Raw genomic sequence first — 57,671 nt, 5'->3', positions numbered from 1 at the left:
ATAAGCTCCTTTTTCATTAGAGAAACCAGCCAAATCATTAGGGTTAAAAGGGTCATACCAGAAATATTCTGGGACACGCATTTGATTTTGATAAATTAGCTTTTTCTCATTTTTGTCTGCTTGGGCTGTGCTGTCAGAAAGTAACTCGATGACTACATCTGGTGTTTTCCCCTCTTCCCAAACCACCCAACTGCGACGTTCTCCTTTCGGGACTCCCAACACAGCAAAAAAGTCTGGCCCTTTAAAGTCTTTGTTTCGCACCTGCGCCACACTGTAGTAAACGAACATATTACCGCCGATAAACCCATCTTCTCGTTCTTCCAACCAAGGTATGAGAGCATCGATCAGCAAATCCATCTGGGCTTTGTGTCGTGGGCTTTCCATCGGGATATCGTCATTGTCGGGTAATTCGGCTTGGGTGGGTGGGAGTTGAATATCTGGTGCAGCTAGGATAGTTTCTGACATAGCTTTTCACCTTTTGGGTAGGCGTGGCGGGTATTTTTATGTTAAGCGATCGCAGAAATTTTCGTTAAAAAAGAATTCAATTCTGAATTCTGACTCCTGAATTCTTCTTCAAAAATTTGCTTTTGACACTTTTTGAATTTGCCCAGTAAAGTATGCTTCCTCATGTTTGAGTTGTTGCGCCAGTTCTAACCCTTTTTGAAAGGCTGTTAGTGCTTGAGGAAACTCTTTGCGTTCTACATATAATTGTCCAATTTGGTCATAAGCTTGCATCATTCCGTAAAAATTGGCCGCTTGCGCCTGTGTCTGCACCAGAATTTGGCTGGACTGCAAAGCCTCATCTACTTGTCCTTGAGAACGGTACAGCGCAATTAACTTCTGCAAAGCTTCACCAGCCCGAACGTACTCCTGCAATTGCCAAGCAGTGGTATAAGATTCTTGATAATTTTTAAAAGCTTCTGGCAGGAAGTTACGATCCTTCTTGGCTAGAGATTCGTAATCTGAAGCGATCGCTAGCTTTAATTCTGGTATTTCAGTAAGATTATTTTCATTGACATAAATTTCTGCTAATTTATTCAGTACATTCAATGACTGCTGTGGTTGGTTCGTCTGCTCGTAAATGTCAGCTAGCCGTTGCAGATATGTTACCTGGTTTACACCTTGGCCAAGGGATGTAGCTAAACTCAACAATTCTTCATAGACTGGCGCAGCTTTGCGATAATCAAACCAACTCAAATGCAGTTCCCCAATCGTCTTCAGAATTTCTACTACTGCTGTAGGATCTTGTTGCTGCCTCACCACTAGCAAAACTTGGTTGTAAGCTTCTAGAGCCAGTTTGGACGATCGCACATTTTGGTAGGCTTCACCTAGCGATCGCCACAACTTTAAATCAATTGGGGCAGTTGTTTTCTGAGATTGCGTCTGTTTTTGAATTGCTTGCAATCGTTGAGTAATATATTGTACCTCTTGGCTGTCATTTTGATTCCAAGCGATCGCGCCAACTCGTGATAATGCTTGCACCTCTGCTAATGAACCTAAAAAGCGCCGCAAACGCAGTTCCCGGTTCCAAATTTCAAATGCTGCTTCCGGTTCACCTGCTTGCAGTTTCGCCGCCGCTTCTTGGTTTAAAGCATCCAAGGCTGGTTCTAACTTTTGCTGTTCTTCGAGAGTTAATGGCTGTTTATCCTTGGGCGAACGTGGTGACAGTGGATCAGGTGTGGTAATCTCTAGAGGACTGGGAGGAAATTTATCCGGTGGTTTCGGCTTCTTACTCTCTGCCAGCGTCAAGGAACTGCTAAAGAGTATAGCGGCAGTAACGATCACAATTAAGTGCCTGAGCATGGGTAATTTACTTTGCCTTGAGTTGTTTGCATGAGCTAATTCTACGATTCATAGAAAGCGTTTCCTAATCATATATAGCGGTTCTCGTTGACGTGAGGTACACCCGTAGGGGCAATTCATGAATTGTCCCTATAGCGGTTCTCGTTTACATGAGGTACACCCGTAGGGGCACGGCATTGCCGTGCCCCTACATTTCGGGATGTAATGTTGTACCGCATCTGAATGGGAACCGCTATACACCTTGGGATATAATTTTGTACCGCATCTGAGTGGATGGTGAGACTTAAAAAAAGAATTAAATTTGTCAGCCATCAAATAATTTGGAACCCTCAGAACCCACGACACTAAAAGCCCGACTACGGCGATCGCTAGAGTTGTGTGCGATCGCCAACAGGTTATGGCTTCAGAGGTAAAGGACTCTTAAATGGGCTATTGCTGGGTGGGAGAGTAGGTGGAATTGGGTTAATCGGAGTAGGCACTACTTTTTTGAGGACTGTGATCACAAATCCTTTTAGCTGGGGTGGTTGCTTATTAGATATATCAGTAACTTGCAATGTGATTTGAGTTGGGAAAGCTAGATTAACTGGAAACTGCTTTGAGTCACTTAGTGCAACCTCATCGCCGTATGGCAGAAGTTTAACCTGAATATTTTCTTTTTCTCCTTCTACTCTCCAACTCAAAGTAGCAGTTGTTCCTTCATTCAGAACCAGATTTGGTTGATCGCTACCGTTGATTGTGAAAGAAACAATCTTAAATGGTTTTGCTGAAATTTCTATTCTAGATTCAGTCTTTTTAAAACTAGTTTTGTCACTTCCATTGTTAGAAAAAGCTTTGATTTGAAAGGCAAATTTTCCTGCCTTACTTGCAACTATAGGAACATTTTTACATCGTAGTTGTTGATTTTGTTGTGTACATAGTTTTTGAAGGTTAGGGTTTACAAGATTACCTTGATTAATTTTATAAGTAACTGGCGCACCATAAGAAGTGTCATCTTCCGCACTGCCAGTAATTTGAATTTGTTGCAGTAGTAGGGGGCGGTCAATTGTCCAACTTAAAAGAATATTTTGACCTTTTTGATACTGGGGTTTATCTGCTTGAAAACTAACAACTTCAGCAATTTGTTTCTCAGCTATTTCTACTTGGGTTGTTTTAGTTGCTGGTTGATTATTTTGAGAAAATAACTGTATCCCATTTTGATAAAAGGCTTGCAACTCAAAAGTGTAATTACCTTTTGTTCTCACTCCAGTTTTCACGTTGCTACAAATAAGGTCTTGTTCTTCTTGCACCACACAAGGAGTTCCCGTTCCCTTACCCAGTGATTCAGGAATGCCATTGCTGAAGTCATAAATAATAGCTGGAATGGGTTGTGAACCTTTAGGTGTCAAGACTAACTTTTGCAACTGTTTATAGCGGTGAATTTCCCAGTTCAAAGCAATCTCATCACCTTCAGTGATTTGAGGGTCCTTGGCACTAAATTTTTCTAATGTCAAAGGTTGAGGATTTAAAATTCGCCAAATGATAAATCCTAATCCTCCCAATAATCCCAAAACTGCTAAAAGCAGTAGTATAAATTGCCAAAAAGGGCGGGGGTTCCACACCAAAGTTCCTTGAGGCAATGTGTTAGGTAAAGTTAAATTTTGTTGATCCTTGATATCAACTTTAAAGTTGACAACTAACCCAGCACCAACCCACGGTCTTCGCCACCAAGGTCTGGGTTTGACTGTCAAATTAGCCACGGCATTTTTGTTAGGTAATAATCTTAATTCAGTAGGATCAAATTTGTAAGTATATAGTTCTTCTTCGTCTCGACTTTTTAAATTTAATATCAGTTCGCGGACAATATTCCCCTGGTTAGTCACTGATAATTCGTACTTGCCAAGACTACGGCTAACTTGTCCCAAGATGGTATTAAATTCTATATCTAGGCGATAATTTGTCGGAATCTGGATGTACACCAAATCTAGTAGTACTAAGTCTGGAGAGTTTTCCGAATACAAGCGGATTGTCGGAGAATAGCTTCCTGCAAGGGTATCTCCAGGTGGATGAAATTTCAATAATATTTTACCTTGAGTACCAGGGTTGAGTTCTAGTGCAGTGACATCAGATACCAACCCTAGTCCCTCGTATCCAGTTGCAGGATAATTGATTGTGAACCAATCTTCGTCTAAATCTGGGCAACTCAAGCGGAACCTGTCTACAAGATAAGAGCGATTATCAACTATTACCTCCACTTGTAGAGGCTCACCAGGATTAAAAATTAGCGGTTTGTTGGGGTTGGTGTTAGGTCTAATGGAAAATGTCGGATCATTCAGCCGAATTGCAGTCTGTTCTTTTAGCAGAACCTTAATTTGGTTTCGGAAGGTTTTGGGAGTATCTTGTGGATAATGTAGAGGGGAATCTACGATTAATGTATATTCATAGGTTCCGGGGAGAGCATTTGCAGCGATTTGAAACTCGAATGTTACTTCGTCGCTACTTTGTTGGGGATCTAATGCTAAACTTTCTCTAGGAGAACTAGACCAGCCGGTGATATTTTGAAATATTTCGTCAAATGCAAAATATAAGTCAATAATCGCACTTTGGTCTCCCTGATTGGTCACAACTACATAGAGAATAATGGGATCTCCTGGCATCCCAAATTGAATTTCCGGTGGGTTGATACTAACTTGTAGTGGATTGAATTTACCTTGCATATTATCGACTCCTTTAGAGAATGTTTTAAAAGTGATTGGCTGTGATTTTAGGCAGTTATTTATCCCCCTTTAAAAAGCGGAAAACTGAAATTAAAGTCCCTCTTTTTAAGGGGAGCCACTGCGGTCTTCTCTCTTGTGGTCTCCCGAGTTGGGGAGACTGGCGTGAAAAAGCAGGGGAGCAGGGAGCAGGGAGCAAGGGAGAAAAACCACGCCACTTGCGGGTGGGGCTTCAACCAAGGGAGAAAAGGAGATGGGGGGCTTTTGCCCACAAGGGGCAAGGTTTGTTTGTACCTTTACCTTTACACTTGCCCCCTGCCCCCTGCCCCCTGCCCCCTGCCCCCTGCCCCCTGCCTCTTATCAAGTGGGGTGGATTTAGAATGATCTAGAACGTTTTGCTACCGGCAAAAGGATTTTTAAAACATCCTCTTATTTGATGTGGTTTAGTTTAACCTGAAAATCTTCATCACCACTCACAATCATGGTTTCTTGATTAGTTTTCAAGTCGATACTATTGATTTTTTTAGAGCTTTGGTAAATTGTTTGACCTTCTACTGCCTTTTGTTTATCGAGCTTATGTTGGGGGGTTAAGTACCAAACCACCACTCGTCCATCATCGCCACCACTTACTAGCAGATTACCATTTTTACTATCACTAAATGCTAGAGTCCGCACCGGAAGTGCTACACCAGGCACAGATGTTTTAGATGCTTGCCATGTGTCTATTGGTGAGCAATTTAGTTGATTTATTTGTACCTGTCCATTGGGATTTTTGATAGTTTGGCACTGATCTAAATTCCAAATCGTAATTATTCCCGCAGAATCGGAAGTTGCGAGAATTTTGTCTGATTTAGGATCAAAAGCCAATCCCCAAATAAAGTCATCACCCCCAACTGCTTTGTTTGGATTCTGCACTGATAAATCAGGGGGTTCTTTATCAGACTGACTTCGATCCCACTGCCACAATATGAAACGGTTAAAGTTGCCAGCAATGACTAGAGTTTTTCCATCTGGGGTGAGAGCTAAGGCGCGGGCTTGAAAATCCGTTCCAAATTTACTTTTTAGGTCGATAACTTTTTTCGGTTGTGCCAGGAAATCGCTGTTGGGTGCTAGTCTAGACCATTCTCTAAGTTTACCACTGCCATAACCACTGAATAACTTAAGTGAGTCGGGGGTAAACGCTAGGTCAAAGACGCGATCGCCTCTACCATTTGGATCATTCTGGTCTTGAAGCTCGTTATTAATCTTTTTACCTGAGGGTACTTCTATTAGTTGAATTACACCAGTGTCTAGACCAACTGCAACACCATTATTTTGTAACGGGATGAAGCGTAAGACTACTACAGGTGCATCGGTCTTTGCCATCAGACCTTTAGGCTGTTGAGGTTTTTGACAAGCTAGAGGTTGTCCAGTAGTATATGTTACTCTGTCATCGGGTTCTAAGCTGTTAGCACCAACTCTCCAAAGTCTCAGTGTGCAATCAACTGAACCACTGACAACTGACAATCCATTGCCATTAAACCGAACTGAGTTTACAGATCGTGTATGCATTACATCTGTTGGTCTGAGTATTAATGCTAGGAGTATGGCTAAGAGCGCGATCGCAGCCAGCTGTAGCCATAGAGGTATAATTGGCTGAGTCTCCACTTCTAATGTCTGCGTGGCGGGGTCTGTACTCCCTAAACGTTGGTCGGATAATTCTGATTTGGCCTCTAATAGTAGAGTTTTACCGATTCCGATCCAAGGGCGTTTTGTTTTAACATCAAGGATGACTTTACTTGTCTCTCCTAAATGAAGATTGGCAATTTCGGGAAGCTTTTTGAAACTACATTTGCGCCAGTCTCTACCCTGCATCTGGACATTAATTTCTTGGTTGATATTGCTAGCATTTTTAAATAGTAATTCAAAGGAAGCTGTATCAGATTTCCAGTCAGGTAACCATGCCGATTTACTAGGAATTTTGAGGTGTTTTTCGGTGATGCTAAAGTCTATAAAACCCACTGGCAAAACTTCAATATTGCCTTCAGCATTAGTTGGATAACCATTATTACTAACAGCTTCAATAGTAAAAGGGTAATTTTGACTAGGCGCTTGCGCTACAGAAGGAGGTTGGCATTGAAATGTGGCTTCTCCTAAACCACCTGCATCTAAAGATAATCGCCGTTCTGCACTGCTAGCTAGCCAAGACGGATCAACGCCTGTAAAACGTAATCCGACCTCAGTCGGTTGTTGCCCCAAGTTCCGCACCCGTACTGGTATGTCTATAGAATTGCGGGGATAAACTTGGAACTCCCGTACAGGCAATTCTAGACTTAAATGTGTCGGTCTGTTGTCTCGCTCGATTTTCAGGCGTAGCACAAGTCTGCACTGTTGGGGTAACTGTGGTGAAAAAATATTCACCATCAAGTTGACAGTACCGACAAATCCCGGAATGGGTGTATTGAAGATGAAGACTTGGAAGATGGTACTACTGCCGGGTGGCTTGGCTGCTGCTACCTCTGGTTCGAGTCGATACCAGCGATATCCTGTGTTTCGGGTTTCTCCGGCGGCGGTAATTTCTATCTGAAAATTGACAAAGCGATCGCTATCATTATTGACAGTTACCTCAAATGATCCAGGAGTATCACCTGGACGAAAGGTGAGGTTCTCAGTAGAAAGGCTGGCATTAATAACATTTTTTTCCATACTCTCACTTATAATATTTTCTTGTATTGTGTATGACTAACACTATTAAAAAATTAATGTCTGCGACAACGTGACAATAGTTTTTTTGGTTTGATTATTGATATACAGCACTTTGCAAGTAAATGAAGTACACATCTTAATCTGATAAATCTTGACGCCAATGACATCCTGCCCGCCCTTGTCTACCTCATTCAGATCAAATGTGCTGTATATACAATCCGATTTGATTTTTGAAAAAATCTAAGTGTATGTAGGGTGTAACCCGATTGGACTTGATTTAATAAAAGATTGATGGAAATAAAAAATAAAGTTGTACTAATTTCTTTAATCATATTTTTTGAAATTTTTAAACTCGATGCTTTTATATTTTGGGGTCTAGAGTATCATTTAGCTTGATATTAGTCAATCAATAAAAGGTGCAAAGGGTGCTGACGGAGTTTTGTCGTGGGAGTGGGAGTAGGATAGAAGGGGAGTGTTACTGATCAGTTTCCCTTGTTTGCTGACTTTAAGACTACCGGGGAATTTTTGTTTGCACGACGGAATTTTGAGAAAATTGTTGTGCAACTATAGTTTCTGGAGAAGCAATTGTCTCTATCCGTGCGGGAGTGTCTTCAATTGTCGGCACCACCAAGTTGCTTTTGCAGCTGGAGTAATGGTTTTAGCAGGTGTAGCCGTTGCTTGCTGAGTTACATTGCCAGTAGCTAAAGTAAAAATTGCAGTCGCAGAAACAGACAGTTAATTTTGATATTTTGTTTCTTATGAGTAATGTATCTCGGTTATCCTTAGCTTCTAACTCCCCTTCTTTGCAGTTACTTGTATTAAGTAATGGACATGGGGAAGATGTAATTGCAGTTCGGATTTTGCAAGAACTCCAACGACAACCAAACCCACCAGAGATATTTGCTTTACCTCTGGTGGGTGAAGGACGTGCTTATCAACAGTTGGATATCCCTCTGATTGGTTCAGTCCGCACTATGCCTTCTGGCGGCTTTATTTATATGGATGGACGACAATTAGCGCGGGATGTACGCGGTGGTTTATTGCAACTTACCCTCAGCCAGATTAAATCTGTCCGCCGTTGGGTGAATTATCAAAAAAAATTAGGTAATAAAAGAGCGATTTTAGCTGTGGGAGATATTGTCCCGTTGTTGTTTGCAACTTTCAGTGGCGCTAATTATGGTTTTGTGGGTACGGCGAAATCTGAATATTATGTCCGGGATGAAGCTGGATTATTACCACGGAAATCTAAGGATGCGCGTTGGGAAAACTTTTCTGGTTCAGTTTACCATCCTTGGGAACGTTGGTTAATGAGTCGTCGCCGTTGTCAGGCGGTGTTTCCTAGAGATGTGCTGACGACGGAAACATTAAAACAATGGCCAATTCCAGCTTTAAGTTTGGGTAATCCCATGATGGATGGACTAGAACCGACGTTTTCACGCCAACAATTTTATAGTCGGGATGCCCAACAGCAAGAGACAGTTCGGCCTTTAATGGTGACTCTTCTTCCTGGTTCCCGTGCGCCAGAGGCATACGCCAACTGGGAAACAATTATGATTGCCGTATCTGCTTTGATGGCAAGTTTCCAAGAGCGAAATTCGGTGTTTTACACTTCTGGCACTGTGATATTTTTAGGTGCGATCGCACCTGGTTTAGACTCTAATATTTTATCCCAAAGTGTGCAATCTCAAGGCTGGCGCAGTGAATCAGCATCTCCGATCAAAATATCTGATCCAAATCTCTTGATATTTAAACAAAGAAATGCATATTTACTGCTGACACAACAAGCCTATAATGATTGCTTGCATTTGGGAGATTTAGCGATCGCAATGGCAGGTACAGCCACAGAACAGTTTATCGGTTTAGGGAAACCTGCGATCGCGATTCCCGGCAATGGCCCCCAATATAACCCTGCCTTTGCTGAAGCTCAAAGTCGTCTTCTCGGATCATCTTTGATTTTAGTCGAGCAGCCAGCAGAAGTAGCGGAGGTAGTACAGTCCCTATTCAAAGATCCTGATATTTTGCAAATTATTGCCGAAAATGGTCTACGACGTATGGGCAAACCCGGTGCTGCACTACGCATTGCAGAATGTCTACAGGAACGATTTTAAATAGGTATTGGGTATTGGGTATTGGGTATTGGGTATTGGGTATTGGGTATTGGGTATTGGGTATTGGGTATTGGGCACTTGTACTGCCCTTCTCTACGAGACGCTACGCGTAGCTTGCTTCCACGAAGTGGTACGACTACGCTCAGGAACCGCGACTTGTGCCTAGCGACGCCGAGGTAATTTGCCGAAGTATTGGGCATTGGGTATGCTTATTTTCCTTGTCCCCTCATCTCCCTGCTCCCTGCTCCCTGCTCCCTGCTCCCTGCTCCCTGCTCCCTGCTCCCTGCTCCCTGCTCCCTGCTCCCTACTCCCTCACGCCACCAACCCAGAACGTAAAGCCCTCACAGCCGCTTGAGTACGGTCATCAGCACACAGTTTATTTAGAATATTGCGAACATGGGTTTTCACAGTACCAACTGTAATGTAGAGTTTCTCGGCAATTTGCCCATTGCTGCACCCACCTACAATCAACTCCAAGATTTCTAGTTCCCGTTGAGTCAGGGGGTATGTTTCCAAAACTTGCTCGTATTCTGATGCCAACGCCTCAATTTTTACAGTCTTCGGTTTGTCAGAACCTTGGATTTCTCCAGGAATACCTTGGCGCATCTTCCGCAATACCACATTGGCAATTGCCGGATCAATCCAAGAGTTACCCCCGTGAGTTGCTTGGATTGCTTCAGTTAATTTACTGATGCTGGTTTCTTTCATATAGTAAGAATCAGCACCCGCCGCAAAAGCTGCAAGTACAGCATCCTCTGTATGATCCATCGTCAGGATGAGAATCTTCGTATTCGATTGCCCCGTTTCAGCTTGGTAGCGTTTGAATTTACGGGTGAGTTCGATGCCATCCATGTCAGGCAAACCGATATCTACAACAGCTACATCTGGCTTTGCCGTTTCTAAAAGTTTTAATCCTTGGGTAGCATTTGCCGCTTCGCCAATTACTTTCAATGCGCTGTGAGACTGTAATGCCGCTCTTAGCCCCATTCGCGTTAAGTCATGATCTTCAATTAAAATAATACTAATTTCATTCATTGCTACACTCACTCTTGCGCTGTTTGCATCTTTCAAAATATTACCTTTTGTCAGCACTAGCTCTTAATTTTACCTATCTAAAGATAGATGATATTTCAATCAGTCTGCATCCACCGATAGAAATAATAAATAACTGATTTTTTTATATTTCGATAGAGGACAAATCTAACTGGAGATATATGGATACTTACACAAAAAGTATGAAATATTGAGACGAATGCGAAACTGCTGCTCCTTGTTTATAATTCAGCTTTGAGTTGCGATGTTCCATTCGTTAATTAGTATTTTTTTGTATAAAACTTTAAAAAAAGCTGACGAAAATGAAAAAATTACAACTCGACGAAGTTGCTTTCCGAAAAAGTGAACGATGGTTCCCAGGGATTTTTAACCTAACCTTTGGATTAATCCGATTGATAGAGCCAATCCTCATTAAAGGGAATAATATGGCGTTAAAGTTTGCTGGAATCAGCAGCAGCAAGGTTATTCGTCGTTCTTTATGAGCAGTTTGGAGGCTTTGAATTTTCGCCCAACTTTTGTAGGGAAGCTTTGTCAGGCTTAGGTCTTGGTAATTTTCTGAGCAGTGGAAGTTGGCGATCGCTAGGAAAATCCTAACACAGGTCTAGCGATAATTATAGCGTTTCCTAATTACAGCAGATTTCAACTTCTCTTCTTAGGTTACCCCAACGTGAGGTACTGACTTACCCCCTTCCCGACGAGTGAAGCTGACTTTTCACGTTGTATGGAAAAGCCCATGAAAGACCTAATCCCCAAGCAAGCTTCCCGACACGGGAAGGGGGAAAATTCAAAGTCTCTGACGCCACATGCTTCTCCCTTGGCGCTAGCCTCTCCCAAAGGGAGAAGGGGAGACGCTTGCTTCCCCGAAGGGGTACAAGTCGGCAGAGCCGCCCAACGCAGTGGCTCCTCCTTGTAGGAGAGAGAAATAGAAGCGAGGTTTTCCAGATACCGTGAAAAGTCAAATCAGAGCCACCTCCTCCCTTGCTCTTAGGAGGTGGGCTTCTGTACCTACAATCGATAACCCCTATAAGAAAATTGTCGATATTCCAGGAGGTAAGATTACTTCAGATTCACAAATAGGTATAGACAGGACTTTGTTATTTAGTCTGATGAGTAAAACTCTTCCAGCTTGTACTACAAGATAATGGCATACAACTCTCACCAATGACTGACGACGGTTGCTTGCTCACTGATTTACAATTGTTTTAAGCTTGGTAAAGTATTTTATTTGACTTTCCGGCAGTTTTGTCTCCTGTCTTCAGATCAATAGTTATTCAATTTGTTAATTGCTAATTCTTTGAGAGCCATTGGTCATTTGGTAGGAGTTTAATTCCCTGACTCTGGTAAATTAACTAGAGGGAGGAGATAACAGACTGAATTCAACCCCAGCAAATGCCCGGAATGTTGAGATAATGGAAACGCCAAACAAGTATTGTTATGCAAAATGTCTTAGTCAATCAAGTTACAGATTTTAGATATCCGAAAATCTTATATTTTTTTAGTTGGATGATCTGAAAAGAGAAATGTTATTTATGAACCTATCTTTGGCGGCAAAAATAAAACCCGATGGAAGAGACGCTGAAAATTTTGGTTGTAGACGATGACGAAGTAGACAGGATGACAATCCGTTGTGCCCTGACTCAAGCAGGTGTTGAGGTGGAACTTTCTGAGGTAAGCGATGTTAATAATGCATTCTCTGCCTTAAGCACCACTTCATATCATTGTGTTTTCCTCGACTATCGCTTACCAGATCAGGATGGACTAACCTTAATTCAACGGCTACGTTCTTCGGAAATTAAAGTTCCTTTAGTAGTCCTAACGGATCAAGGAGATGAACAAATTACTCTCAAATTCTTGAAAGCTGGTGCTACAGATTATCTTTTTAAGTCTAGGATATCCCCAGAAATATTGGCACAGGTTTTGCGAAGTGCGATTCGGGTTTATCAGGCCGAAATGCAGGCAGATTTGGCAACCCAGCAGTTGCGAGAAAGTCATGAAAAACTCATTCTTAAAAACCAAGAATTGGAGAGACAACAACAACAGATTCAAATGCAAAACTTCAAGTTATTGGAGGCATCACGGCTCAAATCACTTTTTTTGGCAACTATGTCCCACGAACTCAGAACGCCGATGAATGCGATTATTGGTTTTTCGCAAATACTGCTGCGTCCTAAGTTTGGTCAACTCACGCAGCAGCAAGCAGATATGCTTGGGCGCATCTTAAATAATGGCAAGCATTTGCTGATGCTACTCAATGAAGTTCTCGACTTTTCCAAGCTGGAGGCAGGACGATTAGACTTAAAGGGAGAAATATTTGATGTATCAAAGGTAATAAATCTCGCTGTAGATGAAATGCATTCTCTAGCTGATGCCAAAAATCTATCATTGTTAGTGCGAAACGATTTGCGAAATGCTTCGGTATTTAATGATCCAGTTCGGATTAAACAGATTTTAATTAACCTGCTCTCCAACGCCATTAAGTTCACAGAGTCTGGTGAAATTTGGGTTGAGGTTAAGGAATTACCTGGAAATCGATTAGCAATTATTGTTCGAGATACAGGTATTGGCATAGCACCCAGAGATTTTAAACATATTTTTGAAGCGTTTCGGCAAGTCGATCAAACTATCACTCGCAAATATCCAGGTACCGGTTTGGGTTTGGCAATTATAGATTCGTTAGTACGAATGATGGGCGGCAAAATCTTTATTGAGAGCAAATTGGAGGTGGGTTCAATGTTTAAAATTGAATTGCCACGTCAAATCACATTATCGACTGTAGCAGATGATGCTCGAGCTTCACAAGATGACGAGGATTTTTTTTGCCATGCTAAAAATCCCCATCATTCATCTTCTGAAGTCAGGAAAACATCAATAGGATATCCTAGATTTAAATTATAAATAAATTACTTCCAAAAAACTAATAAAAGTTGATACATCATGTCTGTAGTTGAAGATAATAAAATTTATCGTATTCTCGCAGTTGACGATATTCAAGATAATCTCATTTTGGTTCAAGCAATTTTAGAAAGTGAGGGGTATGAAATTGCTTTAGCTTCTAATGGAATAAAGGCTTTGCGGCAAATTGAACAATCTCCACCCGATCTGATTCTGTTAGATGTGATGATGCCGGGAATAGATGGTTATGAAGTCACACGCCGAATTCGGAATAACCCGGCGATATCTTATATTCCAATCTTGCTGATTACTGCCTTTCATGAATCTAGCGTTGTGGACGGTTTGGATGCTGGTGCTGACGATTTTATTCGTAAACCATTTGATACTGACGAACTACTGGCAAGGGTGCGATCGCTATTACGTCTCAAACACAGTTTGGACGAACAACAAAAAATGGCCCGCCAACGGGAAGACTTTGTTTCCCGGCTGACTCATGATTTGCGAACTCCCCTAGTAGCCGCCGATCGGATGTTGAATTTATTTGAAATGGAAATATTCTGCAAAATTTCGCCGGAAATGAAACAGGCGATCGCAGTTATGATTCGTAGTAACCAAAATTTGATGGAAATGGTAAACACCCTGTTAGAAGTCTATCGCTTCGAGGCAGGTAAAAAAACGTTGAATTGGGAAGAATGCGATTTACGTGAGATATCTCAAGAAGTAGTCAGCGAACTAAGTCCTCTAACTAATGAAAAAGGCTTGACCCTGGAAATAAATACCAGTGAGTTAGAACCACTGAGTCAAAACCCTGGTATGATTATGGGCGATCGCTTGGAACTACGCCGGGTACTAAATAACCTGATCGCAAATGCCATCAAATTTACAGATACAGGTGGCATAACAATCCGCATTTTTGAAACATCACCTCATCCCGGAAATCCAGGTTTAGTGACAATTGAGGTGCAAGATACAGGATATGGGATTGCACCTGAAGATCGGGCAACAATTTTCGAGCGATTTCGCCAAGGTAGAAATAAACGCTCAGGTAGTGGCTTAGGACTACATCTATCCCACCGGATTATAGAAGGGCACGCCGGAACTATCCAGGTCGCCTCTGAATTAGGTAAAGGTAGTGTATTTACTGTGCAACTACCTAAAAACACTTAAGTCTACTTCTTAGCGATCGCAAAATTATAGCAGGGGACTGGGGACACAACGACTGCGCTCAGTGCATCGCTGGGGACTAGGGACTGGGTTGAAAGTCCTTTATATATATCTTTGCAACTAAAAATTTCACAAAATCTCTGCTAACTTTACCAGCAGACTATTCACTAAATCAAACAACCTAATGTCATCTGTATCAACACTATTTCTTTCACCAGCTAACAGATTTCTCACAGCAGATAACCGATGATTGGTTTCAGAAATTCTCCAAGATTCATCTAAGTTTACTGCAAAATCAAACAGCGATCGCTCTCCTAAATGCTCTCTTACCCTAACAGCTACACTATCATTACTTACCAAAAATTCTTTGATGGTATCTAATCCCGAATTACCTAATATTTCGTCATGTCCCCACGTTTCTAGCCAGTCTCCATCCACATCTTCAACGTAAAAATTGACAAAATCAACCCCGTGAGTTAACCAGTTCTGCTGCATTTGTCGCGCTGTTGCTAATGCTTCAGCAAATGTATCTACTTGATTGTCGCAGTGAGTTTCTCTTTTGTTAGCCATAAAAGCTCTAATTAGCACGTAAGTATATAGGCTAGGACACAAATCTGAAATATCAAATTCCTGAAAATTCACGAAAATTTTAAATATTTGCCACCAGAAAGGTAATCACTGTTATACAGGGCCACGTTGACTAACTGGTTCACAAAATTAGCATCCTTGGGATTGTAACTTAAGAACAATCCTCTCTCTATTTCCCACGATCGCAGTGTATTTTGCCAAGCTTGGTACTTTTGGTGATTCAGTTCTTCACTAACACTAGTTACTTGAATGCACAGTGGTTGATTGTTACGACTAACAATTAAATCTGTCGCCATAGAAAGGTCGGCAATATAACGCTGCAAAAAACTACCTTCTCGACTGACAACATCTTGAGCTATTAATTTAATGATATCATCATCAAGCTGATTAAATTCGCCTGCCATCAATTTTTGTTTCCAAATATAAAACTTGGAGTCACTTGCATTGAACCATCTGGGAAAGAGATAACCATACCAATATCTCTCGATCGGTGTCATCAGATCGAACTTTGCTTTTTGTTCTTCCTCTGAAGGCAAGGATTTGATGATCAGCCATATTGTCGAATCCGTAATCACCTCTAGCAGAAAGGCAATTACAAAGGGTTTGGCAGTCAGGGAACCTGGCTTGATGTTCTTTACCCAACGATTGATTTCATCTAATCTTCTCGCTAAATTATGATCTATCGAGGAAGCTTGCTCGATAAGGGACTTTAGCTGATCCTTAATCTCTGTTGCTTGCAAACGATGCCCTACTTTCAGAAGATTACGCTTTTTTTACACATTGATAACTAGATTTTAACTTGAAAATGTATTTAGTTAATTTCCTGATGTCATTAAATATTCTCTGGATCGATGCCCTGTATACGTAAAACCTCCCGCAGTCGGGCAATTTCTTGCTCTGCACGTTGGGCGCGTTTTTCTGACTGTTGGGCACGTTCTTCTGACTGTTGGGCACGTAAACGTTCTTGTTCAGCCAATTCTTCTGATGATAGTATTAATTGATTTTCAGTAGTGAAGAATCTTAATTTACCTTCATAAACTCCCAAATAAAGTTCTAACTGCTGACTCCACAAACGGCCATCAGTGGTTACTTGGATTTCTTGATACTTCCCATCAACTAGATGAAATCCCTGAAGTTCCATTGTTACAGGGTGAAACCAGAAATAATCTGGTGTACGGAAGGTATCTTGGTAAATTTGTTTTTTTAAACCTTTATCAACTGCTGTGGTTGAACTTGACAAAATTTCTACAATCACATTGGGATATTTGCCGTCTTCTTGCCAAACTACCCAACTCTTACGATCTTTTTTCTGGGTTCCCAAAACTACAAAGAAGTCTGGGCCACGGAAATGTTCTGATTTTTTCTGGTTAGGACTGTAGTAAATTGTCAAATTGCCAGAAGCATAAAAATCTTGCCTTTCTCGCCACCATAATTTAAGTATGCGAATCAGCAAATCGATTTGGTCTCGGTGTATGTCACTTTCCAAGGGTGGTTCGTCACTAAGTAGATCACCGGGAGGAAAAATAACTTCCTCCTGTAAAATATTATCAGAGATTAATTCTATTTCTAGGCTAGCAGGTTCAGACATCAGCGATCGCTCCGCTATTTACGTTCATTTTACTGAAAATTCGGTAACTTGCAGATAGCTTTGAAAACTTGCAATAACTCAATTGCATCTGGAGATTCATTCAGATTTAATAATGGCATTAACTGATAAATTGGCTGCACGTCACGTCTTAAATAAACCAATTGATAACGCAGTCCGTTAGTTGCCAAACCCCAAACTGATGGTTGTTGGTCTAAACTTTTAAAAGCATAAGTGAGTAATTGAGGTAAACCCTCACCCACTTCAACCGCACTATTTTTCGTTTCAATCACTACAACCCAGAAAGGGCGGCGCAATATTACTTTGAGGACTGTTGATTGCTAAAATATCCATCCGTCCGGTAATTCTTCTGTCTTCATCTTCCACTGCGATCGCAATACTATCTTCCATAGTCAACCGAATCGGTACATCGTAAAATCCAGCTAACCGCATCAAGGGTGCAATCGTTAAAAATTTAACCAACCCTTCAGAAATTTTACCTGCGCTTAAATAGCGACGGAAGTCATTTCTGATTCGCAATAAATCCTGCTGTTCAAACTTAGAGAGTGGTTCTAGAGTTAAGAAGTCTGTGAATGAAGCATTGGAAAGTTCTTCTAATTTGAGAAATCGATGAACATCATTGAGAGATAGGCTGCTTGCTTCAACAGTAAGCGTCATAATTTCAGGCTTTGTTTGTCAAGACTACTTACAATATTGCAACATTCCCGGTAGATAGATTGCAAAACGTGTTTACATTTCTTGATCCCTTGCTTTTGGTAGATGAAAATGAATGTAAACTAAATAACTCGGCAATTTCCACCCAGCTTAACGAAAATCTAAACCCTGTATAGCACAACTGGGCTAAGAATAGTTTTTAGTAACAATAGCGATCGCACTCATAACCATGTCTAAACCAACTATAGAATCAATCCTACAAGAGAACCGCCTCTTCCATCCAGCCTCGGAATTCTCAAAAAATGCCCATATCAAAAGCCTGGAGGACTATCACCGTATCTACGCTAAAGCCAAAGCCGATCCGCAGCAATTTTGGGCAGATTTGGCTGGAACAGAATTAGAATGGTTCCAAAAATGGGACACGGTATTAGACTGGCAACCGCCTTTTGCTAAGTGGTTCGTTGGTGGTAAGATTAATATTTCTTACAATTGCCTTGACAGACACCTCACTACCTGGCGCAAAAATAAAGCAGCATTGATTTGGGAAGGAGAACCAGGTGATTCGCGTACTCTCACCTACGCCCAACTGCACCGGGAAGTTTGCCAGTTCGCCAATGTATTGAAGCAACTGGGTGTACAAAAAGGCGATCGCGTCGGAATTTATCTGCCGATGATTCCCGAAGCTGCGATCGCCATGTTAGCTTGTGCGAGAATTGGCGCACCCCACACTGTAGTATTTGGTGGTTTTAGTGCCGAAGCTTTGCGCGATCGCTTAATTGATGTTCAAGCTAAATTAGTAGTCACATCTGATGGTGGTTGGCGCAAAGATGCCATCGTCCCTCTTAAGGAACAGGTAGATAAAGCCTTAGCTGATGGCGCTGTTCCCAGCGTCGAAAATGTCCTAGTTGTCAAGCGCACCGGACAAGAAACTTATATGCAGTTGGGCGGACGCGATCATTGGTGGCATGATTTGCAAAAATGTGCATCAGCAGATTGTCCCGCCGAACCGATGGATAGCGAAGATATGCTGTTTGTCCTCTACACTTCTGGCAGCACAGGCAAACCGAAGGGCGTAGTGCATACAACTGCTGGTTATAATTTGTATACCCATATTACCACCAAATGGATATTCGACCTCCAAGACACAGATGTATATTGGTGTACTGCCGATGTCGGTTGGATTACGGGACACAGCTACATTGTCTACGGCCCCCTTTCCAACGGTGCAACCACGTTGATGTATGAAGGTGCGCCCCGTGCTTCTAATCCTGGTTGTTTTTGGGATGTAATTGAAAAATACGGCGTTAATATTTTTTATACTGCACCTACGGCAATTCGGGCATTTATTAAGATGGGCGAACAACATCCCAAAGCGCGAAACTTGTCTTCATTGCGTTTGCTGGGAACCGTTGGCGAACCGATTAACCCCGAAGCTTGGATGTGGTATCACAAAGTAATTGGTGGCGATCGCTGTCCCATTGTCGATACTTGGTGGCAAACGGAAACAGGCGGTATTATGATTACACCGCTACCAGGGGCGATTCCTACAAAACCCGGTTCCGCAACTCTTCCCTTCCCAGGAATTATTGCAGATGTGGTGGATTTAGAAGGAAACACCGTACCCAATAACGAAGGCGGTTATCTAGCAGTGCGCCATCCCTGGCCAGGAATGATGCGGACAGTCTACGGCGATCCAGAACGTTTCCGCCGCACTTATTGGGAACACATTCCGCCCCAAGATGGTAACTATACTTACTTTGCTGGTGATGGTGCAAGACAAGATGAAGACGGCTACTTCTGGGTAATGGGTCGTGTGGATGACGTACTGAATGTGTCAGGACACCGACTCGGTACAATGGAAGTAGAATCAGCCTTAGTTTCGCATCCAGCCGTTGCAGAAGCGGCGGTAGTGGGTAAACCGGATGAACTCAAGGGTGAAGAAGTAGTGGCTTTTGTGACATTAGAAGGCACTTATCAGGCAAGTGAGGAACTGAGTAAAGAACTCAAACTGCATGTTGTTAAAGAAATTGGTGCGATCGCACGTCCGGGAGAAATTCGTTTTACAGACGCTTTGCCGAAAACGCGATCGGGTAAGATTATGCGGCGCTTATTGCGGAATCTAGCTGCTGGGGAAGAGGTATCTGGTGATACTTCGACATTAGAAGATCGGAGTGTGTTGGATAAGTTACGGGAAGGGGCGTAAATAATTCCAAATGAGCTTAATAGGGGCGCACATATATATGCGCCCCTACGTCTGTCTTGTGATGCATTACGCGTTAACGCACCCCAATTTATTATAAAGATTAGAACATTATTGAGGCATTGAGGGCGATGAAGCTGAAGCGCAAACCCAAGTCAGCATTTGTTCAACCTATTAGCTGCATGATGCTGAGTATTATCACTGTAATGGGGATATCACCGTCAGTCTTAGCGGTTTCTGGACAAGTTTCTTTGCATTCGCCAGAACAGGATGCACAGAGACAACCGCAAAAAATAGCACAATTTTCAGGTACAGATTCACCAGAGCGATCGCAGCTCCTGCAACAAGCCAATGCTTTATATAATCAAGGAGACTTCAAAGGCGCAGAGGAAAATTTACGTACATTCATTAAAAAATTCCCAGAAGATGCATTCGGACACTTTCAACTGGGAAATGCGCTTTTTGAGCAAAAGAAGTCAGAAGAAGCAATTAGCGCCTATCGAGAAGCCATTCGCCTCCAGCCAAAATATGCTCTAGCTTACAATGCCATCGGTATGGCTTACGCTAGCCAAAGTAGCTGGCAAGAAGCCATTACTGAATATAAAAAAGCTCTGGAAATCAATCCTAATTATGGCGAGGCGCTGACTAATTTTGCACTGGCATTGTGGCAAACAAATAAAAAAGATGAGGCGTTATCTTCTTTAGAAAAAGCTATAAATATTTTCAAAGCACAGAAAAGAGGTGAAAAAGTTAACCAAGTCGAACGAATTTTGCGAGAGATCAAAACTTCAGACGATCCTAGTGTTTCCTGAAAATCATATTATCCAGTGGATAAAAGTTAAGAATACCTGCTGAAAATTAGCTTTAAGGATGTTTTGGCAGAAGTGCGATCGCTTATTATGCGGGATTTTGCTGCTGGGTAAGAGGTATCCGGTTTTAATTAATTATTGTGGGGCGGGCTTTCCAGCCCGCCCTCTTAAAAGCATTGAAATAGAATAATTGTAATGGGTGAAATATTTCTGTTAACTAGAGAAATTGTAAAAGTAATTTTTCACTTAAATGGGGGATACACAAGAGTAGTCTGGGAACGTTCTGAAAATACTGCATGGGCTAGCAAGGGATGGATTTTTGATATACCAACTCATGTAATACCATACGATTTACGAGCAATAGGTTCTCGTTTTCTATTGTCTATAGTTAAGTCGAATGCGAATGATTGTGAGGATATAGAAAATATCCGCAATAATCGTAATAGCTTTTTTCATATAGAAAGATTGCCTTTTATTATATAAATGACATCTAACCTAGTAGCGCATCGATTCAAAAATAGCAAAATAGCAGTCTACAATAATAATCAGACAAACCTTTTGTTAAAGCCTATGACTTCCTTATCGGCATTAACTTTACCTGACCACACCCAGTTACCAGACTCAGATGGTACTTTTGTGAAAAATCTTCAGGAGCATCCGCAAAGCATTTTAATCACAGATTCAATTAAACCTGTTCTAGAGCAAATTTATCCTGATGGTCAATATTGTATTGGACAAGATTCTGGTATCTATTGGCGATTGACAGATCCTCCTGAGAAAGGGGCTGAAGCACCAGACTGGTTTTATGTACCCAATGTAGCACCGACCCTTGACGGTAAAATGCGCCGTTCTTATGTGCTGTGGAAGGAGTATGTCGCGCCCTTGATTGTGATTGAATTTGTCTCTGGAGATGGTTCAGAAGAACGAGATCAAACGCCGCCATCTCAAGGACAAGGTGGGAATGTTGGTAAATTTTGGGTTTATGAGCAGGCAATTCGAGTGCCTTATTATGGGATTTATGAAGTAGCAAAAGCCCAAGTGGAAGTTTACCACCTAGTCGATAATACTTATCAACTGATGAAACCCAATGAACGGGGACATTATCCAATTGCTCCTATGGGTGTAGAATTAGGAATCTGGCAGGGATTTTATCTGAATGCAGAGTTACCTTGGTTGCGCTGGTGGGATGCACAAGGAAATTTACTGCTAACAGGTGAGGAAAGGGCGGAAGTTGAGCGACAAAGGGCTGAAACTGAACGACAGAAGAGGCTCTTAATTACAGAGAAATTGCGATCGCTCTCTCCTGAAGAACTCAACGCTTTAGGAATTGATCCAGAAATGTTGGATTAAGGAAAATCTCGATATCAATAATTTAATAAAGTTGTTTCTTGGTTAGCACTGGTGTTATTTTGGGTACTCTTATCTTGTAAAGGGTCTTAGAGGATGTTTGAAAAGTCCTCTTGTCAGTATCAAAAATTTTAGATCCCCCTAAATCCCCCGATAAATTGGGGGACTTTGATTCCGGTTCCCCCCTTTTTAAGGGGGGTTAGGGGGGATCTAAAGTGCCTAAAGTCACAGCGAAATACTTTTCAAACAACCTCTTAAGATGGCTGGTTATATCTAGTTATGAGTAAATTTTGGTGAGCAGTTATTCCCCCCTGTTACATAAATCGCAACAATACAGGTTTTGAGTTTTACTTCAGCAATACTGGGGTTAACTTCATCCATCTGGGGGTAGATTATGTATACTTGGACTAAATTACCGCGCACATCTGCTTTATTTGTCAGTGCGTTATTAGGAGGGGTGATTTTCACCAGTTGCGCCTCTTCCCGTCAATCAGCAAATCAAGCTTTACCTCCAAGTGCAGCCGGTGGCGCAGCAGATAAAGTAATAAGCAGTATTCCCCAAAAGCCAGAAGCTGCACCAATAGCCCGTTCTCGTCCCCAACTGATCAAAAAGGCAGCAATATCTTTAACTGTCAACTCTGTAGATCAGACTATTGATGCTGTTTCGCAAATTATCAATAAACAGCAAGGGGATTTGATCGGGTTGAAACAACAACAACCCAAAAACGATAATTCGCGTCACACAGCAACAATGCAATTGCGGATACCAGAGAATCTGCTGGAATCTACTTTAGAACAACTAGCTAAATTAGGCACTGTCAATAGTCGCAATATCACTGCCGAAGATGTAGGCGATCGCCTGGTAGATTTCCAAGCTAGATTAACTAATTTGCAGAAAACTGAAGCCAATTTGCAAAAAATTATGGATCGGGCGGGTTCTATTCCAGATGTGCTGAGTGTTGCTCAACAACTGAGTAATATCCGAGAAAGCATAGAACAAATTAATGCCCAACTCAAAAGCCTACAAAATCAAGTTGCTTATTCCACTATTACGCTGAACCTAGAAGCAGCAGTTTCTAGCACCAGTCCACAACCTGCCTTTGGTTTGCAAGTTCAGGAAACTTGGAACAATTCTACCCACTCTTTGAGTGCATTTTCCGTTGGCTTACTCAAGCTAGGTATTTGGTTAATTGTTTACAGTCCCTATTTGTTAATTTTTGCTGCTATTGTCTATGGCTTTAGCCGTTGGCGGCGAACTCATTCACCACGTTTGACACAAACACCAGGATCGAGTAGTCCTGACTAAAGTTGCATAAATCATACATCTAAATTGGATAGATTTACATAACAAAAGAGTGATTTAAATATTCCTAACTCTTATTGTTTGCACCTCCATCTTGAAAAGTTCTGTTTATCCTGTAGTTTTGATTACTTTAATCATTCTTGAAATGTAAAAAGCAATACAAAATATATGGTGACAATTTTGATACAAATTTGTTAAGAATAGTTACAATAGTCAGAATACAGGATAATATTTCTTATGGTAAATTCACTTGACAATAATCCACCCCATCAAGTAGTAATTGTTGGCGGTGGTTTTGGTGGACTTTATGCGGCAAAAACCCTGGCGAAGGCGGCAGTAAACGTTACTCTGATTGATAAACGCAACTTTCATTTATTTCAACCCTTGCTATACCAAGTTGCCACAGGTGCGCTATCGCCTGCGGATATTTCTTCACCATTGCGCTCTGTGCTTAGTAAGAGCAAGAATACGAAAGTGCTGCTGGGAGAGGTGAATAATATTGATCCACAAGGGCAAAAAGTGATGGTGGGCGACGAAGCAATACCTTACGACACCTTAATTGTTGCCACAGGTGCCAAGCATTCCTACTTTGGCAAAGACAACTGGGAAGAATTCGCCCCCGGCTTGAAAACTGTAGAAGATGCCATAGAAATGCGTCGCCGGATTTTTACCGCCTTTGAAGCCGCAGAAAATGAAATTGATCCAGAAAAGCGCCGTGCTTGGTTAACTTTTGTAATTGTTGGTGGTGGCCCAACCGGTGTAGAATTAGCGGGTGCGATCGCAGAATTAGCAAATCAAACTCTCAAAGAAGATTTCCGCAACATCGACACATCAGAAGCCCAGATTTTGCTATTAGAAGGTCTGGATCGGATTCTGCCACCCTTTGCACCAGAGTTATCACAAGAAGCAGAAGCATCTCTGACGCGCTTGGGCGTGGTTGTCCAGACAAAAACATTGGTAACGAATATTGAAAATGATGTTGTTACCCTCAAACAAGGCGATGAAGTTAGAGAGATTGCCTCAAAAACAGTATTATGGGCAGCAGGTGTGAAAGCTTCAGCGATGGGAAAAGTGCTAGCAGAACGCACAGATGCCGAGTGCGATCGCGCTGGACGGATTATCGTTGAACCTGACTTGAGTATTAAAGGACACTCCAATATTTTTGTAATTGGCGACTTAGCAAATTTTTCTCATCAAAATGGTAAACCGCTACCTGGTGTTGCACCTGTAGCCAAGCAACAAGGCGAATATGTAGCAACACTAGTCCAAAAGCGGCTTGCAGGTAACAATTTACCAGCATTTTCTTATGTCGATCACGGTAGTTTAGCAATGATTGGGCACAGTTCTGCTGTGGTAGACTTGGGCTTTATGAAACTCAAAGGTTTCTTTGCCTGGTTGTTTTGGCTATTGATTCACATCTACTTCTTAATTGAATTTAACAACAAATTAGTAGTAATGATTCAGTGGACATGGAATTATTTCACCCGTAATCGCGGTGCAAGATTGATTACAGGACAAGAATCACCACCCACTCACGAATTAGCGATCGCCACAGTAATTACACATCAGGAAATAGTCAACAGTCGATAATATCTAATTGGGCATTGGACACTTGTACTGAGCGAAGTCGAAGTATTGGGCATTGGGCATTAGTTATTTCCCTTGTCCCCCCTTGTTACCGAGTCTTTTTCTTCAATTTTGAATTTTGAATTTTGAATTTTGAATTGATTTCTCCCCGCCCTCATAAATTAGCAGTAAGCTATTTGAGGGCGTTTTTCATAATTTACATAATGGCAAGTATTAACGACAACTACCTGAAACTGAAAGCGGGTTATCTGTTTCCAGAAATTGCTCGGCGGGTGAATGTATTTGTAGAAGCAAATCCTGATGCTAAAGTCATCAGGCTGGGCATTGGCGATGTTACCGAACCTCTGCCAGAGGCTTGCCGCACAGCGATGATTAAAGCTGTGGAAGAAATGGGCGATCGCAATACCTTCAAAGGCTATGGCCCAGAGCAAGGCTACGCTTGGTTACGGGAGAAAATTGCTACTCAAGATTTCCAAGCACGGGGAGCCGATATAGATGCTTCAGAAATCTTTATCTCCGATGGTTCCAAGTGCGACACGGGCAATATTCTGGAAATCTTTGGACATGACAATATAATTGCCGTTACTGACCCAGTTTATCCCGTGTATGTAGACACTAACGTTATGGTGGGAAATACTGGGGATGCCAACGATAAAGGGGAGTTTGAAGGCTTAGTTTATCTGCCAATTACGGCTGAGAATAACTTCACCGCCGAGATTCCCTCAAAGAAAGTCGATTTAATTTATCTCTGCTTTCCCAATAACCCCACTGGCGCAACTGCTACCAAAGAATATCTCAAAGCATGGGTAGACTATGCCAAAGCTAATAACTCGATTATTTTTTTTGATGCAGCCTACGAAGCATATATTACCGATCCGTCGATTCCCCACTCAATTTATGAAATTGAAGGTGCAAGAGAAGTTGCGATCGAATTTCGTTCTTTTTCCAAGAATGCAGGTTTTACAGGAACTCGCTGCGCGTTAACCGTAGTACCGAAGACACTCAAAGGAAAAGCCGCCGATGGTTCCGATGTGGAACTGTGGAAACTCTGGAATCGTCGCCAGTCTACCAAGTTTAATGGTGTTTCTTACATCGTCCAACGGGGAGCCGAAGCGGTTTATTCTGAAGAAGGACAAGCACAAATTAAGGGATTGGTTAGTTTCTATCTAGAAAACGCCAAAATTATCCGCGAAAAACTCACAGCCGCCGGATTATCAGTTTATGGTGGCGTGAATGCACCTTACGTCTGGGTGAAAACGCCCAATGGTTTATCCAGTTGGGAATTCTTTGATAAGTTGCTGCAAACTGTCAACGTTGTGGGCACCCCTGGTTCTGGTTTTGGTGCTGCGGGTGAAGGTTACTTCCGCATTTCGGCGTTTAACAGCCGCGAGAATGTGGAAGAAGCGATGAAGCGGATTACCGAGAAGTTTAAGGTGTAGGCGATCGCTTTTAGCCGTTTTTGTTAAACTCATTCTATTAATCTAAAGGTTACGGTGGGCTATATTATCCACCGCAACCTGATAGATATTGAATTTTGAATTGGAGCGAAGGGACGTGACTGCTGCTATCCGCGTTTTCAAACCTGTTAGCCAGATGCAGCTAGCACCTGGTAGCACAGTGACTATTCCTGATATTAGCTGGGAAGAATTTGAATCTATTTTACAAGAATTGGGAGAAAAAAGAACTACACGAATTGCCTACAGCCAGGGTGCTTTAGAAATTATGGCTCCTTTACCAGAACATGAAATACCCAAAGATGTAATTTCTGATATTGTCAAAATATTGCTGAAGGCTAAAGATATCAGATACCAACCTTTTGGTTCCACCACCTTTAAACGGCAAGGTGTAGCAGGAGTTGAACCTGATACTTGCTTTTATATTCAGAATTATCAACGAATGATTGGTCATCGCCGCTTGCAAGCTGATGATCCGTCGCCAGATTTAGCGATTGAGACTGATGTCACATCAAAAACTACTCTTGATGCTTATGAAGCCATTGGAGTCCCAGAATTATGGGTTTACGATAGCGGGAGCCTTTCTATTTATTTGTTGAAAGAGGGGAAATACGTAAAATCTAACACCAGCCCTAATTTTGAGGATATAGCTATTACTCAAATTATCCCTGCTACCGTGGAACGTAGTTGGCAAGTAGGAAGTTTTCAAGCTTTGAAAGAATTGGAAGCAATGACTTAGTAAATAATTAAATAGCCACTGGATACTGGATGAGGTAAAGAATAATTGATGTAATCTCAAATATAAGCATTATCTAATAAATTTGTTTAGCTCCTCAACTAAAAGATGTACTGTTGTTGAACTTTCAGCGTTTGCAATAGCGTTGTTAAAATCTTGCTTAGGCCAATCATCCCTATCAAATACACACCAAATTTGATCGTAATCTCCTTGAGCTTTTAATTCTTTAGCCTCTTGCACTAGTTTAATTGGATTGTATCCAAACCCTCTAACATCAATTTTCTTGACAGTCGTGGAAACCCGAAAGCTCATGAAGTAGTTAGGCTCGGTTTTTTCACCTTCACATATAATTAAAAATATTTGCCTAAGCTCTCTTATTTCAACTTTTCTATCAGCATAGCCACGATTTTTAGGCATTAGGCTCACCAATAAGTTGACTTAAGTCACCAATAAATGGAATAGCACCATATCTGCCTTTAATATAGTCACTTTCAACAGAGGCATCATTTGATATTTTGTACTCAACTAATGAATATAAATCTGTAGCACCATATTTGTTTTTCTCAGTAAACCAAATCTGATCTCTGCGAAAGACCTTGTAAGTAAGCAAATTAGTGTCATGAGTCATAAATATTAGTTGTGCATTATTAGAATTTGTCTTTTTTGAGTTAAATAATTCAACAATTGCTTTGCTGATTAGTGGGTGAAGTCTCGCATCAAATTCATCGAATATCAAAACTTTGCCATATTTAAGAGTATCTACTAAAAGTCCAGCAATAGAAATTATTTTTTTAGTCCCTTCTGACTCTTGATTATCTAAATCAAAAAATTTTATAGAAACATTACCTTTATTACCAAATTTTTCATGCCCCGTTCTAATTGAATTTTCTGTTTCAAAATGATAAGAGCTTTGTTCTCTAGGGATAATTTCTGCTTCCTTTATTCTTATTTGTTTAATACCTAAATCTAGATTTTTAATTAATTGAATAATTTCTGATTTATTATCATTCTTTTTTGCTAAAGAGTTTATTGTATAACTCAAATGATCTCGATCGTCTAAACCTGAAACTATATTTAATTTTTTGGTGAGCCAATCTAGTATTCTCTCAGCTATTTCAACGTTAAATTGAGCAGCTACTGATAGAAAAAGTGCATTAATCCTAGTTTTTGGGTAAATACCCTCAGCTTTAAATATTTTAGATATATGTTTGATATTACGTGTATTTCCGTCATAAACTCGTTCAAAAAGACGAGTTTCTCTGGTGTTAGGAACGTAAAATAACCACTCGGCAATAACCCTTTTTTGATTAGCTTCAAACCCATATCGATACTTTTTAGTATCTAATAAAAACACAATTTCAAAAAAAGATGGTTGTGCCTCAGTTTCTGTACTTAGCTCAAATGGCTCAACTCCAATTTTTTCTGTGCTTTGAGTCTCTTTAGAGGAATTAATCATAAACCACTTCATAAAGCTCAAAGCTTTTGCTAGATTACTTTTGCCACTGGCATTAGCACCATAAATCGCAGCACTTTTGAGTAATTCTAGGTCATCATCTACCGCAAAAACATTGTTGTCATCAACTTCTTTTTCTTTAGCAACAATATTAGCAGCCACCATACTAAAGGTGACTTTATCCTTAAAGGATCGGTAATTACCAATACTAAACTCTATGAGCATAGTAACTTTTTATCCTAAATAGCATATTTGTGATTATTTCACAAATAAATATATAAGTTTACCATACCCTTTAGCATGAGATGCGATCGCACTTTCTTGACTATCTCGCTACTTATACAAAAAATGTCGGTGTAATTCATGAATTACACCGACATCTTTGCATACAAACGAAAAGCGCTATATCTTCCCTTAAATTAGAAGTTGATATTTATCCTGGGCCAATTTGTACAGTGGACGCCAAACTAAACGATTTGTCGTCACAACCAACAAAGACATCACTGTTGTTGCAGCTAAGAGTAACGAAAAATTACCCGTAGCTGTAGCATGAGAAATTGTTGCCCCTAGTCCCTCGGCGGTACGAACCTGTCCTTGAAATGTGACGTATTCGCTGACGATGCTAGCATTCCAAGCGCCGCCAACGGCAGTAATAATCCCTGTAATCAAGTAGGGAAAGATGGCGGGTAAAATTAATATTCGCCAGCGTTGCACAAGGGTAAGTTTATATACCCAAGCTGCTTCCATTAAATCTGAGGGAATGGATTGCGCCCCAGCAATGACATTAAATAGGATATACCACATTGTCCCCAGCATCATCAAAGCCACTGAGCCAATTTCCAAACCGCCAGCCATGCGGCTTAATGCCAACAATAGCACCGGAAATAAAGCTGTCGCCGGATAAGAAGCGGCAATTTGTACCAGGGGTTGTAACACCCTCGCCAGTCGAGGATTGCGACCAATGGCTACTCCCACCGGCACAGTCCACAACAGGGATAATAGCAATGCAACGATGACTCGCAAGGCTGTAAACACAGCCCCCTTAATTACCTGTTGCCAATCCGCCCAACCTAAAGTCCGTAACAGCAAGAGGGCTTCCCAAGTACCCCACAGCACAATCAAAGTGAAGCCGCTAACAAAAACCCAATTCAGTAATCCCGGCAAATGCAAGTCACCTTTGGCGTTGACGGGTGCGGAACGAACCGGAAAAGACCGAACTAAACTATCATCTAGGACTCTTTGCAATGGGTGAAAAATGCGATCGCTTAAAATCCGTAAACTAGGCGATCGTCGTAAAACATCTAACACCCATGATTCAGGTACATTTTCTGACTCTACCATCTCTAACTTAAACTTTTCTGCCCAAGCAATCAACGGTCGCCACACGAAATAATCAATTGCCACAATTACCGCAATTAGTACCGCCGAACCCCAAAGTATGGCTTTAAAGTCTCCCTTGTTGGCTGCTGTTCCTAAAAAAGAGCCTAACCCTGGTAAGCGAAAATCTTTATTCCCTAGAGTAAATGACTCAATGGCAATTAAGAAAAACCAGCCCCCAGCAACCGACATGACACTATTCCAGACCAACCCAATCACACCAGATGGTAATTCCAAAGTCCAAAACCGTTGCCATAAATTCAGCCGATAAACACGAGATGCTTCCAGCAATTCTTGGGGAATGCTACACAGGGATTGATAAAAACTAAAGGTCATATTCCAGGTCATGCCGGTAAAAATCAACAGAACAGAGGCGATTTCTACCCCAATGCGCCGACCGGGAAACAGGGAAAGCAGAGCTAGTACGACTCCTGGTAAAAATGACAACACAGGAATTGATTGCAGAATATCCAATAGGGGAATCAGAATGCGTTCCGCCATGCGGGAACGATAGGCACTATAAGCATAAATGAGGGTAAACCCCAAGGAAAAAAAGTAAGCCAACCCCATACGTAACAGGGTTAGGGCTGTATAACCTGGTAAAGCACTAATATCTGTCGAAATTGTAAATTCGGGGTTAAAAGCACCACGGAACTGGGACGCGGTTCTCACAATTGCCACAATCAAGCTGACAATAGCCAGAATCAGCAAGGCATCTTGCCAAGTCCAATTGATGCGTCCCTGAGTTTTATTAGCGGGAGTAAGGGGGCGAGTCATGGGAATGGGGAATGGGGAATTGGTAAAAGAGACTGACAAATAAAAAAATACTCAACTATTTCTTGTGGGGTGGGCGTCTCGCCCGCCCATAGTCCAAGGCGCTCATGTTGCCCACCCCACAAGATTGGATAATTTATTTGTTGTCAGTCCCAAAGACAAATGACTAATGACTAATGACTAACTAACTACCAAAGGTTCAACACTGACGGCTTGCTCTAGAAAGATTTGTCCAGATGGCTCATCGTAGCTGTATATTTCGGCATAGCGACCCCAGTCGATGGCAGTTTTTAATTGCCGCTCGGCTTCTTGTGGACTAAAGTGACTTTCTAGGATATCTAATACCAGTTCTTCTGGTATGCGTTGATTATTTTTTGCTTGTAAGAGACGATGTATCTGTTGTACTAAGCGAATATTTGCGAGTAGTTGCGATCGCACAAGTTGTTTGCGATCGTCAATACTACCACCAATAAATGTCAGCCCGACTGGAGTTAGACTAATATCACCTTGTGCTAGTTCTACAAAACCCATTAATTTTGCAGCTTCGACAATTGGCAGAATATCATCTACTTCTAGTTGCAATTCTTGCGCGAGACGGTAGAGGTCTTTTTCTTGACGATCTTCTAAAAGTTCCAATAAACCAGCAATGGAACCAATTCGCACGGCTGGTAAAGACTGATACTTTGCTTCTGGTTTTGGTTGTTGAGAAGAAACGGGTGCAGCAGCCTCAATTGTCTCCAGTTCCGGGTTGGTGATAATTGTATAAACCTGGTCTACCAGGGCTTGAAAGCTCGGATGTTTGCGATCGCGGTAATGAGGTAAAGTCACAGCTAAGTCCGCTCTTACTCTCCCCGGATTGCGCCCAAGAACAATAATCCGATCTGCCAAAATCACCGCTTCTTCAATACCGTGAGTAACAATTAAAATAGCTTTAGTGGGTATTCGACGCTCCAACCACAAATCCAATAACTCAAAACGTAAGTTTTCTGCCGTCAGCACATCCAGCGCCGAAAACGGCTCATCCATACATAATAATTCTGGTTCTACGGCTAAGGCTCTGGCAAATCCAACTCGCTGACGCATTCCCCCAGAAAGTTCTTTGGGATAAGCATTTTCAAACCCATCCAAACCGATGATGTCAATCATCCGCAGTGCTTTTTGTCGCCGGGGGTCTGGGGCTTCTCCTTTGGCCTTTAAACCCAGTTCGACATTCTCCAGAACAGTTAACCAAGGATAAAGGGCGAAACTTTGAAAAACAATTGCTACACCTGGATTTAAGCCAACTAGAGGATGGTTATGATAAATCACTTCACCTTGGCTAGCGGGAATTAACCCCGCAATTATCCGCATTAAAGTAGATTTACCTGAACCCGAAGGCCCTAGTAAAGCAACTATTTCTCCTGGACGTAACTCTAAATTGATATTTTCCAGGATGACGATTTGCTGACCGTTGGGTTGCTGATAAGATTTTCTGACACCTCGTAGAACAATGAGGTCTTCAGTTGGTGTTTTGAGAGCCACGGCTCCCCCCTCTAAAGCTTATGATGGACTGGAATTTCATGCTTTATCTTACAGTTAAAGCAAGTAACACTTAACACTGTTAGGTTGAGAATGATGAAAAATTTTGAGGGCTTGTAGCTTAGGGACTGACAAATAAAAAAATGTCCCCAAACTGACCCAAAACCCCTCTCTATTTCTCCTTTCTCTGTGTTCTCTGTGCGGCAGTCGCTCATGGGGGAAACCCCCAAGACCGCGCTGCCTTGTCTCTGTGGTTCGTTTATTTGGATAATTTATTTCTTGTCAGTCCCTTAACCAATCCATCTTGTAGTGAAACTAAAGGTGTGTCAATCCTGAAAATTGCTTTCTCTTTCCTCGCTATCACTGGCTAAATCAATTTTTGGCTCAACTTTTGCCCGCCCATAAGTACCCAAAGTCAGCCCTTCTTCCAGATATACAGAAGAGTATTTACTCAACCCGATACGCTGTGAAGTATAAATTCCCGAATGACCTGAAAATAAATAGCTAACTATACAGCCAATAGCAATAAATACTCCCGATTCCAAACCAAATAATTCAATTCCCATTAAAGTAGATGCCAAAGGTGTATTTGCTGCACCTGCAAACACACCTACAAATCCCATTCCTGCTAAAAGTGGTGCAGGTAATGCTAAAAGCAAGGACAAAGCATTGCCTAAAGTTGCGCCAATATAAAACAAAGGAGTCACTTCCCCGCCTTTAAATCCTGTTCCTAGAGTTAAAGCAGTCATACCTAATTTTGCTGCAAAATCCCAAGGAGGTAGCTGGGTGTGAAAAGATTCAACAATAGTCGGGATACCAAGGCCAATGTACTTAGTTGTACCACTCAACCCAACAATTATTGCGATGATCGCACCCCCCATTAAAGGACGCATTGGAGGATAAGATATCTTTGCTTTAAAGAAGTGACTGATTTTGTGAGTTACTTGAGCAAATAATCTCGCTACAATTCCAAAGATTGCACCGGCAATAATAGCAGAAATCAGTCCCCAAATTGTGAGCGTTGGTATAGAAGGAGCGTGTTGGTATGCGGTATGATGCAAACCAAATAGTAACGTTACTTGATTTCCCACGATCGCAGCAATTAAAGAAGGAAAAAGAGCGTCGTAATGAATTTTACCAATCGCTAAAACTTCCAGACCAAATACCGTGCCAGCTAAGGGAGTACCAAAAACGGAAGCGAATCCTCCACTTATCCCTGCGGTTAACAAAATTCGTCGATTTCCCCCTTGAAAGCGGAATATTTTAGTTAATTGGTCTGCCAAAGAAGCAGTCATTTGTAATGCTGTACCTTCACGACCGGCTGAACCTCCAAATAAATGGGTGAGGTTTGTTCCTATTAAAACAAGAGGAGCCATACGGAAGGGAATAATATTTTTTTGGTTATGGATTTCTTCGAGTAAAAGATTGTTTCCAGCTTCTACAGTTCGACCGAATTGATGATACATCCAACCACTCAAAAAGCCGCCAATTGGCAGAAATGCAATAATCCACCGATGGGATTCTCGCCAATCAGTTGCCCATTCCAATGATGCTAAAAGAGCCGCAGAAGCAGTTCCAGCAAGAATGCCAACTATAAAAGAAATAGGCAACCACTTGATTAGGTGGGGTAATGCAATAAATGGTTCAAATTTACGAAGCTGCTTCATGGTAATTCGTCATTTGTTATTTGTCATTCGTCATTAAGCTGACTTTTCACGTCATCTGGAAAACCTCACTTCTATTTCTCTCTTCCTTTAAGGAGAGAGACTTTGAATTCTCCCCTTTCCCTTGTAGGGAAGGGGGCTGGGGGGTTAGGTTTCGCCTCTTATTTTCCAGATGACGTGAAAAATCAGGTATCTTTTGGGAAACAAGTTACACGAAGTGAAAACCGCAAATTATGACGTACTTTTTGCGGTAATACACCCTACAGCTAATCGCTACGAAATATTTAAAGTTATAAAAAAATTGATTATCACCCCTCTTAAAAGTATCGGCTTATATTCCATACCTCCTGTAATGCAAAGTTGGCCACGTTTACACGAAGCCAGTTACAGAATTGAGGTAGAAACTATCAGCCGAGGGGCGGTTTTCTAGATATTCTAGAGGGTGAGTCTCATCACCTTAGTCATATTTTACAGAAGTTTTGACAACTTGCAAGCAAGTTGAAAGGTTAGGGTGCGATCACACCAAGGCTCAGTTAAGTCTAATACAGACCTAACCCCCAACCCCTTGCCTATAAGGGCTACGGTGTACACACAAGTCTGAAACAGTTGATTAAGCAAGGTTTTACCCCACCCTAACCCTCCCCTTGGAAAGGCTACGGTGTACACACAAGTCTTCTAACATTACTCCACAAGCTTATGATCCCCCCAACCCCCCTTAAAAAGGGGGGCAAAAACCTCTCAAAGTCCCCCTTTTTAAGGGGGATTTAGGGGGATCTCTAACGCATTCTAATCGCCAGGGCAAGATGCAAGATATAAGATCACCCTAAACCGAGAAAATTTGAAATCAACGGCAATAGATTGCTGCACTGTTCAACCAACTTTGTGGCACTAGGTAAACTAGCGATCGTCCCTTTTAAAATCTTTATAGCCGTTTTCCCCGCCTTTTGCATTCCCCCTTCTTGAGGACTTTTCCCCACTTCTGCTAAGGCTTTCACTTGCTCTAACGCCTCAGCTTTATCTTCTGGCGGTAAATTTGTATCAGCCTCAATTACTGCTTGCAATTGCGTCAACAGTTCCTTAATTCCCGGTTTATCTGGTTCGGGTGATGCTGGTAACTCATTGATGGTATTTGTTACCGTACCGCTAATATCACCTAAATTTAAAGCTTGTCCACTGGCATTAAAATCTCTGCCAACACTGCCAATTTCAATTTTGCGGCTGGCATCATTGCTGTTAGTCATATTTTTATTTTCAACTTTATTGTCAACTTGAACATTAATCGGCTTATTGGCTAATAATTTTACAATCTCTGTCATCTCTCCACTTTGTTGGCGATAAACGACTATTTGCTCATCTTTAGCTTGTAATTGTGCTTTATATTTTTCTTCTACAGCTTGCAATGCTAGCTGATAATTTTGCGTAAAATCGCTATGAATCTTTTCTTTATCAGCACCATCAGGTACACCTATTTTGACGACAACAACGCCATCACCTTTATTTTCAATACTCTGTAGGGCTAACTCTGTGTCTTCATTTTGGCCTTGCACTGTTTGGAAGGCATTAACAAAAGCTTTCCAGTCTATGCCATTGCGGAAAATTAAATCGACAGTATTCAAAACCTCTTCAAACAGCTTGCTAAATTCTCCTGGTTGAAACTCGCCACTACTGGTACGACGTTCACGGTCATCGGTTCCAGGTTTGGGGTTTTCCAGAAGATAGATAAAGCGACAATCTATATTATCCAATTTAGTTGTACTTTCAATATTCCATGCTTCAATACAAGCACCTGTCATTTGGGCGCTGGTAAAGTTAGTACCTACAGCTTGAGCTAGAGTGAGGTTTGCCCGCTCTAAACAAGCACCTTGGAAGGTGGCTTCTGTAATATCAGCATTTTTTAGATTCGCTTCCTTTAAATCTGCACCGATCAGGTTTGCACCTTTTAATTTAGCATCAGCATAAGATTTTCCTCTACCATTGCCAGTTACTAGCAAATTGAGAATATCTCCTTTAGCTAATATCGAGTTGTCTACTCTAGCAAAGTCTAATTTTTTAGCTTCATAAAAACGAGTGCGTATTAGATTGGACTTTCTCAAATCTGTATTTTTAAGAGTTGCACCAGTAAAATCAGCATCAGTTAAATCAGCATTACAAAAACTTGTACCACCTGTGGCTGCAAAAGCGATCGCAAATGAGCGAACCCAAGCTTCTTTTTCATTTCCAGCCAGACTACGCCAGCCAATGTAAGCACTAAATAATGTAAAGACTACGGCAAAGCCTCCGGTAAAAGCTACGGCAAAAGCTCCGGCTCCGGCTACAGCTGAGGCGAAGGCTCCCGCAAAGGCTACAGTCAAGCCTACGGCTACGGCTACGGCTACGGTTACGGTTACGGTTACGGCAAAGGCTCCGGCTACGGCTCCGGTGAAAGCTACGGCAAAAGCTCCAGCGAAGGCTACGGCAAAGGCTCCAGCAAAGGCGACGGCGACGGCGACGGCGAAGGCTAAAGCAAAAGCGAAAGCTGCGGCTCTGGCTCCGGTAAAAGCTACGGCTCCGGCAAAGGCGAAGGCAAAGGCAAAGGCGAAGGCAAAGGCTACGGTTCCTAAACCTGTTGTCAAACCCTTATAAATGGTAATAATCCAAAAAACCAGCATCACAATTAGGCAGACTATCCCCGCGATGAAGTTTGCAGTCCTTTGGGCTTCGGTGTTAAAAAGATATGCTACAAATACACCAAAAGTAATTGAGAAAAATCCTGATATTCCCGATAGCAGCCATGAGGACATAAGCAACCCAATAGTCCAACGTCGCTGTAGTCCCGCTTTAACACCTGTAAAATCAGCGTCTTTAAGAATTGCGTTGGTAAAATTTGCTCCTTTAATATCCGCCTTGCTAAAGTTTGCCCCAGTCAGGTTTTGACCTTTAAAAGAGCGACCTTGGAGATTTTGACCGGAGTAGTCTGGCGGCATAATTGCGTCAGCAAGAAGTTTTTAATGAGATTTTATACAACTGTACTCTGCAATATTTCGGATTTTGGTAAAATAAAGAAAATACAAAAATTTTGGATGTAACACGCGGTATAAAAGCATAAGTGTGCATCTTTACCTTTGAATGCTTAAGGTGTCATCAGCAATATTGAAGTTGGTGTCACAATGCTTAAGCTGTAGTTATCAATATTGCAACTGTAGCGGTTCCACAACTTATGGGAGTAGTTTACTCACTAATTTTGGTTTTTCAAGTTTCGCTTACTAATTATTTCAGTGATAACACAGGAGCGTAGGCGCAACCCGTTGTAGACATTGCTTGACTGATACCTTAAATTTTGCGATCGCACTAACACCATACTCTTAGATGATGTTTGAAAAGAGCTTTATTACAAGAATTCAAGCAACCTTTGGTAGGTATTAGCCGCACAGCATCCAATGCAGATTTTCTCAACAAAATACCACTGATTATTGATAATATTGCTGATGCTTTAGGCAAGGTGAATCTTGCTAATAGTAAAAGTGTCGTTGTCGTTACGGATGATGATATAGAGAATTTGGAAATAGCTTTGATGGCATACTCCAAAAGTCCTACTACTCGTGTAATAATTCGTACTTACGATCAATCTTTTTGTGATAACGTCGCACGGTTGTTTCCTTATGCTCAAGTTATTTGCACCTCTGCTATTTCAGCAGAAGTATTTGCTGCTGCTGCTTTTGGAGAAAATATTCTCAGCTTGTTTAACTTTGATACTCAAACTATTTTGGTAGTAGAGTATATGATTGAGGCTGGAGATACACTGAATCGATTACTATTGGCTGAGGTTGCTTATGGTTATGGAGTTGTACCAATTTTATACCAACGACTTAGGCGATCGCCTGTGAAATTAATGCCTTCTGATCATATACAACTTGATGTTGGCGATCGCTTGGTTGTTCTGGCAAATAGTAATAACCTCCAAAGGATTGAGCGAGGTGAAATGTTGACTAGAACTTGGCAAGTACAGGTTGAGAAAGTTTTAGCTCAAGATGGTATTTTTGATGGTGCAAATGAAATAAGTATAATATCGGGATGTAACATTGGTACAGCTAGAAAATTGATGTATAATTTACCTTGACTGCTACCAGTAGCATTATATAAACAACAAGCTTTATTACTAGGGCGAAGGCTCAGTAAATTAAGAGTTGTAGCCCATTTGAAACCTTTTGTTGAAAATTAAAATTTTATTAGAATAACGAACCACAGAGGACACAGAGGACACAGAGGACACAGAGAAATGAGAGTGTGAAAGATATTTTACTTAGCAGCGATGCCTAGGTTGGGCTACGCCTACGCATAGCCATGCCAAAGCCGCATCAACATTACTAACCTGCTCCCCTGGCGGTATGACTGGACGATTTACCATCACAACCTTCATACCCAGTTCTCGCGCGGCAATAATCTTGGGCTTGGTTGCATCGCCACCGCTATTTTTACTGACGATGGTATCAATGTTGTTGTGAATCAGGATTTGCCTTTCATTATTGAGGGTAAAAGGACCGCGATCGCACAATACCATCCCCAAGGGCACTAAAGCATCATCGCCAGGAGGGTCAATCATCCGCATCAAAAACCAAATTTTCTCTAGGTGAGCAAAAGCGGCGAGTTCTTGCCTACCAACTGTCAAAAACACGCGCTGTGATTCGTTTGCTACAGATGCTGCTGCGGCTGCAACGCTATCAACTTCAATCCAGCGATCGCCACTAACTTTTTCCCAAGGCGGACGGATTAACATCAGACGGGGTACTCCAACTTTCGTTGCAGCATCCGCCGCATTGAAGGAAATCTGATTAGCAAAAGGATGGGTTGCATCAATTAATCGGTCGATTTGCATTACTTGCAGATAGCTAGCCAATCCAGCCACACCACCGAAGCCTCCAACCCGCAAATCGCCCAAGGGTATTGATGGTTCACGGGTGCGCCCAGCTAGAGAGGTGATTACTTCTAACCCTTGGATAGTCGCCACTCTCGCCGCTAGTTCTGCTGCATCACCCGTCCCACCGAGAATCAAAACGCGCATCATTGAGATAAAGGTGGAATCTTTGCCAAAATTCCCTTCTTCAGAGCTTCTGGACGCTCTGACCAAGGCAGTAAACCATCAGTTTTGGTGTAGTATTGACCAGCACATTGCAGTACCGCAGAGGCACTACCATCAACGGTTAAATCACCAAATAAATATGTTAATTTCCCTTTGGCAGCAAAGGCGACTACACAAGAGCGATTACAAGCACTCATACATTCAACTTCCTCAATTAGAAATTGATCTCGTAAGTCCCAATCTTGTGCAAGCTGCTGAAGTTGGTGTAGAAGTTTTTCACCACCACTTTCTCCTAAGCGTTTTCCATCTTGCCAAACACTGGCACAGGTTTTGCAAACAAATAAAGTATGTTCAGCAACACCCAAGGGACTAGTTGGGGAAATATTTATAGTAGTAGTCATCTGTACCTCGCAGATATGTGAAACTGATAAATCTACTTCGGCGGGCATCCTGACTCACTCAATTTGGGATTTTCGATTACTTAGTACGCTAATCTCAAATTTGTTCACAGTTGCGGGACAGCGCCGGATTTGCACCGAACTTTCCCCGTTACCTCTGGTAGCTGACTCCCACCAGAACCGAATCACCTTATCGATCATACACTAGGGTTATCTGAGAATACGAAACAACAAGCTTTGCGCTAAGGATCAAACTGGACGACAAGCAGACAAAATACTGTGCATCTTCACTACTTGTCCAATAACTGCGATCGCAGGCGCAGCAAATCCAGTTTGCTCTACTTGCTCGACAATTGTCTCCAAAGTCCCAATTAATTCTTCTTGTTCTGGCCGCGTACCCCAGCGTACCAAAGCAATGGGTGTTTCTAAATTCAACCCAGCTACACTTAATTGTTCCACAATATAAGGCAGATTGTGAATTCCCATATAAATTACAATGGTTTCGGAACCGTGAGCGATCGCACTCCAATTCACTAGCGGTTTATACTTGCCCTTGGCCTCATGACCAGTTACAAATGTCACTGATGAACTATACAGCCGATGTGTCAAAGGAATACCGGAGTATGCCGCCGCCGCAATTCCCGAAGTGATACCTGGCACAACTTCCACTGATATGCCAGCTTCTACTAATTCTGCCATCTCTTCGCCACCACGACCAAAAATAAACGGATCGCCACCCTTTAACCGCACCACAATTGCATGATCCTGCGCTTTATCAATCAGCAATTGAGTTGTTTCTTCTTGCAACAACGAATGTCTCCCCGCACGCTTACCAGCATTAATTTGCTCGGCTTGGGGATTAATCATTGCCAAAATTGCCGGACTCACTAAGGCATCATAAATTACTATATCTGCACATTCCAATAAACCTTTCGCCTTCAGCGTAATTAATCCTGGATCTCCTGGCCCCGCACCTACTAAATAAACCTTTCCCAAATACTTGTTCTCCTGTTTTTCTGTGCGGTTCATCTATCTATTAAATCCCAAATTAGCTCGGCTAATTCTGCACTTGCTCCCAGTGGCTCTGCCAATTGGAAATTCACCGCAGAAAATTGTAATTTTAACTCCTCTATTGAGGCAGCGATCGCATCGGTTATTCCACCAGCAAATAAAAAGTATGGCAAGATGGCAATTTCCCGATAACCAGCAGCTACCAACTCTTTCACCCGTGATTCTAAACTCGGAGGATTAGCCCAATAAGCAGCCATTATTCCCAAACTCGCCGCCATTGCTTCCACAGTTTCTTGAGAACCTGGGCGACGGCTACCATGAGCCAACAGAATCCATGCTTCTGCTTTTATAGCAGCTATTTGCTTGAGGAGCAATTTCTCTAAATTGGGGTGAGAGCCTAAATATGGTTGCAACTCAATGATGATATCTTCACCAGTAGCCTGTTGTGCTAGTGCGACTTCGGCGGGAATATCTGTCATGACATGGACTCCCGGTAGCAGAAATAGCGGTATAATTTTTAGGCGATTCTCGTTTTGAGATATTCTGCGTAGGCGTAGCCCACCGCAGGTATCGCCAAAAGCCCTCTGAACAAATTGTTGAATCTGCTCGTGTAAAGGCTGAGAACTCATTTCTAAAGCGGCTATGCCAACCAGATGTTGATTATTTACTGGGTTGTGGTTTTTTGGCAATTTATTACATACCAGCCTTGCTAGTTGCTGCATCGCAATTTCTGGACGGCGATCGCGACTTCCGTGAGATAATAACAGATAGGCAGATGACATCGGTATAAGCTTGAACTCTAAGTTACTAATTCTTATATTTTACTTAAGATTAAGCTGGTAGTAATATAGCGTTTTTCCTGCTTCGATTTCCTCTCGGTGCTTTGCCCAGTAAAATTTTTAGCCTCAGCGATCATTTGCCCCTGTCTTATCTCACAAATCCAATTCTCACCCCCTGTGATCCACAGCCTACAACGATTTGACACCTATTAATGGGACTTAGAGAAAAAACACCCAGAAAAAAGCCTCAAACCTATATACAGAGATACTTTGACATCGTTTTACTTGATTTATTGATATATCTGGGTTTGAGTCATTTTTGAGCATTTGGTGTATTTACCTTACCCCGCATGGGTTTGAGGCTTGTTTATCCCTCACAAGTGTTTAAGTCCCGTTATTCACTAGTGTTTCCATTTATACTACCTATTGGTTGGCAGAGATGACATATAGTCCGGCTACGGCAACAAGCACATCCGTGTCCATAAAAGTTAGTTCGTATGATTGCTTTGAAAAAGCATTAATGAAATGTCTCGTTGTTTCTTGGCGTGCTTCACTTAGCTTTCTCTCATCCTCTCAGTTTACGCACATTTCAGCCTTTTTGCAAAAAAAGATTGTAAAGAGGCTCTTATTGTTCTTCGGCAGTGTAAGTATAAAATTGATCAAAGGCTGCCACCGTCTCAAATTTGTAAGAAGGCATCCAAGAACTTATTTTTAAATCTGTGCGGTAAATGCTAAATATAATGTAATTTTGTCTTTCTGTAGTCCTGGCAATAATTTCTTGCATTTGCGGGTTAGCAGAGTCAACCAACTTATTACAATTAAAATGGATTAAATTTTGGATAATATTCGTAGTTTGTTTACATACATCGGTTTTTAAGTATTTTGTCAGCCGTTGCACTGCATATTCTTCATATTCAAGCTGATTGGGATTTGTCTTCGCCATTGTCACACCCAAGACGGCGATTCCTGCGGCTGCTCCAGTAGCCATGATGATGGTGAAGGGTTTCATATTTGCCAAGTAAAATTCCTTGTAATCGTTAGATTCCAGAGACTCTAAATCAACTCAGTCCGTTCCTTAAATAAAAACTCTTGATCCCTTGCCAAATTATTGCTATAATTCAAATTGTTGAATGGCGAGCGTAGCCAAGTGGTTAAGGCAGTGGTTTGTGGTACCACCATTCGTGGGTTCAATTCCCATCGTTCGCCCTATAATTTCATACTCATCCATATATTCCTATAAAAGATGGGTTGTGGTTTTGAACATTCATAACTATTACTTTAGCAAGGATCTGCTGTCTAAGAGTTGATGGATTTGAAAGGGTTGCAAACCCAAGATGATTAATTAGTTTATCTTATCAAGAAGTTGATGTATATAAGCAAATCTACTTTTTAAATTAAAATTAACACGATGTGCAACTTGATAAGCTGTCGTGCATTTAATTTGCACAGGTAGGGCGGGCAAGATGCCCACCCCACAAGAGATTTATTTTTTAGAGGATGCAAATTAAAATATTTTCAGCTTATTCTGACCTCTCTCCTAAAAGGCTACGGTATACGCATAAGTCGGATTACCCCCCTTAAGGGGGAAACGGTAAATCCAGTTCCCTCCCCTATGTATTGGAGAGGGTTAGGGTGGGGTTCTTGTACCTCACAAGGGATGAGAACTGCTATATATCAAAATAAATAAAAATTGTATTCCTTTAGTTAGAGCCAAAAATACTGAGTCATAGATACTTTAAGGAAAGTAGAACATAGATTTAAGTGCCTGCGGAAAAGTTGATATTTGTAGGTACACAGATAAATCATATTTATCTGTGTTATTTCCTGTTTATATGCGGTTTAAGAGTAGGTAGAGGCTTACTTGTCTTGCCTTGAAAGTCAACAATGCAAACATCGTCATCTAGTGGAGTTGCTATGTCTGAATTGCTGCAAGCAGTCTTAGATAGTGAAGAAAAAAGTGATTTGCGTTCCTTTATTAGTGAATTACGCCAACAAGAAAAGAAGTACTTGTTACGGAACGATATACTCAATGTATATAGTCAGTATTGCTCAAAGTCCCAGAAACCTGAAGCTTTTTACACTGCGTCCGAGTTAGGCAAACTCATTTACTATACTCAAGAAATTATTCAGGAGGACTCCAACTTCTGTTTCATTATCCGTTCTAAGATTGCCAGCCAAGAAGTTTATTGGTTGACATCAGACTTGAGCATTGAGCCGATGACGGTGCAGGATTTGTTGGATTTGCGCGATCGCTTCGTCAATAAATCTCATCCTAACGACGGTGGCCTGCTAGAGTTAGATTTCGGGCCATTTTATGACTACACTCCAGTCATCCGCGACCCCAAAAATATCGGTAAGGGGGTGCAGTTTCTCAACCGCTATCTTTCCAGCCAACTATTTCAAGACTCTAAACAATTGCTGGACAGCTTATTTAATTTCTTGCGCCTGCACCACTACAACGGAGTTCAACTGCTAATCAACGATCGCATTCAATCACAGCAGCAACTTTCCGAGCAAGTTAAAAAAGCGATCGATTTTGTCAACAATCGCCCCAATGATCAACTATACGAGCAATTCCGGCTCCCATTGCAAACAATGGGTTTTGAACCGGGTTGGGGTAACACCGCAGCGCGAGTGCGGGAAAGCTTAAATATTCTCGATGAATTGATTGATTCTCCCGACCCTCAAAGTCTAGAAGCTTTCATCTCTCGCGTCCCAATGATTTTTAAAATCGTCTTAGTGTCAGCTCACGGGTGGTTTGGACAAGAGGGCGTTTTGGGGCGACCGGATACTGGCGGTCAGGTAGTTTACGTCCTCGATCAAGCAAAGAGTCTAGAAAAGCAGCTACAAGAAGATGTCTTACTAGCTGGTTTAGAGGGCTTGAATGTCCAGCCAAAGGTGATTATTCTCACCCGCTTGATTCCCAACAGTGATGGCACCCTTTGTCATCAACGCTTAGAAAAAGTCCACGGTAGCGAAAACGCTTGGATTTTGCGAGTACCTTTACGGGAATTTAATCCCAACATGACTCAAAACTGGATTTCCCGATTTGAGTTTTGGCCTTATCTAGAAACTTTCGCCATTGACTCAGAAAGAGAACTCCGGGCAGAATTTCACGGCACACCTGACTTAATAGTTGGTAATTATTCTGATGGGAATCTAGTGGCGTTTTTGTTGGCGCGACGGTTGAAAGTTACCCAATGCAATGTTGCTCACGCTTTGGAAAAATCTAAATACTTGTTCAGCAACCTCTATTGGCAAGATTTGGAAGATAAATATCATTTTTCCTTGCAATTCACTGCTGATTTGATTGCGATGAATGCTGCCAATTTTATTGTTAGCAGCACCTACCAAGAAATTGTCGGCACACCCGATAGTGTGGGACAGTATGAATCTTACAAATGCTTCACCATGCCGGAGTTGTATCATGTCACCAATGGGATTGAATTATTTAGTCCCAAATTTAATGTCGTACCGCCTGGAGTAAATGAGAATTACTATTTTCCTTACTCCCAGACTCAAGATCGAGTGGAGAGCGATCGCCAACGCCTTGCAGAAACACTATTTACCCTAGAAGATCCCGCGCAAATCTTTGGCAAACTCGACGATCCTAGCAAGCGTCCTCTCTTCTCAATGGCGCGTCTTGACCACATCAAAAACCTCACAGGTTTAGCCGAATGCTTTGGTAAAAGTAAAGAATTACAAGAGCATTGCAACTTAATTTTGGTAGCGGGTAAGTTACGTGTCGAAGAATCAGGCGACAACGAAGAACGTGACGAAATTATCAAACTCTATCAAATCATTGACCAATACAATCTCTACGGAAAGATTCGTTGGTTGGGTGTGCGCCTTTCCAAAACTGATTCCGGTGAAATTTACCGAGTCATTGCCGATCATCAGGGAATTTTTGTACAACCAGCTTTATTTGAAGCTTTTGGTTTAACGATTTTAGAAGCAATGGTTTCAGGATTACCGACCTTTGCCACCCAATTTGGTGGACCATTGGAGATTATTCAAAATAAGGTTAATGGTTTTTACATAAACCCGACGAATTTAGAGGAGACAGCTACAAAAATTGTGGAATTCATCACTAAATGCGAACAAAATCCTAATTACTGGAATGAAGTTTCCCAGGGAGGAATTGAGCGGGTTTACACCACTTATACTTGGAAAATTCATACTACCAAGCTGTTATCATTAGCACGAATTTATGGCTTCTGGAACTTTACCTCAAAGGAGAATCGGGAAGATTTGTTACGTTATATTGAAGCTTTGTTCTATTTAATTTACAAGCCAAGAGCGCAACAACTATTAGAGCAGCATAAACACCGTTAACAATTCCAACTCCCAACTCCTGTAGCGGTTCTCGTTCACGTGAGGTACACCCGTAGGGGCACGGCATGCCGTGCCCCTACACCTTGCGATATAATTTTGTACTCCTAACTCCCCACTCCCCACTCCCCACTCTCTCACCGATACAGCCAAACCCGGAGTAGTGAAAGCAGTTGCTCAGGATCTACAGGTTTGGTGATGTAGTCAGAGGCTCCAGCTTGGATGCACTTTTCCTTGTCACCTGGCATAGCTTTGGCAGTTAAAGCAATGATTGGTAGTGAGCGAAACTGTTGTTGCAGGCGGATGGCGCGGGTGGTTTCGTAACCATCCATTTCTGGCATCATGATATCCATCAAAACGACATTAATTTCAGGATTAGCTTGCAGCGTCTCGATGCCATCTCTGCCATTTTCGGCAAATAGCACTTGCATTTGATAGCTTTCTAAAAAGCTGGTGAGGGCAAAAATATTTCGGAGGTCATCATCGACAATCAAAATTTTCCGATTAGCCAGCACCGGATCTGTTTGATGTAGTTGCTCTAACATTTGACGTTTTGGTGGGGGCAAATTTGCTTGCACCCGATGCAAAAACAGGGCAGTTTCGTCTAATAACCGCTCTGGCGATCGCACATTTTTAATAATAATTGTTTCTGCTAGTCCCCGCAATTGGGTTTCTTCTTGGCGGCTGAGTTCTTTGCCGGTATAGACGATGATCGGTAGTTTCAAAAGTCTGGGTTCAAGTTTTATCTGCTCAATTAGTGTAAACCCGGTCATATCGGGTAGACCGAGATCGAGTACCATACAATCAAAGTGATGCGATCGCAAAATCGAGAGGGCTTCTGCCCCCGTACCCACTGCTGTACTATGAACATCGCCGTTACCAATTAGTTCGATAATACTTTGGGCTTGTACGGGATCATCTTCTACGATCAGGAGATTTTTTACCTGACGCTCAATAAAGCCTTTAATCTCAGTCAATACCTGAGTTAGCGCTTCTGGAGAAACGGGTTTTTGTAGATAGGTAATGGCGCCTAGCTGTAATCCCCGTTGCTTTCTTTCATCAACAGAAAGTATATGTACTGGTATATGTCTGGTATCTGGCTGATGCTTCAACCGATCCAGCACCGTCCAACCATCCATCTCTGGCATATAGATATCTAACATAATCGCATTGGGTTTAAACTGTTGTGCGAGTGCTAGACCTTGTTTGCTCTGTAAAGCAACAATCGCTTTAAAGCCCTGCTCACGCGCCATATCTAGTAAGATGCGGGCGAATTTATCATCATCCTCGATAATTAGCAAAGTGCGATCGCCTGGTTGAATTATTTCCCGATCATCTGGAATTTCGTTAGAGAAGGTAGTAAGTGGTTTAACGGATGAAGAAGTATCTACAATTGTAGGTCTGCTTTCGACTATTGACACTTCTCTTATGGTCGGTGCTGGGCGGATAGAGGTATCAAGGGATGGTGTCGTGAGAGTATTTTCACCATTTTTTTCCTGTCGCCTGGGCAAGAAAAGGGTGAAGGTGCTTCCCTGTCCTGGTTCGCTGACTAGTTCAATTCTCCCTCCCAACAGTTGAGCCAATTCGCGGCTGATGGACAAGCCTAAACCAGTTCCCCCATACTTGCGGCTGGTGGTGCCATCTGCTTGTTGAAATGCCTCAAAAATAACCTTCTGCTTTTCGGCTGCAATGCCTATACCCGTGTCGCTAACTGCAAAAGCAATCATGGAGTTATCAACTTCGGCTATTTGTAACTTCACGCTTCCCTGTTCGGTAAACTTAAAAGCGTTAGTTAGGAGATTTTTCAGCACTTGTTGCAGGCGTTTGGAGTCGTTATAAATTGTCGGGGGTAACTTCTCATCCAGTTCAATAGTAAAACTGACTTCTTTGTTGTGGGCAACTTGTCGGAAAGTCTGCTCTAGAGATGTCTCCAAATCTGCAAAAGCAATTTGCTCAATATCGAGGGACATCGTACCCGACTCAATTTTTGCCAAATCGAGAATGTCATTAATCAACTCCAGCAAATCAGTCCCAGCCGAGTAAATAGTCCGGCTGTATTCTACCTGTTTGTCGGTTAAGTTGCTAAGAGAGTTATCTGCTAGCAGCCTTGCTAAAATTAACAGGCTATTTAGCGGTGTCCGTAACTCGTGGGACATATTCGCCAGAAATTCAGACTTATATTTGGAAGACAACTCCAGTTGTTCAGCTTTTTCTTCCAAAGACTGCCTTGCCAGTTCAACTTCTTGGTTCTTGCGGGCAACTTCCTGATTTTGCGCTTCTAACAATTCTGCCTTTTCTTCTAGCTCCTCATTGAGTTGTTGTAATTCTTCGTTAGACTGCTTGACAAGAAATTGTGATTCCTCCAACTCCTGAGCCTGTTCTTCCAGCCGTTGATTGCTTTGCTGTAGTTCTTCTTGCTGGCTTTGCAGCTCTTCTGTTAAAGCAACAGACTCTTCAAGTAGTTGCTGGGTTTGCACTTGTGAGGCGATGTTATTTAAAAATACACCCAGATTTTCACTCAATTGCTCTAAAAATGTCAGGTGCAACTGGTTAAAAGTCCCGAAACAGGCAAGTTCAATTACGGCATTTACTTCGGACTCAAACAGTATCGGTAACACAATAATATTTAGCGGTGGTGCTTCTCCCAAGCCGGAACTGATGCGGATATAGTCACTGGGAACTTGCGTGAGGAGGATTCTTTGTTTTTCTAAGGCGCATTGTCCTACCAATCCCTCGCCCAAGCCAAACTGATTTGCTAAATTTTTACGTTCTTTATAAGCATAACTACTCAACAACTTCAGCACTGCTTGGTCTTTTGTAGAGTCCATTACATAAAAAACGCCTTGGGATGCTCCAACCAGTGGTGCTAAATTTGACAAGATCATCCGAGACATACTCTCCAAATTTCGCTGCCCTTGGAGCATCTGGGTAAATTCCGCTAAGTTAGACTTTAGCCAGTTTTGCTCTTCATTTTTTTGAGTTGTGTTTCGCAGATTAAAGATCATCTGGTTGAAGGTGCGCGTCAACACACCAATTTCATCTTGGCGATCGCTATCTGGTAAACTCACCGATAAATCCCCATCCGCCATTTTTTCTGCCAAATCAGAAACTCGCTTGAGCGGTACTGAGATATGTCTAGTCAGGGCGAATCCGATCAAAGCTAAGAGCAAAGAAAATAAGGGAATACTATAAACAATACTCGCGATCGTTTGGTGTCCAGCAGCTTTTGCGTTAGCAGAGCGCTTTTCCAGCAGTGTATTCTCCTCGTTTTTCATTGCCTGGATAACTTGCTGGATTTTATCCATCAGCTTCTTACCCTGATCTGTCAGCACAGCTTTTTGGGAAGCTTCTAAGCCCTGGCTTTGCCGTAGCTCAATGACATCTTTCATTACAGCCATTCTCTCAGTTAGGAGTGGCTGCAAAATGTCAAGCCGATTTTGTTGGTTGGGGTTATCTGCTGTTAACCTCAAAAGTTCCTTGACCTTTTGATTCATTACTTGGATGGCAGTATTATAAGGTTCTAAATAGCGCTGTTCTCCAGTAATAATGTAACCGCGTTGCCCAGTCTCAGCATTTGTCAGTTGCAAGTTGAGGTCTTCAAGCTGACTTAACACCTGGTAGGTATGGCTTTCTTGGCGCGAAGTTTCAATTAGCTCATTGGTGCTTTGGTAGGAGATTAGACCAATGGTGGTGAGAGTTGCCAAACTCAGGGCAAAACTTACTCCAATCTTGGTTCCAATCTTCAAACGGTTCAACATTCTTCCACACAGGTATTCAACTTATTTCGGTTTTTGAGACTGTTTTGATGGTTTTTTAACTATCCAAAACAAATTTAGGATATTTCATTTTTGTGGGATATGTCTAGTTTTTGCACGCCAAATATTATTTGTATCCTAATATATTTACAAATGTCACCTAAATAAGTATGTAAATAATCTCTTCTTCTAACATTCTGATAATCAAAAAAGATAACCCTTTAGACAGCAGAACTTCTTGCAAAAGAAGCAAAAACCTTATTTTATAATTCAATCCTGCGGTGGATGATTAAATACTTATTCTTAAACTATAAATAAATTGAACATCAGACTTTAGTTACTAAAAAATGGTGGCTTTTATTATATAAGTACAGTAATTAATTTAGCAATAGGGATTTCCAAGAAATAAATTATCCAAAGAAACGTAGACGCAAAGCGGTGAAGCAGCGCGGTCTTCTCCCAAAGGAAGAAGGGGAGACGCTAAGAGCGATAGCGAGCGTCTGGGGGTTTCCCCCATGAGCGACTGCCGCGCAGAGAACCAGAGAGAAGAGAAATAGAGAGGATTTTGCGTCAGTTTTGGGATATTTTTTTATCTTGACGTTTAACTAAAAATTTGTAATAATCTGGCGATCGCTTCTAACTGCATCAAGTTCAGATTGGCTATAGATAGTAAAATGCTGGATCTTGTTACTCTCTAAAATAGCCCTCGCACCTGCTATGTAAATATCAGTGCCTTTTATAACTACTACGTAATGGTCAAGGGTGAGATGATGATCATAATTTCTAGCTAAATCATCAGGAATCCCTAAATTAGCGTACTTATTTTGGGAATTGCTGATATTTTCCCCATAAATATCACTTATATTACTTGTATTTTTAGCAACTATCGATACTTGATTCATCGGAAAGCCAGCAGTTCTCAGTTCAGTAAGCGCTCTTTGAGTATCTTGGCGCGTGTAAAAAACACCAAGTGCGTGTTTATAGCGACTATTTGGGGTGGAGTATGGCTCATAAACCCCCCACTGTTGAAGATCACGGCGATTAAAAATCCTCTTAGCAAGACGAATTTCTATGTCTATGCCGGTTAATATCACCAAATAGTAACCTTTACAGACAAGATTGCTGTAACCCTGTGCTTGGTTTTCTGGAATTCCTAAACTTAGAAGAAAACTAGGCAAACCACCTGCTAAAGTGGTAGCGATCGCAGTTGCTTCTTCCCCGGCTAAGATCACTGGGCCTATACCAGGAATTACCCAGAGGACTAAACCACCTAAAGCACCACCAGTAAAGGCTCCAGCAACATCTTTTTCAGATGTATTGCTAGTGTCCTCTTTAACTTCAACACCAGCAATATCACTTTGTTCTTCTGTATTCCGTGCAATTACAGAAACTTTCTGCATCGGAAAATTAGAAGCTTTTAGTTCCTGAAGTACCAATTGTGCATCGGAACGTTTAGCGAAAACTCCGATAGTTTTTCGCTCTTTTTCTAATGTCATTTTATCGGTTTATTGCAGCTAGAAGTGATTCCCAAGACTGTTAGCTAATTACACAGCTCGACGAGTCAGTAAACCCCAAATGAAAATCAGTATCATAGCACCAAGAACAGCAAATAAAATGCTTCCAAGGGATAAAGCTCCTACAGATGCGGCGGCTGCGGAACTACTTCCTAGTAATACTTGACCCAAATAACCCCCGAATACGGCTCCAAGGATTCCTAATACAATGGTGGAGAGAATACCGCCACCTTGGGTTCCAGGATAAAATAACTTAGCTAATGCACCTGCAATTAAACCCAAAACCAGCCAAGCAATAATGTTACCCATGAAATTTCTCCTTTCTTGAGAATCTGCTTTTTTTGCTTTTGACTTTTTTATCTTAAAGTTTGGCTACAAAATTTCTGATCTATCTAGAGAACTAATATCAAAAATCTTTAGAGGTTGTTTGGAAAGTCATCTTCTTGGTAGCAAAACGTTCTATATCTCCCTAAATCCATGCCACTTGATGCCAGTCCGCTCAAGTCGGGAAACCCGCCCACGCGGCTGGCTCCTCTACTTGGGGAGACACGCCAGATCCTCCACTTGGGGAAACCCCTCTGAGCGACTGGCTCCCCAAGACCGCAGCTCCCCTTAAAAAAGGCAGACTTCGATTCCGGTTCCCCCCTTTTTAAGGGGGGTTAGGGGGGATCTAGTTTCTCAGAAATAATTTAGGTGTACTCCATTTCGATTTTTGGTAAATAATATTACGTTTTTCAAAAAAACAATTTGAATCGTGCTAGCTGGTTTTCAATTGTGACTGTGAGGATGTTATTCAGTTCTGTGGTGTCTTGGAATTGGAGAATTTGTTGTGTGGGTAAGTCGAAAGGAAATTGCCCTTCTAATTCTGGGCGTTGCATTTGCGCTAAGAGAATTTGTTCAGTTCGCTTACTTTGGATGGCATAGCCGATTTCAATACAGACGTTGGGACTAGGAATTAGTTGAGGAGTTTCTTTACCATCAATGCTAGCAATGGCCGTGGTGTCAGCGATAAATAACAAACTCTTACGGATTTTTCGCATGACTGTGCGGTTAATTCGGACAGTAGCACCAGTGGGACGAGAGGATTCTACTAATGTTAAGGGAAGACGCGATCGCAAGTTTAAACTTTCCAAACTTTTTTGTAGTTCTTCTCTGAGAATATTTGTCGCTGCAACATACTCAGTTTGATAGGATAAAAAAATCGTTGGTTCTAACTGAGCCAGCACCGCTTGCTTGGTGAAATAAATTTCATGACTAATTAAGTCAATGTTAGAGACGCAATAGCCGCCACTACCTTCAATATAAAATTCAATATTTTCCCCTTCCAGATAGCGCCCAAACCAAGTTGATTTCTTAACTTCGTCACTTTCTTCCAAAAAGTCTGCTCGCAATGCTGATTTCAGCAGACTTTTTTTGCTTAGGCGAATGTCTGGCGGGCGTTTTTCCAGTTCTGGAATCGGCTCATAATCCTGTAGATACCACGCCCTGAGCGCAATAATTGACATAAGACGCTATTTAAACTGTTTCTCGCTATTCAACTTCGTATAATCTTACACCCATAGGAGTTCCTATTTCGGAAAACTTGGGCATGGGGCACTTGTACTGAGTTTCGACTACGCTCAACTACCGCGCAGTCGAAGTATGGGGCATTATTATGATGTCCGCCAAATCACCCATAATAAACAGTTTGTAGTGGGGACTTCAGTCCCCAAAGCCAGGACTTTAGTCCTGACTACGAACATTTTTTTATATTCAGCTTGATTAACCGGACATGATATTAGTTATTCTTCCCCTGCCTTCCCTGTTCACTACTCTTCTACCTTTATTTAACTATTTTAGCTAGAGGCTTAATGGGAATCTCAATCCAGAACTCTGTACCTTTACCAGGTTCTGAAATGCACTCCATTATTCCCCGATGTTTTTCGACAATAATCTGATAGCTGATTGACAATCCCAATCCTGTACCCTTGCCCACAGGTTTGGTAGTGTAAAATGGGTCAAAAATCCGCGTTTTTACCTCTTGAGTCATTCCGGGTCCATTGTCACGAATCCGAATCAATAGACGAGAGTTGTCTGCTGAGACTTTAGTGGAAATCTGGATAGTGGGCATTGGACATGGATTGTTCCCCTTGTCCCCTTGTCCCCATTCCTCATTCCCCATTACCAAGGCATCTATAGCATTGCTGAAAATATGCATGAATACCTGATTCATTTGGCCGGCATAGCATTCCACCAGTGGGATATTGCCATACTCTTTGATTACCTCAATGTCTGGAAATTTAGCATTTCCTTTCAGCCGATGTTGCAAAATTAATAAGGTGTTGTCAATGCCTTCATGGAGATCAACGCGCTTATTGTCGGCCTCATCCAAGCGAGAAAAATTGCGTAACGACAGCACTATTGAGCGGATGCGTTCGCTTCCTACTTGCATTGAGGTAATGATTTTTGGGAGGTCTTCTACTAAAAATTCAAAATCAACTGCTTCGATCGCAGCGCTAATTTCACTATGGGGATGAGGATAGTGTAACTGGTAGAGACCTAAAATTTCTAGGAGTTGTTCGGTGTAGTCATTAGCATGACACAGATTACCGTAGATAAAGTTAATGGGGTTGTTGATTTCGTGGGCAACACCCGCCACCAACTGTCCTAAGCCAGACATTTTTTCGGTCTGAATCAACCTTGTCTGTGTTTCTTGAAGTTGATGTAGGGTATGCTCTAACTTGGCAGCTTGATTTCTGGCTTGAATTTCGGACTCTGAGGTTTGTTTGTAGAGTTGTGCTTGTTGAATGGCGATCGCAGCCTGATCTGCCAACTGTTGCAATAAATAAACTTCTGCATCCTGCCAATTTCTGGGAGCATTACATTCATGGGCAATTAATAACCCCCATAGTTCCATACCGATATTAATTGGAACTATTAAGTTTGCTTGGATTTGCAGACTTAGCAAAAACTCTTGATGACAATCACTTAAAGAAGCAGTTGAAACGTTATTAATTGCCCGTACCCTGTCCTGAGAGTATAAACTGGTATACTCATCAGGCAAGCATTCCGATGGTGCATTCACTCCCAAGACTGACTGCCAATCGCCATTAATCTCTTCTACAATTACCGATCTACTCTTCAGTTGGAAAATCACCACTCGGTCTGAATTTAGCAGTGAGCGAACTTCCCGAACAATAGTTTGCAGGGTTGTTTGCAAGTCCAATGTGCGGCGAATATGCTCTGTAATTTGCTTGATTACCTTGGTAAACAGTAATGATTTTTCGAGTTCAGCCGTTTGCTCTTGCACCCGCAGTTCTAGGTTGACATTCAGGGATTGTACCTGTTTATACATTTTCTGCTGCTCAATTGCCATTGAGAAATGCTCACATAAAGCTTGCGCTAATGATATCTCTTCCGGCTTCCACTCAGATGATTGCCCCTTTTTCTCCTCTCGCCAAACCTCAAAGGAAAGCTGGGGTAAGAGTTGTCGCCGATTTTGATCGCATCGTCCCGCCCACAAGACTTCTGTTTCAAATTCAGAGCGAAAAATACTTAATACACCGATAAATTTTTCGCGGTAATGTAGGGGAATCACCATCAGTCCGCGAATTTGAGTAGAACGGAACGCTAAAGCCAAAATTCGCAAATGTGGTTCTTTGTAGAGGTCAGTAGTTGCCCAAACATTACCTTGTTTGCACTCAGCCATCCACTTTTGCCACATCTGATGCTGTTCGATAATACTGTTATCTAACTCGTAAGGGAGTATCGGTTGGTCGCCCCAGGTGTATACTTCCCCAGCCTGTTCAATGTAAAGCCTGCCACCTATTCCACCAAAGGCAGTAATAACTGCTTCTAGCGCTCCCTGCAATTGGATTGTTGGCAGTTTATGCAATAGTGTGGTAACTCGGTTAATAGTAGCTTCTTGCTCTTGCTTGGCGCTGGCTGTGGCGAGTAGATCGCTTTGAGCGATCGCGATCGCTACCTGGTCAGCAACTTGCTGCAATACTTTCAATTGCCGCTTCAAAATCTCTTGCGGTTCGGTATGGTGAGATACCAACAATCCCCACAGTTTAGACTTTGCCGATTGTTCTTGTCGGTCGCAATGTACAATTGGCACTACCAACGATGACTGCACGCCCATTGCCTTTAGGTATTGAATATGACATGGGTCTACCTGCCGATAGTGGATATTAGTTTGTAGACGTTTGCCAGTTTCTTTTGACTGTAGAGGCGATAGCCCAATCTTCTCGTTTGCCACATCCACAATGGAACGTTGGCCAACTAACAAAAACATCTCTCTGGCGGCTTCTGGAATATCATGAACTGGGAACCGTAAACCCAATAAAGATGGTAGACGCTGCTCATGAATAGATTCTGCAATCACTTCACCACTACCATCAGCACCAAAGCGATACACTTTCACCCGATCTGCACCCAAAAATAAACGCACTTGGCTAACGGTAGTCGTTAATATTTCTTGGAGGTCGAGCGATCGCCTGATCTGGTTGATCATCTGATGCAGTAAACTTTCTTGGTCTAAGCTTTGCTGCAAACCCTTTGGTTTATCGCTAAGTGTCATCGCCTATATACACCATGACTGAAGTATGATTTTTTATAAAATTGTCCCTAATGAAAATTTTTAACTTAGTAATGCCTTGATCTTCATCCGATTTCAAGTCTAAAGTTACAAAAATTTTAATCTTTTAATTATTGGCACTTATTAATTTTATATTCTTAATGATTAAACTATTCCAGTAATTTTACTTAAATTAATACCTGAATAATTTCATGAAATTAAAAATATTTTTTGACGATTTTTGCCCATAAATTCAATTAATTAAGATTTATTCAAATCAATAAGTAAATTATTGGTAACTTTTTCAAATGGGGAATTTTCCTATTCCCCGTTTAACTACTGACTTTATGTTCAATGTAAGTATTTTGATTAAATTATTCGTAATTTACCGTTAAAGATAGTAAATTACGAATTTCTTCACGCACACTCATGAGAGTTTTACCGAGATGGTTTTGACCGGCTTGGTTAGCACCACAGCCCCAAAAAGAATCGGTTGGGGAGTTTTCAACCAAAATCTCATCACCTGTCATTAGGAGAATCTCTCTAATATCAGCATGAGTGAGAAACTTTTTGAATACAGCTTCTCGCATAATTTGAGTTTTCACTAAATTCCAGTCTTGACGGCATTGGCGAGTGCTACATCTTCCCAAAGCGGCAGCTTCTTCTGGGGTGGCGGCAGTATGAATGACGGGTATAATTGCCGCATCTGTGCTACCTACAAATTTTTGCGCTTGATAATAATGCTCAACTGTTTGCCAGTAAGTACCCTGAATGTGGATTCCGTGAGGAGAAAAGTTAGAAAAACAGCCATAAGGCTGCCAAACCTTATAAAAGTAAATGGTCATTTGAAAATTGCTCTTTTATATATCAACTTCACTCTAGCTGAGTAGGTAAGCCTTAACAAACTCCCTAGATGCAAGCTGAACTGACTTTTCACATGGAAAAGCCCAAGAAAAACCTAACCCCCTTCTCGCGTCGGGAAGGGAGAAAATTCCAAGTCTCTCTCCTTTGAGGATGGGTTACTTTTATGTTCGCCGATTAACCAGGGTAGCGCTGGCTTGGTCAACAGGCATTAGCAAAACTTCATTAATATTGACATGGCGCGATCGCGTCACACAAAAAAATATCACATCAGCGACATCATCTGCTGTCAGGGGTGTAACTCCCTGGTAAACTTTGTTGGCGCGTTCAGTATTTCCGTGAAAGCGCACCTCGCTAAATTCTGTTTCTACCATCCCAGGATCAACGGAAGTTACACGTATCCGCGTCCCCAACAGGTCTTGTTTTAAACCTTCAGAAATTGCTCTCACAGCAGCTTTAGTAGCACAGTAGACATTGCCACCGGGATAAGTTTGATGTCCGGCAATGGAACCTAAATTTACCACATGACCGCGATCGCGACTCACCATTCCCGGAACCACATAGCGGGAGACGTAAAGTAAACCCTTAACGTTAGTATCAATCATGTCTTCCCAGTCTTGAAAGTTGCCTTCATGCAACTTGTCTAAACCACGACTTAAACCAGCATTATTAATGAGAATATCAATTTCAGACCAGGCGGGGGGTAGAGTAGCAATGGCAGATTCAACAGCGTGGCGATCGCGCACATCTAGCTGTAATAAATGAATTTCAGTACCAAATTCTTGACTGAGAGTATCTGCTAGCTGTTGCAAACGTTCTAACCGTCGTGCCGCTAAGATCAGTTTTGCACCCGCATCAGCGAAGATTTTTGCACAAGCAGTACCAATACCACTACTTGCACCTGTGATCAAAATGATTTGATTTTTTAAGGATATCATTGTTAGTTGAAAGTCAAGAGTTAATTTAAATACACAATTTAGGAATTCTAGAACTTTCCGGCTAAGGCTGCAACACAGCGATCGCAAATTATATCAATTGCACAAAACCAATATTTTAATTACGAATTAATTTTTTAGCCAATCGCCACAGCAGGGAAAAGGGTAAAATTAATATCGCCTTTAATATTTGCATAAAGTGACTTAATCGACCTTTCCGAATGGTGGGGGGATTAGACTGGCGTTGCAGGATTGCTAGATTTTCTCGAACTGTCGCTGTAGTGGGATGATTAACGCCTAACACCCGTTGGCACATTGCCAGGGCTTCAATCAACAAAGGTTCGGCATCGCTGTACCGTCCTTGGTTATTGTAGAGCAAAGCTAAATTGTTCAAGCTAGTAGCTACATCGGGATGGTTCCCAGCAAATAGGCGCTTTCTCATTGCCAGGGCTTCAATGTACAGAGGTTCGGCATCGCTGTACCGTCCTTGCCTATTATAGAGGGAAGCTAAATTGTTCAAGCTAGTAGCTACATCGGGATGGTCCCCAGCAAACAGGCGCTTTCTCATTGCCAGGGCTTCAATCAACAGAGGTTCGGCATCGCTGTACCGTCCTTGCCTATTATAGAGCAAAGCTAAATTGTTCAAGCTAGTAGCTACATCGGGATGGTCCCCAGCAAACAGGCGCTTTCTCATTGCCAGGGCTTCAATGTACAGAGGTTCGGCATCGCTGTACCGTCCTTGGCTATCGTAGAGGTAAGCTAAATTGTTCAAGCTAGTAGCTACATCGGGATGCTCCCCAGTAAACAGGCGCTTTGTCATTGCCAGGGCTTCAATGTACAGAGGTTCGGCATCGCTGTACCGTCCTTGGCTATCGTAGAGGGAAGCTAAATTGTTCAAGCTAGTAGCTACATTGGGATGGTCCCCAGCAAACAGGCGCTTTCTCATTGCCAGGGCTTCAATGTACAGAGGTTCGGCATCGCTGTACCGTCCTTGGCTATCGTAGAGG

The 57,671-nt window shown here is 41.9% G+C and carries 43 protein-coding genes, 1 tRNA gene and 2 riboswitches (1 of these 46 running past the window's edge); of the genes, 15 read left to right on the top strand and 29 right to left on the bottom strand.

Annotation, left to right across the window (positions count from 1 at the left end; genetic code table 11):
- The 4 genes from V7K50_RS16115 to V7K50_RS16100 all read right to left on the bottom strand — a co-directional run.
- Positions 1-465, bottom strand: the 5' portion of a protein-coding gene (locus V7K50_RS16115) for a Uma2 family endonuclease (protein WP_334961639.1). 306 nt of this gene lie to the left of the window's left edge; only the first 465 of its 771 coding nucleotides appear in the window; its start codon is at positions 463-465; its stop codon lies beyond the left edge, outside the window.
- Between the two features lie 108 nt (positions 466-573).
- The gene (locus V7K50_RS16110; RefSeq protein WP_334961637.1) at positions 574-1,803 is read right to left on the bottom strand and encodes a tetratricopeptide repeat protein; all 1,230 of its coding nucleotides are present in this window, start codon (positions 1,801-1,803) and stop codon (positions 574-576) included.
- 395 nt (positions 1,804-2,198) lie between these two features.
- Entirely contained in the window at positions 2,199-4,496 is a 2,298-nt protein-coding gene (locus tag V7K50_RS16105; RefSeq protein WP_334961635.1) for a COG1470 family protein, read from the bottom strand.
- Positions 4,497-4,922: 426 nt separating this feature from the next.
- Entirely contained in the window at positions 4,923-7,178 is a 2,256-nt protein-coding gene (locus V7K50_RS16100; protein WP_334961633.1) for a hypothetical protein, read from the bottom strand.
- Positions 7,179-7,936: 758 nt separating this feature from the next.
- Between V7K50_RS16100 and V7K50_RS16095 the strand changes: the two genes are divergently transcribed.
- Positions 7,937-9,286 carry a lipid-A-disaccharide synthase-related protein gene (locus tag V7K50_RS16095; RefSeq protein WP_334961631.1) on the top strand — a complete coding sequence of 450 codons (1,350 nt, stop codon included), beginning with the start codon at positions 7,937-7,939 and terminating at the stop codon, positions 9,284-9,286.
- Between the two features lie 312 nt (positions 9,287-9,598).
- On the opposite strand, the gene V7K50_RS16090 is transcribed toward V7K50_RS16095, so the two are convergent.
- Entirely contained in the window at positions 9,599-10,321 is a 723-nt protein-coding gene (locus V7K50_RS16090; protein ID WP_334804538.1) for a response regulator transcription factor, read from the bottom strand.
- A gap of 456 nt (positions 10,322-10,777) precedes the next feature.
- Here V7K50_RS16090 and V7K50_RS16085 point away from each other — a divergent pair, with 456 nt between their 5' ends.
- The 3 genes from V7K50_RS16085 to V7K50_RS16075 all read left to right on the top strand — a co-directional run bounded on the left by V7K50_RS16085 (position 10,778) and on the right by V7K50_RS16075 (position 14,398).
- Positions 10,778-10,933: a hypothetical protein gene (locus V7K50_RS16085; protein ID WP_334961629.1), complete on the top strand. Its 156-nt coding sequence runs from the start codon at positions 10,778-10,780 to the stop codon at positions 10,931-10,933.
- Positions 10,934-11,902: 969 nt separating this feature from the next.
- Positions 11,903-13,234 carry an ATP-binding response regulator gene (locus V7K50_RS16080; protein ID WP_334961627.1) on the top strand — a complete coding sequence of 444 codons (1,332 nt, stop codon included), beginning with the start codon at positions 11,903-11,905 and terminating at the stop codon, positions 13,232-13,234.
- 39 nt (positions 13,235-13,273) lie between these two features.
- Positions 13,274-14,398, top strand: a complete 1,125-nt coding sequence (locus V7K50_RS16075; protein WP_334961625.1) for a hybrid sensor histidine kinase/response regulator — start codon at positions 13,274-13,276, stop codon at positions 14,396-14,398.
- 126 nt (positions 14,399-14,524) lie between these two features.
- Here V7K50_RS16075 and V7K50_RS16070 read toward each other — a convergent pair whose 3' ends face one another.
- From V7K50_RS16070 to V7K50_RS16050, 5 genes are all read right to left on the bottom strand, one after another.
- Positions 14,525-14,965: a hypothetical protein gene (locus tag V7K50_RS16070; RefSeq protein WP_334961623.1), complete on the bottom strand. Its 441-nt coding sequence runs from the start codon at positions 14,963-14,965 to the stop codon at positions 14,525-14,527.
- Positions 14,966-15,033: 68 nt separating this feature from the next.
- On the bottom strand, positions 15,034-15,723 hold the full coding sequence (locus tag V7K50_RS16065) for a hypothetical protein (RefSeq protein ID WP_334802111.1): 690 nt from the start codon (positions 15,721-15,723) through the stop codon (positions 15,034-15,036).
- 92 nt (positions 15,724-15,815) lie between these two features.
- Complete coding sequence (locus tag V7K50_RS16060) at positions 15,816-16,571, bottom strand: Uma2 family endonuclease (protein ID WP_334961621.1); 756 nt, start codon at positions 16,569-16,571, stop codon at positions 15,816-15,818.
- A gap of 29 nt (positions 16,572-16,600) precedes the next feature.
- Positions 16,601-16,861 carry a hypothetical protein gene (locus V7K50_RS16055; protein ID WP_334961619.1) on the bottom strand — a complete coding sequence of 87 codons (261 nt, stop codon included), beginning with the start codon at positions 16,859-16,861 and terminating at the stop codon, positions 16,601-16,603.
- On the bottom strand, positions 16,854-17,246 hold the full coding sequence (locus V7K50_RS16050) for a hypothetical protein (protein ID WP_334961617.1): 393 nt from the start codon (positions 17,244-17,246) through the stop codon (positions 16,854-16,856). The genes V7K50_RS16055 and V7K50_RS16050 overlap by 8 nt, the downstream gene beginning before the upstream one ends.
- Positions 17,247-17,472: 226 nt before the next feature.
- Between V7K50_RS16050 and acs the strand changes: the two genes are divergently transcribed.
- From acs to V7K50_RS16010, 8 genes are all read left to right on the top strand, one after another.
- Entirely contained in the window at positions 17,473-19,446 is a 1,974-nt protein-coding gene (gene acs / locus V7K50_RS16045) for an acetate--CoA ligase (RefSeq protein ID WP_334961615.1), read from the top strand.
- 128 nt (positions 19,447-19,574) lie between these two features.
- A complete protein-coding gene (locus V7K50_RS16040; RefSeq protein WP_334961613.1) occupies positions 19,575-20,255 on the top strand; it encodes a tetratricopeptide repeat protein in 681 nt (226 codons plus the stop codon).
- A gap of 192 nt (positions 20,256-20,447) precedes the next feature.
- Positions 20,448-20,735, top strand: coding sequence for a hypothetical protein (locus V7K50_RS16035; RefSeq protein WP_334961611.1), 288 nt, complete (start codon positions 20,448-20,450; stop codon positions 20,733-20,735).
- A gap of 87 nt (positions 20,736-20,822) precedes the next feature.
- Positions 20,823-21,602, top strand: coding sequence for a Uma2 family endonuclease (locus V7K50_RS16030; protein ID WP_334961609.1), 780 nt, complete (start codon positions 20,823-20,825; stop codon positions 21,600-21,602).
- 391 nt (positions 21,603-21,993) lie between these two features.
- Positions 21,994-22,905 (top strand): DUF4349 domain-containing protein, encoded by a 912-nt coding sequence (locus V7K50_RS16025; protein ID WP_334961607.1) that lies wholly within the window; start codon positions 21,994-21,996, stop codon positions 22,903-22,905.
- A 234-nt stretch (positions 22,906-23,139) separates the two neighbouring features.
- Positions 23,140-24,492: an NAD(P)/FAD-dependent oxidoreductase gene (locus tag V7K50_RS16020; protein ID WP_334961605.1), complete on the top strand. Its 1,353-nt coding sequence runs from the start codon at positions 23,140-23,142 to the stop codon at positions 24,490-24,492.
- A 200-nt stretch (positions 24,493-24,692) separates the two neighbouring features.
- Positions 24,693-25,928, top strand: coding sequence for an LL-diaminopimelate aminotransferase (locus V7K50_RS16015; RefSeq protein ID WP_334961603.1), 1,236 nt, complete (start codon positions 24,693-24,695; stop codon positions 25,926-25,928).
- A gap of 115 nt (positions 25,929-26,043) precedes the next feature.
- Positions 26,044-26,682 (top strand): Uma2 family endonuclease, encoded by a 639-nt coding sequence (locus tag V7K50_RS16010; RefSeq protein WP_334961601.1) that lies wholly within the window; start codon positions 26,044-26,046, stop codon positions 26,680-26,682.
- Positions 26,683-26,751: 69 nt separating this feature from the next.
- Here the strand turns inward: V7K50_RS16010 and V7K50_RS16005 are convergent, their stop codons facing one another.
- The 6 genes from V7K50_RS16005 to V7K50_RS15980 form a co-directional block, all read right to left on the bottom strand.
- The gene (locus tag V7K50_RS16005; RefSeq protein ID WP_334961599.1) at positions 26,752-27,096 is read right to left on the bottom strand and encodes an RloB family protein; all 345 of its coding nucleotides are present in this window, start codon (positions 27,094-27,096) and stop codon (positions 26,752-26,754) included.
- Complete coding sequence (locus V7K50_RS16000; RefSeq protein ID WP_334961597.1) at positions 27,089-28,357, bottom strand: AAA family ATPase; 1,269 nt, start codon at positions 28,355-28,357, stop codon at positions 27,089-27,091. Before V7K50_RS16000 ends, V7K50_RS16005 begins: the two co-directional genes overlap by 8 nt.
- A 189-nt stretch (positions 28,358-28,546) precedes the next feature.
- Positions 28,547-30,286 carry an ABC transporter permease gene (locus V7K50_RS15995; protein WP_334961595.1) on the bottom strand — a complete coding sequence of 580 codons (1,740 nt, stop codon included), beginning with the start codon at positions 30,284-30,286 and terminating at the stop codon, positions 28,547-28,549.
- A gap of 177 nt (positions 30,287-30,463) precedes the next feature.
- Entirely contained in the window at positions 30,464-31,804 is a 1,341-nt protein-coding gene (locus V7K50_RS15990) for an ABC transporter ATP-binding protein (protein WP_334961593.1), read from the bottom strand.
- A 323-nt stretch (positions 31,805-32,127) separates the two neighbouring features.
- Entirely contained in the window at positions 32,128-33,468 is a 1,341-nt protein-coding gene (locus V7K50_RS15985) for a voltage-gated chloride channel family protein (RefSeq protein ID WP_334961591.1), read from the bottom strand.
- 388 nt (positions 33,469-33,856) lie between these two features.
- Positions 33,857-33,931: riboswitch (Fluoride riboswitch) on the bottom strand.
- Positions 33,932-34,283: 352 nt separating this feature from the next.
- Entirely contained in the window at positions 34,284-36,428 is a 2,145-nt protein-coding gene (locus V7K50_RS15980) for a pentapeptide repeat-containing protein (protein WP_334961589.1), read from the bottom strand.
- A 389-nt stretch (positions 36,429-36,817) separates the two neighbouring features.
- On the opposite strand from V7K50_RS15980, the gene V7K50_RS15975 reads away from it, so the two are divergent.
- On the top strand, positions 36,818-37,561 hold the full coding sequence (locus tag V7K50_RS15975) for an NAD-binding protein (RefSeq protein ID WP_334961587.1): 744 nt from the start codon (positions 36,818-36,820) through the stop codon (positions 37,559-37,561).
- A gap of 183 nt (positions 37,562-37,744) precedes the next feature.
- On the opposite strand, the gene V7K50_RS15970 is transcribed toward V7K50_RS15975, so the two are convergent.
- The 5 genes from V7K50_RS15970 to V7K50_RS15950 all read right to left on the bottom strand — a co-directional run bounded on the left by V7K50_RS15970 (position 37,745) and on the right by V7K50_RS15950 (position 41,718).
- A complete protein-coding gene (locus V7K50_RS15970; RefSeq protein WP_334961643.1) occupies positions 37,745-38,503 on the bottom strand; it encodes a cobalt-precorrin-6A reductase in 759 nt (252 codons plus the stop codon).
- Positions 38,503-38,922 carry a DUF1636 domain-containing protein gene (locus V7K50_RS15965; RefSeq protein WP_334961585.1) on the bottom strand — a complete coding sequence of 140 codons (420 nt, stop codon included), beginning with the start codon at positions 38,920-38,922 and terminating at the stop codon, positions 38,503-38,505. The genes V7K50_RS15970 and V7K50_RS15965 overlap by 1 nt, the downstream gene beginning before the upstream one ends.
- Positions 38,923-38,944: 22 nt before the next feature.
- A riboswitch (cobalamin riboswitch) is annotated at positions 38,945-39,119 on the bottom strand.
- Positions 39,120-39,168: 49 nt separating this feature from the next.
- On the bottom strand, positions 39,169-39,948 hold the full coding sequence (gene cobA, locus V7K50_RS15960) for a uroporphyrinogen-III C-methyltransferase (RefSeq protein WP_334961583.1): 780 nt from the start codon (positions 39,946-39,948) through the stop codon (positions 39,169-39,171).
- Positions 39,945-40,712, bottom strand: a complete 768-nt coding sequence (locus V7K50_RS15955) for a sirohydrochlorin chelatase (RefSeq protein ID WP_334961581.1) — start codon at positions 40,710-40,712, stop codon at positions 39,945-39,947. The genes cobA and V7K50_RS15955 overlap by 4 nt, the downstream gene beginning before the upstream one ends.
- Before the next feature lie 622 nt (positions 40,713-41,334).
- Positions 41,335-41,718 (bottom strand): DUF4359 domain-containing protein, encoded by a 384-nt coding sequence (locus tag V7K50_RS15950; protein WP_334961579.1) that lies wholly within the window; start codon positions 41,716-41,718, stop codon positions 41,335-41,337.
- Between the two features lie 124 nt (positions 41,719-41,842).
- Between V7K50_RS15950 and V7K50_RS15945 the strand changes: the two genes are divergently transcribed.
- Both V7K50_RS15945 and V7K50_RS15940 read left to right on the top strand, forming a co-directional pair.
- Positions 41,843-41,915, top strand: a tRNA-His gene (locus V7K50_RS15945).
- A 708-nt stretch (positions 41,916-42,623) separates the two neighbouring features.
- Positions 42,624-45,044 carry a sucrose synthase gene (locus V7K50_RS15940; RefSeq protein ID WP_334961641.1) on the top strand — a complete coding sequence of 807 codons (2,421 nt, stop codon included), beginning with the start codon at positions 42,624-42,626 and terminating at the stop codon, positions 45,042-45,044.
- Between the two features lie 134 nt (positions 45,045-45,178).
- Here the strand turns inward: V7K50_RS15940 and V7K50_RS15935 are convergent, their stop codons facing one another.
- The 8 genes from V7K50_RS15935 to V7K50_RS15900 form a co-directional block, all read right to left on the bottom strand.
- Positions 45,179-48,799 carry a response regulator gene (locus V7K50_RS15935; RefSeq protein ID WP_334961578.1) on the bottom strand — a complete coding sequence of 1,207 codons (3,621 nt, stop codon included), beginning with the start codon at positions 48,797-48,799 and terminating at the stop codon, positions 45,179-45,181.
- A gap of 602 nt (positions 48,800-49,401) precedes the next feature.
- Entirely contained in the window at positions 49,402-50,292 is an 891-nt protein-coding gene (locus tag V7K50_RS15930; RefSeq protein WP_334961576.1) for a general stress protein, read from the bottom strand.
- A 48-nt stretch (positions 50,293-50,340) separates the two neighbouring features.
- Positions 50,341-50,619 carry a GlsB/YeaQ/YmgE family stress response membrane protein gene (locus V7K50_RS15925; protein WP_334801615.1) on the bottom strand — a complete coding sequence of 93 codons (279 nt, stop codon included), beginning with the start codon at positions 50,617-50,619 and terminating at the stop codon, positions 50,341-50,343.
- A 425-nt stretch (positions 50,620-51,044) separates the two neighbouring features.
- The gene (locus V7K50_RS15920) at positions 51,045-51,815 is read right to left on the bottom strand and encodes a hypothetical protein (RefSeq protein WP_334961574.1); all 771 of its coding nucleotides are present in this window, start codon (positions 51,813-51,815) and stop codon (positions 51,045-51,047) included.
- A 317-nt stretch (positions 51,816-52,132) separates the two neighbouring features.
- The gene (locus V7K50_RS15915; RefSeq protein ID WP_334961572.1) at positions 52,133-54,871 is read right to left on the bottom strand and encodes a GAF domain-containing protein; all 2,739 of its coding nucleotides are present in this window, start codon (positions 54,869-54,871) and stop codon (positions 52,133-52,135) included.
- Between the two features lie 371 nt (positions 54,872-55,242).
- Positions 55,243-55,713, bottom strand: a complete 471-nt coding sequence (locus tag V7K50_RS15910; RefSeq protein ID WP_334961570.1) for an NADAR family protein — start codon at positions 55,711-55,713, stop codon at positions 55,243-55,245.
- A 180-nt stretch (positions 55,714-55,893) separates the two neighbouring features.
- Positions 55,894-56,667 (bottom strand): SDR family oxidoreductase, encoded by a 774-nt coding sequence (locus V7K50_RS15905; RefSeq protein WP_334961568.1) that lies wholly within the window; start codon positions 56,665-56,667, stop codon positions 55,894-55,896.
- 115 nt (positions 56,668-56,782) lie between these two features.
- On the bottom strand, positions 56,783-57,671 hold an 889-nt coding region (locus V7K50_RS15900), incomplete at its 5' end, for a tetratricopeptide repeat-containing protein (RefSeq protein WP_334961566.1).

It is taken from the genome of Nostoc sp., assembly GCF_036917135.1.
GTDB lineage: Bacteria > Cyanobacteriota > Cyanobacteriia > Cyanobacteriales > Nostocaceae > Nostoc.
The sequence above is the reverse complement of the archived record's forward strand: the minus strand, read 5'-3'. Positions and strand labels throughout refer to the sequence as shown.

What these genes read in the sequence shown, in the direction of transcription:
- V7K50_RS16000 (WP_334961597.1), bottom strand. Translation starts at nt 28,357, where the DNA reads ATGCTCATAGAGTTTAGTATTGGTAATTACCGATCCTTTAAGGATAAA.
- V7K50_RS16050 (WP_334961617.1), bottom strand. Translation starts at nt 17,246, where the DNA reads ATGACGCTTACTGTTGAAGCAAGCAGCCTATCTCTCAATGATGTTCAT.
- V7K50_RS15910 (WP_334961570.1), bottom strand. Translation starts at nt 55,713, where the DNA reads ATGACCATTTACTTTTATAAGGTTTGGCAGCCTTATGGCTGTTTTTCT.
- V7K50_RS15995 (WP_334961595.1), bottom strand. Translation starts at nt 30,286, where the DNA reads ATGACTCGCCCCCTTACTCCCGCTAATAAAACTCAGGGACGCATCAAT.
- V7K50_RS16070 (WP_334961623.1), bottom strand. Translation starts at nt 14,965, where the DNA reads ATGGCTAACAAAAGAGAAACTCACTGCGACAATCAAGTAGATACATTT.
- V7K50_RS15940 (WP_334961641.1), top strand. Translation starts at nt 42,624, where the DNA reads ATGTCTGAATTGCTGCAAGCAGTCTTAGATAGTGAAGAAAAAAGTGAT.
- V7K50_RS16080 (WP_334961627.1), top strand. Translation starts at nt 11,903, where the DNA reads ATGGAAGAGACGCTGAAAATTTTGGTTGTAGACGATGACGAAGTAGAC.
- V7K50_RS16110 (WP_334961637.1), bottom strand. Translation starts at nt 1,803, where the DNA reads ATGCTCAGGCACTTAATTGTGATCGTTACTGCCGCTATACTCTTTAGC.
- V7K50_RS16100 (WP_334961633.1), bottom strand. Translation starts at nt 7,178, where the DNA reads ATGGAAAAAAATGTTATTAATGCCAGCCTTTCTACTGAGAACCTCACC.
- V7K50_RS15985 (WP_334961591.1), bottom strand. Translation starts at nt 33,468, where the DNA reads ATGAAGCAGCTTCGTAAATTTGAACCATTTATTGCATTACCCCACCTA.
- V7K50_RS16030 (WP_334961609.1), top strand. Translation starts at nt 20,823, where the DNA reads ATGACTTCCTTATCGGCATTAACTTTACCTGACCACACCCAGTTACCA.
- V7K50_RS16015 (WP_334961603.1), top strand. Translation starts at nt 24,693, where the DNA reads ATGGCAAGTATTAACGACAACTACCTGAAACTGAAAGCGGGTTATCTG.
- acs (WP_334961615.1), top strand. Translation starts at nt 17,473, where the DNA reads ATGTCTAAACCAACTATAGAATCAATCCTACAAGAGAACCGCCTCTTC.
- V7K50_RS16020 (WP_334961605.1), top strand. Translation starts at nt 23,140, where the DNA reads ATGGTAAATTCACTTGACAATAATCCACCCCATCAAGTAGTAATTGTT.
- V7K50_RS16060 (WP_334961621.1), bottom strand. Translation starts at nt 16,571, where the DNA reads ATGTCTGAACCTGCTAGCCTAGAAATAGAATTAATCTCTGATAATATT.
- V7K50_RS15930 (WP_334961576.1), bottom strand. Translation starts at nt 50,292, where the DNA reads ATGACATTAGAAAAAGAGCGAAAAACTATCGGAGTTTTCGCTAAACGT.
- V7K50_RS15970 (WP_334961643.1), bottom strand. Translation starts at nt 38,503, where the DNA reads ATGCGCGTTTTGATTCTCGGTGGGACGGGTGATGCAGCAGAACTAGCG.
- V7K50_RS16035 (WP_334961611.1), top strand. Translation starts at nt 20,448, where the DNA reads ATGGGTGAAATATTTCTGTTAACTAGAGAAATTGTAAAAGTAATTTTT.
- V7K50_RS16105 (WP_334961635.1), bottom strand. Translation starts at nt 4,496, where the DNA reads ATGCAAGGTAAATTCAATCCACTACAAGTTAGTATCAACCCACCGGAA.
- V7K50_RS16025 (WP_334961607.1), top strand. Translation starts at nt 21,994, where the DNA reads ATGTATACTTGGACTAAATTACCGCGCACATCTGCTTTATTTGTCAGT.
- V7K50_RS15965 (WP_334961585.1), bottom strand. Translation starts at nt 38,922, where the DNA reads ATGACTACTACTATAAATATTTCCCCAACTAGTCCCTTGGGTGTTGCT.
- V7K50_RS16040 (WP_334961613.1), top strand. Translation starts at nt 19,575, where the DNA reads ATGAAGCTGAAGCGCAAACCCAAGTCAGCATTTGTTCAACCTATTAGC.
- V7K50_RS15935 (WP_334961578.1), bottom strand. Translation starts at nt 48,799, where the DNA reads ATGTTGAACCGTTTGAAGATTGGAACCAAGATTGGAGTAAGTTTTGCC.
- V7K50_RS16005 (WP_334961599.1), bottom strand. Translation starts at nt 27,096, where the DNA reads ATGCCTAAAAATCGTGGCTATGCTGATAGAAAAGTTGAAATAAGAGAG.
- V7K50_RS15950 (WP_334961579.1), bottom strand. Translation starts at nt 41,718, where the DNA reads ATGAAACCCTTCACCATCATCATGGCTACTGGAGCAGCCGCAGGAATC.
- V7K50_RS16075 (WP_334961625.1), top strand. Translation starts at nt 13,274, where the DNA reads ATGTCTGTAGTTGAAGATAATAAAATTTATCGTATTCTCGCAGTTGAC.
- V7K50_RS15915 (WP_334961572.1), bottom strand. Translation starts at nt 54,871, where the DNA reads ATGACACTTAGCGATAAACCAAAGGGTTTGCAGCAAAGCTTAGACCAA.
- V7K50_RS16095 (WP_334961631.1), top strand. Translation starts at nt 7,937, where the DNA reads ATGAGTAATGTATCTCGGTTATCCTTAGCTTCTAACTCCCCTTCTTTG.
- cobA (WP_334961583.1), bottom strand. Translation starts at nt 39,948, where the DNA reads ATGAACCGCACAGAAAAACAGGAGAACAAGTATTTGGGAAAGGTTTAT.
- V7K50_RS15905 (WP_334961568.1), bottom strand. Translation starts at nt 56,667, where the DNA reads ATGATATCCTTAAAAAATCAAATCATTTTGATCACAGGTGCAAGTAGT.
- V7K50_RS15955 (WP_334961581.1), bottom strand. Translation starts at nt 40,712, where the DNA reads ATGTCATCTGCCTATCTGTTATTATCTCACGGAAGTCGCGATCGCCGT.
- V7K50_RS15920 (WP_334961574.1), bottom strand. Translation starts at nt 51,815, where the DNA reads ATGTCAATTATTGCGCTCAGGGCGTGGTATCTACAGGATTATGAGCCG.
- V7K50_RS16090 (WP_334804538.1), bottom strand. Translation starts at nt 10,321, where the DNA reads ATGAATGAAATTAGTATTATTTTAATTGAAGATCATGACTTAACGCGA.
- V7K50_RS15925 (WP_334801615.1), bottom strand. Translation starts at nt 50,619, where the DNA reads ATGGGTAACATTATTGCTTGGCTGGTTTTGGGTTTAATTGCAGGTGCA.
- V7K50_RS15980 (WP_334961589.1), bottom strand. Translation starts at nt 36,428, where the DNA reads ATGCCGCCAGACTACTCCGGTCAAAATCTCCAAGGTCGCTCTTTTAAA.